This is a genomic window from Sphingomonas sp. GV3 (genome assembly GCF_031082075.1).
Classification (GTDB): Bacteria; Pseudomonadota; Alphaproteobacteria; order Sphingomonadales; family Sphingomonadaceae; genus Sphingomonas; species Sphingomonas beigongshangi.
Genome location: NZ_JARWLE010000002.1, coordinates 1 through 54,247, shown reverse-complemented (window position 1 = coordinate 54,247; position 54,247 = coordinate 1). Strand labels below are relative to the sequence as shown.

The following is a 54,247-nucleotide window of genomic DNA, read 5'->3' as shown; positions in this document are numbered from 1 at the left end:
GCGATCAATGTCGTGTCCGCCTTGGTGCTTGCGCGTTTCCGGGAAGGGGACGCCAATGTTCGCGCGATCTGGCTGTTCAGCCGCAACGACGCGCTCGCCAATGTCGCGGTGATCGCCGCGGCCGGTCTGGTGGCGTGGACAGGAAGCGCCTGGCCGGACCTCGCCGTCGCCGGCCTCATCGCCCTCCTGTTCCTCCACTCCGCTTATGAAATCGTCACTGGCGCTCGGCGCGAACTGGGAGAGCGGTAGTGCGTCTGCTCACCTTGATCCGGGCAATGCTCTCGCTGCGGCTGCTCGCCGCGCTCGCTGCGCTGCTGATCCCTGCTGCGGCATTCGCCGAACCCGGCGACGTGCAAACCGCATGGCGGCTGCTCGACTATATGGCCGTCGATTATGGAGGCGCGGTCGCGAACGGTCGGATCAAGAGCGCGTCGGAATACGCCGAAATGAATGAGTTTGCCGCGTCGGTCTCGACACGGCTTCAAGGCCTGCCGGCGAAGCCGGAGCGCCAAGCCCTCATTCAGCGGGCCGCCAACCTCCAAGCGGTAATCGCGGAAAAGGGATCGACTGAACAGGTGGCAACACTGGCGCACGGGCTCGCGGCCGATCTGCTGCGCGCCTACCCGGTGCCGCTCGCGCCCGATAAGGCTCCGAACCTCGTCTCCAGCGATGCACTGTTCCGACAATCCTGCGCGTCCTGCCACGGGATGACGGGCAACGGCCGTGGCCCTGACGCCGCCAAGCTCGCTACGCCCCCGATTGCTTTCACCGATGCCGAGCGCGCGCGCCAGCGCAGCGTGTTCGCGCTCTATCAGGTGGTGACGCAAGGCATCGACGGGACCGCGATGCAGAGCTTCGCCGATCTGCCCAACGATCAGCGCTGGGCGTTAGCATTCCGAGCCGGGAGCTTCGCCTTCACGGATGCGCAGGCGCGCGAAGGCGAGCGGCTTTGGAAATCCGACCCGACCCTTCGCCGGCGCATTCCGGACCTGAAAACCCTGGTCGCGCTCACCCCGGCCGCGCTCGGCGCGGCGATCGGCGACGCCAAGGCTGACGCCGTGCTCGCGTTCCTGCGTCGTCATCCCGAACAGGTGATACAACAGGCTCCCGGCTCGCTCGCGGTCGCCCGCGCCAAACTCGCCGAAAGCGTGGCGGCTGCGCGGCGCGGCGATGCGCGCATGGCGAAAGAGCTGGCGCTGTCGGCCTATCTCGATGGGTTCGAGCCGATCGAGCCAACACTCACCGCGCGCGACGCGACGCTGATGGGTCGAATCGAGGGCGCGATGGGGGAGTTCCGCGCCTCGATCGACCGGGGCGCGTCGCCCGATGATCTCGCGGAGAAGGTCGCAGTACTGGGCGGCCTTTTCGACGATGCGGAAGCGGCGCTCGCGCCTGATGCCGCCACCGAAGCGTCCACGTTCCTGGGCGCGTTCACGATCCTGCTGCGTGAAGGGCTCGAAGCCCTGCTCATCGTTGTCGCCATGATCGCGTTCCTGCGTAAAGCCGAGCGCGGCGAGGCGCTGCGGTACGTGCATGGCGGCTGGGTCAGCGCGATCATCGCGGGCGGGATCACCTGGGCGGTCGCCACCTATGCGATCGGGATCAGCGGTGCGAGCCGGGAGCTGACGGAAGGGTTTGGCTCGCTGTTCGCCGCGGTCGTGCTGCTCTCGGTCGGGATTTGGATGCACGGCAAGGCGCAGGCCGATCAGTGGCAGCGCTATATTCGCGAGAAGATGTCGCGGGCGCTCTCGGGCGGGTCGGGCTGGTTCCTGTTCGGGCTGGCGTTCGTCGTAGTTTATCGCGAGGTCTTCGAGACGATCCTGTTCTATGCCGCGCTTTCGGCGCAAGGTGACAACGGGATGCTTCTCGCGGGGGCCGGGTCGGCGATTGGACTGCTCAGCCTGATCGCTTGGGCCATGCTTCGCTACAGTCGCAAGCTGCCGATCGCGCAGTTCTTCCGCTATAGCTCCTGGCTCATGGCGGTCCTGACCGTCGTGCTGGCGGGTAAAGGCGTCGCCGCGCTCCAGGAAGCCGGCCTTATCAACATCGCACCGCTCGCGGACGTGCCACGGCTGTCGATGCTCGGCGTGTTTCCCACTTGGCAATCGGTGCTGGCGCAACTCCTGATGGCGGTCGCCATTGCGGTCGGGTTCGCCTGGAACGGGCGCGACCGATCCCGCTCGGGTTCCGGCTCAGTGACCCTTGGTTCGAATTAGTGCAATGACATGAAAACCCTTCCGTGATAGAGGCAAGCTAGTGCGAGCCTTTTTGCCTTTCCTGACATGCCTGATGCTGGTCCTGACCAGCTTCTCCGGCATGGCCCATGCCGCCGATCTGGCGGGGGGAAGCATCGCGGGCGTTGAGTTCACGGTCCATACCGCCGGTGACATCGATCAGGTGCCATCGGACTCGGACAAGAATGTCCCGCATCATCACAATTATTGTCACGGACACGACGTCGGCGCGCCTGCGCGCACGACGATGGAATATACCCCCGTCCTCACAGTGCCCAAGCCGACAATCTCCGCCTCTGCGTCGCTCGACGGCCGCACCGGCATGGTCCATTTGAGGCCCCCCCAAGCCTGACGTCCGATTTGGGCGTGCGTTGGCGCGCCCCTGTCGATCATCGTCAGGAGTCCTATTTTCATGAATCGTATCCTCGCGGCCATGCTGGCCGCAGCGTCTTGCGCCACGATGGCGCAGGCGCAGGTCGGACCGTCCGCGCCTGTTGCGCAGGATGCGCCGGTCTACACGCTTGACCAAGCGGTCAGTGCAGCGGGCGGTTCGGCCCCTGCTGCGGAAGCGGCGACAGCTGGAATCGACGCGGCCCGTGCAGGTCGCACAGTCGCCGGCTTGCGGCCCAATCCGGTGGTTCAAGGCCAAGTCGAGAATGTCATCGGCTCCGGGCCGTATCGGGGGGTCCGCAGCGCGGAAACCACGGTCGGCTTTGCGATCCCGATCGAGCTAGGCGGCAAGCGCGGCGCCCGCGTCGCGGTCGCCAATGCGCAATTGTCCCGGGCCGAGATCCAGGCCGCGATCATCGCGGCGGATGTCCGGCTTCAGGTAACGCAGCTCTATGTCGAAGCGGTCGCGGCCGATCGCCGGGTAATGACAGCCCGCGATCAGGCCCGGATCGCCAGCGATGCGCTGCGGGCCGCGAGCGTTCGCGTGCAGGCAGGGCGGGCATCGCCACTCGAGCAACAGCGCGCGGATGTCGCGCGTATCAATGCCGACGCCAATGTGGAGCGGCAGCTTCGCTTGGCCGAGGCGGCCCGCGCCAATCTGGCGCGTCGGATCGGACGGCCGATCGACGGCCTGCTCGATGACACGCTGCTCGATCGCCTTCCCGATGTGAACGTCTATGGGCCGTTGGCACCGGTCAACACGACCGGCACACTCGCGCTGGCGGCAGCCAACGCGGATTTCTCCATTGCCGAAGCCGGCGTGCGGCTCGCGCGCGCCAATCGCGTGCCTGACCTGAACGTCGGGCCGTCGATCCGCCGCCTGGAAGCGACCAACGACATGGCGGCGGTGTTCAGCGTGTCGATCCCGATCCCGGTGTTCAACAATGGTCGCGCCGCGATTGCGCAGGCGACCGCGCAGCGGACCCAGGCGGATGCGCAGCGCCGCGTGACCGCGCTCGACATCGAACAGGCGATCACGGACGCGCAGGCGCAGGCGGCCAATGCCGCAACGACGGCTCGTGCGGCGTCGGGGCCGGCGCTGGCGGCTGCACAGGAGGCCGCCCGCATCGCGCGGATCGGCTATCGCGAGGGCAAGTTCGGCCAGCTCGAATTGCTCGATGCTGAACGCACGCTCGCCGAAACGCGGGTCGCCGCGATCGACGCGCTTGCCAATTACCAGAATGCCCGCGCGCAAGTGGAGCGACTGACCGCTCGTGCGCCCAATGGGGGGAATCAGTGATGAAGAGCTTTTATCTCGCGGGCGCGGCGTCGCTCGCCCTGCTCTTGGCTGCCTGCGGCGGCAAGGATGGCGGAAACGAGGCAACTGCCGAAGGCGCAGCTGCCAATGAGACGGCAGCGGGCACGGAAAAGGGCGGTGCTGAAGGCGGTCATGCCGGTGAAGGCGTCGTCACATTGGGTGCCGACCAGATCGCCACAGCGGGCGTCCAGGTCGGACGGCCGATCATCGGCGGGGCCGGGACGATCGAGCTGCCCGCGATCATCGAGGGCGACCCACAGGGAACGCAGGTCGTCTCGGCCGCAATTGCGGGACGCGTGGTCGCGCTCACCCGTAACCTCGGCCAATCGGTCGGACGCGGCCAGACCATTGCGGTCATCGAAAGCCGCGAGGCGGCGCAGATCAAGGGCGAGGTCGAGGCGGCGCGGGCGCGGCTTCAGCTCGCTAATTCGAACCTCGCGCGCGAACAGCGGCTGTTCGCGCAGAGAGTCTCCCCTGAACAGGATCTGATCGCCGCCCGCACAGCGGCGACGGAGGCGCGGATCGCCCTGACGCAGGCGCAGAGCATGGTTTCGGCGGCGGGTGTCGGCGGCGGCGGGCTCAACCGGCTCGGCATTGCCGCGCCGATCTCGGGCCAGATCATTGCGCGCCCCGTGACGCTGGGACAAACGGTCGCGGCGGATGCCGAACTCTATCGCATCGCCAACCTGAGCCAGGTGTCGATCGCGCTTAATCTCAAGCCCGAGGATGCGGGCCGGGTGCGTCCCGGCAATACGGTGCTGGTGAAGGCGGCAGGCCGTCAGGCGACCGCCCGCGTGACCTTCGTGTCGCCGGCGCTTGATCCGCAGACGCGGCTCGTGCCTGCGCTCGCCACCCTCGACAATCGCGGTGGCGAATGGCGGGTCGGCGAGCCTGTGACGGCAGCCGTGCAGCTCACGGGCAGCGGCGGGAGCGGGGCGGTCCGCGTGCCGACGACGGCGGTCCAGAGTTTCGAGGGCAAGTCGGTCGTGTTCGTGCGCACGCCCACCGGCTTCAAGGCGACCCCGGTCCAGCTCGGCGATGCGTCGGGCGACACGGTGATCGTCCGGTCGGGCCTGACCGGCAACGAACAGATCGCCACCACCGGAAGTTTCACGCTCAAGGCCGAGATCGGCAAGGGCGAAGCGAGCCACGAGGATTAAGCCATGATCGCCCGTATCGTAACCTGGGCGGTCGAGAAGCGCTGGCTAGTCCTGCTCCTCACCGTCATCGTCGCCGCCATCGGCGCCTTTTCCCTCTACCGGCTACCGATCGACGCGGTGCCGGACATCACCAACAATCAGGTCCAGATCAACGTCCGCGCGCCTGCCCTCTCGCCCGAGCTGGTCGAGAAGCAGGTGTCGTTTCCAATCGAAACCGCGCTCGCCGGCACCCCCGGCCTGGAATATACGCGCTCGTTGAGCCGCAACGGCTTCGCGCAGATCACGGCGGTCTTTTCGGACGCGACGGACATCTATTTCGCCCGCCAGCAGGTGGGCGAGCGTCTGCGGGGCGTGCAAGAGAATCTGCCCGACGGCGTGAACCCTGAAATGGGTCCGATCGCGACAGGCCTGGGCGAGGTGTACATGTACACCGTTCGTCTCGATCATCGCGAGGACGACAAGCACAAGCCCGGTGAACCGGGCCAACAGCCCGATGGCAGCTACATCACGCCAGAGGGCGAGCGACTGACGACCGAAGAGGACAAGGCGACCTACCTGCGCACCGCGCAGGACTGGATCGTGACGCCGCTTCTGAAGACCACACCGGGCCTCGCCGGTGTCGACTCGATTGGCGGTTACGCCAAGCAGTTCCTCGTCGTGCCCGACGTGCAGAAGCTGGCCTCGCTCGGCATCACGCTGACGGACCTGGGAAATGCGCTGGAGCGCAATAACACCAGCGTCGGCGGTGGCTTCGTCAATCGCAATGGCGAAGGTCTGGCTGTTCGCTCGGATGCGCTCGTTCGCAATGCCAGCGAGTTGGCCAGGACCGTGATCGCGACACGTAACGGCGTGCCGATCACGGTAGAACAAGTTGCGACTGTGAAGACGGGTCAGGCGATCCGCATGGGTTCGGCATCGGAGAACGGTACCGAAGTCGTCGTCGGCACGGCGATCATGCGGATCGGCGAGAACAGCCGCATCGTGTCGACCGCGGTCGCTGAGAAACTGAAGACGATCAACGCTTCGCTGCCTCCTGACGTCGTAATTCAGCCGGTGCTGAACCGCACCGAGCTGGTCAATTCGACGATCAAGACGGTCGCGAAAAACCTGTCCGAAGGCGCGGTGCTGGTCATCGTCGTGCTCTTCCTGCTGCTCGGCAACTTCCGTGCGGCCCTGATCGCGGCGTTGGTCATCCCGATCACCATGATGCTGACAGGCTTTGGTATGCTGCGCGCTGGGGTCTCGGCCAATCTGATGAGCCTTGGGGCTTTGGACTTCGGTCTGATCGTCGACGGCGCCGTCATCATCGTTGAAAACGCGCTGCGAAGGCTTGCCGAGCAACAGCATCATGAAGGCCGATTGCTGAGCGTCAAGGAAAGGCTCGCGACCGTGGCAGCCGCCGCGCGCGAGATGATCCGGCCCTCGGTCTACGGACAGGCGATCATCATCCTCGTCTACGTGCCGCTACTCACGCTGACCGGCGTGGAGGGCAAGACGTTCGTGCCGATGGCGCTCACCGTCATCATCGCGCTCGGCTTCGCCTTCATCCTGTCGCTCACCTTCGTCCCCGCCATGATCGCGATCTGGCTGTCCAAAAAGGTGGAGGAGAAGGACGGCCGCATCATCACATGGCTGAAGAAGCGCTACGAACCCGGTCTCGACCGGGCGATGAAGCGCCCGACCCTGACGATCGGGGCGGGTGTCGGCAGCCTTGTGGTGGCGGCGCTTGCCTTCACCACGCTCGGCTCGGTGTTCCTGCCGCAGCTCGATGAAGGCGATCTGCTCATCCAGTCGCTCCGCATCCCGGCAACGTCGGTCCAGCAGAGTCAGGCGATGCAGGTGCCGATCGAGAGGATGATGTCGAAGCAACCGGAGGTGGCGTTCGTCTATTCAAAGACGGGCACCGCCGAGCTGGCGGCCGACCCGATGCCGCCGAACGCGACCGACATGTTCGTCATCCTGAAGCCGCGGAAGGACTGGCCGAACCCCGACCTTCCCAAGGAGGAGCTGGTAAGTCGGATCGAGGGTAATCTCGCGAAGTTCCCGGGCAATGCCTATGAGATCACCCAGCCCATCCAGATGCGCTTCAACGAGCTGATCGCCGGCGTTCGCGGCGATATCGCGGTGAAGGTATTCGGCGACGACTTCACACAAATGAACCGGACGGCCGAGCAGGTTGCTGCGGTGCTGCGCAAGACGCAGGGCGCAGCGGACGTGAAGGTCGAGCAAACGACGGGCCTGCCCATGCTCGACATTCGCGTCAATCGCGACGCAATGGCGCGTCTGGGCGTCACTGCCCAAGATGTGCAGGACATCGTCACCGCGACAATCGGCGGGCGCACCTCGGGCCAGATCTTCGAGGGCGATCGGCGCTTTCCGGTCGTGATACGGCTCTCTGAAGCGCAACGGGCGGACATCGGCCTTCTCGAACAGGTGCAGGTGCCGTTGGCGGGGGGTGGCTATGTGCCGCTTTCGAGCGTCGCCGACATCAAGGTGGTCGATGGTCCCAACCAGATCAGCCGCGAGAACGGGAAGCGTCGCGTGGTGGTGCAAGCCAATGTGCGCGGTCGCGACGTCGGCAGTGTCGTTGCGGACGCGCAGGCGGCGATCGGTAGCCAGGTTCGGCTGCCCGCTGGTGCCTATCTCGAATGGGGCGGCCAGTTCGAGAACCTGCAATCGGCAAGCGAACGTCTGAAGCTGGTCATTCCGGCCTGCTTCATCCTGATCCTGTTGCTCCTCTACGGGGCATTGGGATCGGTCCGCGATGCCGCGATCGTCTTCACCGGCGTGCCCTTCGCGCTGGTGGGCGGCGTTCTGCTGCTGTTCCTGCGGGGCATGGACTTCTCGATCTCGGCGGCGGTTGGCTTCATCGCCTTGTCGGGCATCGCGGTCCTCAACGGCCTCGTGATGGTCAGCTCGATCCAGGACCTGATCCGGTCGGGGCTATCGCGCGAAGAGGCGGCCCATGTCGGCGCAATGCAGCGTCTGCGGCCCGTCGTCATGACCGCGCTCGTCGCCAGCCTCGGCTTCGTGCCGATGGCGCTTGGCGAAGGCGCGGGCGCGGAGGTGCAGAAGCCATTGGCGACCGTCGTCATCGGCGGCCTGATCTCGGCAACGCTGCTGACGCTGTTCGTGCTGCCGACGCTCTACGCCCGGTTCGGGCAGAAAGTGATCGAGAAGCCCGAGCACTACAATGAGGAGCATGAAGGGGACGACCACGGTCAGACCTTCGTGAACGACTTGGCCTGAAGGGTGAGCGGGGCGATCCGCGATCGCCCCGCTCATCTCTGGGAGATGGGGATATGCCTCGCACCATAACCAGCTCAATGCTTCACGGCGGGCCACTGCGGATCTGGTCGGCGATCACCGATCCGGATCATCGTCGGGCTTGGAGTCCGCTCGTATTCCTCGACAACCCGTGCCAGCTTGGCGAGACGGAATGTACCTTCGCGATCCAGGGCATCACCCGACCAATTCGGACGCCAGCACGGATTGATCGATTCGATAAGCCGCACGCCTTCGCTTGGTCCTGCGGCATCCCTTATCTGTTCACGCTCGAAGAGCGGTACGAGCTGGCAGGGGACGACGGTGGCACCAGGCTAACACATAGCTGCACGCTGCGCGGGGCGCTGTCTTTGCCGTTCGCGGCGATGATGTTGCGTCGCCTGCGGTCCCTGATGATCGAGGCTGACGATCGCCTCGCAACCTATCTGCGCTGGCGGGTGGGTCAGCCTGCCCGTGGGATCAATCGTCAGCGCGTCCCCTCCCGGTACAGGAGGAAGGCGCGATGACGCCGTTGAAGCGGGTTCTGCCCGCCCTCATCCTCGTTATCGGGCTGGCGGCTTGCACGGAAAGCAAGCCGCCAGCCCCGCCAACGGAGCAGCAAATCCATTCGTCCGACAGCGCCGTGGCGACCGGGGAAATGGGGCGCCATCCCTATCGCTGTTCCGACGGGGAACCGCTGTTCGTCGACTACAAGGACAACGGCCTGCAGATCGATTTGCGGCGCTCCAGCAGCGCCGTGCCCATGACGCTGACCGCGCCAGCGCAGGGCCTCCAATATGTCGGCGAGACAGCCACCGCGACCTTCAAGGGGTCGCAGCTCACCATCGTGGAAGGCGAAGGCCGCACGCGGACCTGCGAACGGGAGGGCACCCGATGAACCGTCCTGTCTTCCGACACGTCGCACTGCAACGGGAGAGAAACGATGTCTGACACGTCGATCTCGAATGTGATGGCCATTCGCGCCGAAGTGATCGCGCGAAGCCGCGCCTTGCGCGAGGCGCAGCCGACGGCACCGCCCGGCGTGACGCCGACCGCTCCAGCCTCAACCTTTGCCGACACCCTCAATGCCGTGGTGGCGAAGGTCAACGAGACCCAGGAGCAGGAGGATGTCGTCACCGAAGCATATGAACGGGGCGAAACCACCGACATTGCGACCGTCGCGCTCATCCAGAGCCGTGCATCCATTACGTTCGAGGCGACGCTGCAAGTCCGGAACAAGCTGCTGTCTGCATATCGAGACATCATGAACATGCCGATCGGATGACGATCGCGGAGATAACTAAGGCGGTATTGGTATGATTGTCGGCACAAGGCCACGATTTACGCAGATTATTGTCGAGGTTTGGAAGCCCCTCACGATCCTGTTCGTGTGGGACGTGGCGGTGACGGCATTCCACATGATGACCCCGATCAAGGAACCGCCTTTGCCGACGGCGCTGTTCGGCACTGCCATCGCGCTCTTCATGGGGTTTCGGACCAACGCCGCTTATGCACGCTGGTGGGAAGCGCGAACTCTTTGGGGCGCGCTCATCAATTCCTCGCGCAGTCTGGCCCGGATCACGCGCAGCCTGACCAAGGGGGAACCCGAGGGCAGTGAGATACGGCACCACATCATCCTGAGGCAGATCGCCTTTGCGCACTCGATGCGCTGCCAGCTTCGCCGACAGTCGCCCTATGAAGAAATTGCCCGGGTCGCCGGAACGGAGGTCGCCGATATGGCGGTCACTCGCCTGAACCCTGCCAATGCGCTCTTGGAGGACATATCGGGCATTTACGCTGACGCGCTCGCGGAAGGTCGGATCACCGAGATCCAGCAGGCAACTGTGGAGCGCGTCCTGATCGACATCGCCAATGCGCAGGGCGGCATGGAGCGGATCAAGAACACGCCGCTGCCCAATGGCTTTCGGTTCTTCCCGAACCTCTTCACGCGTGTGTTCTGCGTGCTGCTCCCGATCGCGCTGGTCGAATCCCTGGGCCTTGCCACGCCGATCGGATCGACGCTGATCGGACTCGTCTTCCTCGCGGTGCTGAGCATCGGCGAGGATCTGACCGATCCGTTCGCCAATAGCGTCCACGATGTCCCGCTCACGGCCATGTGCCGCACGATCGAGATCGACCTTCTCCAAACCGCGGGACTTCCGGCCCCCGAGCCGCTGACACCTGATCACGGGGTGCTGTGGTGATGGGCATGCGCGCCTTGCTGCATCTGCCCGGGCTCACGATCGCGCGCGTTGGCGCCGTTCTCGTCACCGGCGTGATTGTAGGGGCGTGCAACCCGGCTCCGAGCGAACCTGTCGAACCGGCTCATGACAAGCGTGTGACGCCAAGGCTGATCGCGCAGCGCATCATGTATTGCGACGACGGCACCCGCGCCGATGTCGACTTCATCGACGACGGCCTGAAGATGGCCGTCACCTGGCTGCCGAAGGGCAGGACCGAGATCCTGCGCGCCCAGCGAACCGGTGATGAATTTCGCGGCAACCAGTCACGGGCGGTCGTGGCGGGCGGGGCGATCGCCTTCATGCGGCGCGGGAAAATCCACGTCTGTCACCGAACCCCGGAGGGATCATAGGATATGCAGGCACTGCTTTACACGCTTGCGCCTGTGCTGGCGGTCGTAATCGGCGCGATCATCGCGAGCCGCACAAAGTTAAATCCTGGCCTCGTGGCGGGGCTACAGCATCTTGCTGCCGGCGTCGTGTTCGCGGCGGCAGCGACTGAAATCCTGCCGCAGGTCAAGCATGAGGCTTCGCCCAGCGCGACGTTGATCGGCGGGGCGGCGGGCGTCGTAACGATGCTGGGTCTCAAGGCTTTCGAGGCCCGCTTCAAGGGGCCGATGGCGCTGCTCGCCGCGATCGGCATCGACATCCTGGTCGATGGCCTGGTGCTCGGCCTTGCGTTCGTCGCGGGCGAGAAGGCGGGATTTCTGCTGACGATCGCGCTGACACTCGAAGTGCTCTTCCTGGGTCTGACACTGACCAACGAGCTGGCGGAAACCTATCGCTCGCGCCTGCGCATCATCGTGATCGTCTCGGCCTTGGCGCTGCTGCTGCCGATCGGCGCGCTCGCTGCCGTTCCTGTCGCCACGCTCTCGCCGGTAATGGTCGCTGGCTTCCTGAGCTTTGGGCTGATGGCGCTGCTCTACCTCGTCACGGAAGAGCTGCTGGTTGAGGCGCACGAGAAGCCTGACACCCCGCTCATCAGCTCGATGTTCTTCGTAGGGTTCCTCGCCCTCCTGACGCTCGAGGAGATCATGGGATGAATGCGAGCAACGACAACGCGGGCACGCAGGAGCGTCGCACGCTCTGGATCGTGCTGCTGCTGAACGCAGCAATCGCAGCGGGCTTTTTCGTATCCGGCGCGTTCGCCGATTCAAGTGCGCTCATCGCCAACGGCGTCGACAATCTGTCCGACACCGCCGTTTACGCTCTCAGCCTCGTCGCGCTGACCCACGGTAAGACGTGGAAGACGCGCGCCGCGATCGCATCGGGGGTAATGCTGCTGATCTTTGCGGGCGGCATCCTGATCGATGTCGGGCGACGCTATGTGCAGGGGAGCGAGCCGATCGGACCGACCATGATGGTCATGTCGGCGATCGCCGGCGTCGTAAACTACCTCTGCCTGCGGCTGCTCCAGCGGCTCAAGGATCCGGACGTTAACCTACGGGCCGCCACCACCTTCAGCTTCAATGACTTCATTTCCAATGGCGGCATCCTGATCGCGGGCGTGCTGGTGCTGTGGCTGGGCACCAACTGGCCGGACCTTCTGGTCGGCTTCGCTACCGCCATCATCGCCATCAAGGGCGGTGTCGAAATCCTGCGCGACGCGCGCGCCGAAACCAAGAAAAGCGAAAGGAGGTCGTCATGAACGACAAGCTCGAACTCGATATTCCAGTATTGTTGCCGGACCTTCCTGACGCGGCCGACGCTTGCCTGGACCGTCTCGTATCAACCCTGTCAAAGCGCGAAGGCGTCGAGCGGGCGCATGTGATCTGCCTCGACGGCGACACGCCGGCGGCCCTGTGCATCCATTTCGACGCTGCCAAGCTGCCGCTGCCGCGCTTGCGCGAGATGGTGCGCGCCGCGGGCGCCGAAATCACCGAACGCTACGGCCATGCGATCTGGCAGGTGACGGGGATCAGCCACGAGCGTCGGGCGCGCACCGTCAGTGACGCGCTATGCGCGCTGCCGGGCGTGGTGCAGGCGAGTGCCAGTACCAGTGGGTCTGTCCGGGTTGAATATGACCGCCGCGAGACCACCGAAGAGGAGGTGCGTTCGGCGCTTCGCAAGTTGAAGGTCCGGGTGGGCAAGCGGGTCGCCGCCGACGACCATGCCGGCCATGACCATGGTCCCGGTGGGCACGGGGCGGGCGAGGAGAAACACGGTCCTGGCGACGGTCACGACCATAGCCATGCCGATTTTCTTGGTCCCAACACCGAGTTGATCTTTGCGCTCGCTTGCGGCGCGCTGCTGGGAATTGGCTACGCGATCGAGAAGCTGGCCACCGGTGCACCGGACTGGCTGCCGACCGCCTGCTACATCGCAGCCTATTTCTTCGGCGGGTTCTTCACGCTGCGCGAGGCAATCGACAATCTTCGGCTGAAGAAGTTCGAGATCGACACGCTGATGTTGGTTGCTGCCGCCGGCGCCGCTGCGCTGGGCGCATGGGCCGAAGGCGCGCTGCTGCTGTTCCTGTTCAGCCTTGGCCATGCGCTTGAGCATTACGCGATGGGACGCGCCAAGAAGGCGATCGAGGCGCTGGCGAAGCTCGCGCCCGAAACCGCGACCGTGCGACGTGACGGGCAGACCAGCGAAATCCCGGTCGAGGAGATGGTTGTCGGGGATATTGCTATCGTCCGACCAAACGAACGCCTTCCCGCCGATGGTTTCGTCATCACGGGCACGAGCGCGATCAACCAAGCCCCGGTGACCGGCGAGAGCATCCCGGTCGACAAGGTGCCGGTCGCGGACGCGGCAGCCGCCCGCGCCAAGCCCGATGCGGTCGAGGCGGAGAGCCGCGTCTTTGCCGGCACGATCAATGGCGGCGGCGCGATCGAGATCGAGGTGACGCGCCGATCCAACGAGTCCGCGCTCGCCAAGGTGGTGAAGATGGTGAGCGAGGCGGAGACGCAGAAGTCGCCGACGCAGCGCTTCACCGATCGGTTCGAGCGCATCTTCGTGCCCGCCGTCCTGATCCTGTCGGTGCTGCTGCTGTTCGCCTGGGTGGTCATCGACGAGCCGTTCCGCGACAGCTTCTATCGCGCGATGGCGGTACTGGTCGCAGCGAGCCCTTGCGCGCTCGCGATCGCGACGCCGAGCGCGGTCCTGTCCGGCGTCGCGCGCGCGGCACGTGGCGGTGTGCTGGTGAAGGGCGGTGCGCCGCTCGAAAACCTCGGCTCGTTGAAGGCGATCGCCTTCGACAAGACCGGCACGCTGACCGAAGGGCGCCCGCGCATCACCGATGTCGTGCCCGTCGACGGCACCGACGAAGGCGAGCTGCTGTCGCTGGCCGTCGCTGTCGAGGCGCTGAGCGATCACCCGCTGGCCCAAGCGATCGTCAACGACGGCCGCGAACGCCTGAATGGGCGCCCGTTGCCCACCGCTGGCGACCTCAAGAGCCTGACCGGTCGTGGCGTCACCGCGAGCGTGGATGGCGAGACGGTGTGGATCGGCAAGGCCGAGATGTTTGGGGGCGAGGGCATACCGGCGCTGGGGCAGGGGGCGCAGGACGCGATCGCGAAGCTGCGCGAGAACGGCCGCACGACGATGGTCGTCCGCAAGGGAGACCGCGACCTAGGCGCGATCGGCCTGATGGACACGCCCCGCGAAGCGGCCAAGACCGCGCTGCGCCGGCTGCACGAGATGGGTGTGTCGCGGATGATAATGATCTCCGGCGATCACCAGAAGGTCGCCGAAGCGATCGCCAACGATGTCGGAATCGATGAGGCGTGGGGCGACCTCATGCCCGAAGACAAGGTGGCCGCAATCAAGAAGCTTGCCGGCGAGGACAAGGTCGCGATGGTCGGCGACGGCGTGAACGACGCGCCCGCGATGGCGAGCGCCACGGTCGGCATCGCAATGGGCGCGGCGGGGTCGGACGTAGCGCTCGAGACGGCCGACGTAGCGCTGATGGCCGACGACCTGGCGCACTTGCCGTTCGCGGTCGGCCTGAGCCGTCATACGCGCGGCATCATCCGTCAGAACGTGTTCGTCAGCCTGGGCGTCGTCGCCTTCCTCGTGCCTGCCACCATCCTCGGCCTCGGCATCGGGCCAGCGGTGGCGGTCCATGAGGGATCGACACTGCTCGTCGTCATCAACGCGCTCCGGCTGCTCGCCTACCGCGACCCGGCGGGGAACGCGGCATGAAGTGGCTGGTCGCTTTCGACCTCGACGGCACGCTCGCGGAGAGCAAACGCCCGTTATCGGAGGATATGGCCGCGATCATCGCCCGGTTGCTCGCCGTTACCGATGTGGCGGTGATCTCGGGCGGGGACTGGCCACAATTCGAAAAGCAGGTCGCGTCGCGCTTGCCTGCGGACGCAGCGCTCGACCGCCTCTGGTTGATGCCGACCACCGGCACCAAGCTCTATCGCTTCATCGATGGGGCTTGGTGCGTGGTCTATGCCGAGCTGTTCGACGATGCGGAGAAGGCGAAGATCCGCGCGGCCTTCGACCGGGCGCTGGCCGATGCCGGCCTCGCCGATGAACGCATATGGGGCGAGCGGATCGAGGATCGCGGCAGCCAGATTACCTTTTCGGGGCTGGGGCAGGCGGCGCCGCTGAAGGAAAAGGAGGGATGGGACCGGGATCGGAAAAAACGCACTGCATTGCAGGCGACCTTGCGCGCAGTGCTGCCGGGCCTCTCGATCAATCTTGGCGGTACGACATCGATCGACGTGACGAGGGCAGGGGTCGACAAAGGCTACGGCCTGAAGCGCCTGAGCGCCGAAAGCGGCGTGCCGCTCGACGGCATGTTGTTCATCGGCGATGCGATCTTCCCCTGTGGAAATGACTATCCCGCCGTCGAGATCGGCCTCGACACGGTCAGGGTGCGCGACGTTGCGGAAACCGCCGCCGTCGTGGCCGCCATCATCGCATGTCTGCACCGGTAGGTTCGCAGATGTTCACGATCCTCGCCTTAATCACGAGCGCCTTCAAGGCGCTCGGCCCAACATTCGTTTTTAACCTCCGATTTGGAGCGATCGCGTAGAACAGGCAGGCCGGCATGTTTCAAAGCTCATGGTGGGAGATAACCACCCATATCATCAGTCTCGCCGTCGCCTACGCGCTTGCCCTTCCGGTTGGCTGGGATCGCGAGAAGGACGCCCGTAGCGCAGGCATCCGCACATTCCCGTTGGTTGCCATCGCCAGTTGCGGCTTCGTGCTGGTAGGCATCGCGATCCTCGGCCGCACGTCCCCGGCGCAGGCCAGGTTGCTCGAAGGTCTGATTTCAGGCGTCGGTTTCATTGGGGGCGGCGCGATCCTGAAGAAGGGTAGCAAAGCCTCGGGTACGGCAACAGCGGCCAGCCTGTGGGCGACTGGCGCGCTCGGGGCGGCCGTCGGCTACGGCCTATACGATATCGCCTTCATCCTGAGCTGCACCACCTTCCTGACCCTGCGCTGTTCTCGTCCGCTCAAGCGCGCTACCAATGGCGACGCCTGTACTCCGGCAAGTCCATGACGACCTCTCAGGCGAGCCGATGGACACATCCAGTGCAAGCCCTCACCCGACGTTGGGCGCCGGCGCGGACTATCCCGGCGCGGGACCGCCAACACCGCTTGCTGCGCTGGGCGACGCTGTTGGAGCGCAATCCTCACCAGATCATCGGCCTGCTGCCTCCCTCTTGGGCAGGCGGTGACGCGCGCGGCCCGATGATCGATCGGCCGAGCGCGATCGATGTCGCATGGGACGATGTGGTGCTGCGTGTGATGGGGCTGGCGGGTCGATCGCGCCGTGAAGCCAAAGCATTCTTCGGGCTGTCGGACGCGGAATTGGATCGAATTGTCGCTGGGTCGTGGCGGTGTCCGATCCGCCCCGCTTGGCAGGTCGCCGCGCGGATCAGGAACGTCGAGTGCCCGCGACTGGAAAACGCGATCGTAGGATCGGTCCTCGCCCTCATCCTCGTGTTCTGCGCCATCTTCTATTGGATCATCTGACGAGGCTGTCTTGTGTTCGACATCATAACATCGATCCTATCGGCACTCGGCGGCTTTGGCGTCTTCCTGCTGATGCTGGCCGAGAACGTCTTTCCGCCGATTCCATCGGAAGTGATCCTGCCCCTTGCGGGCTACACGGCCGCGCAGGGGCGCGGCTCGCTGTGGGTGGTCGTTATCGCTGGCACCCTCGGATCGGCCGCAGGAGCGATCCTATGGTACTATGTCGGGCGCTGGATCGGCATCGATCGGTTGAAGCGCTTTGCTTCTCGCCACGGTCGATGGCTGACGTTGACGGCGGACGAGATCGATCATGTCGATCGCTGGTTCGACCGCTATGGCCGTTGGGCGGTTCTGTTCGGACGAATGGTCCCGGGAGTCCGGACGTTGATTTCGGTGCCAGCAGGGGTCAGCGGAATGCCCCTCGGTCCGTTCCTGCTTTCCACGCTTGCCGGCTCGGCAATATGGACCGTGATCCTCGTGCTAGCCGGCTACGAGCTGGGCGAACGCTATAATCAGGTGGCGAGCGTCATCGAACCGGTCAGCAACGCCGTGCTCTTGCTGGCCGTCATTTGGTATCTCTGGCGGGTCGCGACCTTCGGGCGATCCGGGGATCGCCATTGATGAATGTCAATGGCTCGTCTCCCGTTTTTCCCGCCGGACTTTGGCTTACGGCAGCTTCGATGCTGGTCTTCGTCACGCGCTACGCCAGTGCCCTTGGCCTGGTCCCGCGAGGAACCACGTTCATTCTCATCAAGTGGATCGGGAGGCTTTACCGCATCGGGTTTCGCGCATGGCGTCGCAACGGGGGGAAGTGGCGCTGGGCCGCATCATCAAGATCCACCGCCACAAGGTAAGCGAAGCATCCTATGTACTATCTTGCAGTCAAGGCCATCGTCTCGGGCATACTAATCGCGGCAGCGTCGGAAGTGGCGAAGCGCTATCCCGGGTTCGGAGCGCTGATTGCGTCGCTACCGGTCGTCTCGGTCCTTGGCATGATATGGCTGTGGCACGACCGGCCTGATGCGATGAACATGGCGGCCCATGCGCAGGCGACCTTCTGGTTCGTACTCCCCTCGCTGCCGCTATTCCTACTGATACCAGTCCTTTTGCGTCACGGAATTGGCTTTTGGCCAGCCTTGGCCGCCGGATGCTGCCTGACCGTCCTGCTCTATATCGCGATGGTTCTCGCACTCCGGCGCTTTGGCATCGCTTTGTGATTTCCATGAACAACGAGCGGGTGAACAGAATGACAAACCTCAAGGAACGCGCGCTCATTGCCGCTGTCGCGACCATCGCTCTGACTGGATGCGGACTGATTAAACCACGGGATGCTGGCTATTTCCGTTTCCACGCGGAAGAGGCGAGGCTGGTTGTCACCCGCTGCGAGCGGGGCCAGGAAACCGGCAGCGACTGCGAGGCCGCGGCCCAGGCCGTGGCCGAGCTCGATGCGGCTGCGCGCCGGCAACCTCCGGCCAGAGCCGGACGCCAGCGCGGACATGATGCTACACTGGAGAAGGAACGTGATGATCGGAATTAACGGCACGCTCGCGCTGATGGTCGCAACGGCCGCTGGACTGACGCCACCTGCTGCGAGCGCACAGCACGCTCAACACGGTACGAGCGTGACCCGGGGAGCTGATGCGGGAAAGCGGGCCGACACGCCCGCAACCAGAGCCTACCGGGCCGCGAACGCCAAGATGCATGGCGCTATGGACGTGGCCTTCACTGGTGATGCCGACGCCGACTTCATGCGCGCGATGATCCCCCATCATGAAGGCGCGATCGCGATGGCCGAGATAGAATTGAGGTACGGGCGCGATCCCGCTGTTCGCCGGCTTGCAGCCGAAGTAGTGGCGACGCAGCGGCGCGAGATCGCCGAGATGCGGGCGTGGCTTGCCCGGCGCGAAACCCGCAAGTAGCGGCCCGAAGCCTTACCGCCGTCAATGATGGCGGCGGTAATGCCTCGGACGGGAATGACGATCATAGTGCCGATCGCGCACGTAGTGGCGAGACTGGTATCGCGGAGAGTCGGCATAATAGCCGCCACCATAATAGGGCTGCGCATAGCCATAGCCGTGATTTGACACGACCACACGTCCATGTCCGCCGTAGCTACCATGACCTGTGGAATGACGGCCACCATGGTGCTGCGCCATCGCAGTACCAGGGACCAACGAAGCCAGCAGCCCCGCTGCAATCCAAAATGTCTTACGCATGTCTACTCTCCTACCATCGGACGATAGGATCGAACGACGGCGTATTTGATATTAGGGCTTCTACTTGAACCGACACTGAACTTGATGCCGGTCAACGATACCAGAACGTGCGCATGTAGACTCAAATCTGGGCCTTTGTGGTGCCGACAGTCGAACCTTGTGCCTTTGAGCCTCTCAATCGCATGGACAACGCTGTGATGGCTGGCAGGACAAGAAGGGTCAGGATTGTCGATGTTATAAGCCCCCCGATGACGACCGTTGCGAGTGGGCGTTGCACTTCTGCTCCTGTGCCGGTCGCAAGCGCCATCGGCACGAAGCCAAGAGACGCGACCAGCGCGGTCATCAGCACCGGACGGACGCGCTCCATTGCGCCGCCCACGATCGCATCGTCGTCGGCCGCACCGTCTTCGCGATACTTTCCGATCGCACTCATCATCACGAGGCCGTTGAGGACGGCAACGCCCGATAGGGCTATGAACCCGACCGCTGCGGTGATCGAGAAGGGGATACCGCGCAGCAGCAGCGCAAACACGCCCCCTGCGAGCGCCATCGGCACCGCCGAGAACACGATCGCCGCCGACACGAAGCTGCCGAGCGCCATGTAGAGCAGGGCATAGATCGCGATAAAGCAGATCGGCACGACGATCAGCAGGCGCAACCGAGCCGATTGCAGGCTCTCGAAGGTGCCGCCCCACTCAGTATACATGCCGGCGGGAAGCTGCATCTGGCCGATCCTCGCCTGTGCTTCGTCGACGAACCCGCCAAGATCGCGCCCGCGGACGTTGATCTGCACGACCACCATCCGCTTGCCATTCTCGCGACTAACCTGGTTCAACCCCTGCGTGTAGTTGAACCGGGCGACCTGGCTGAGCGGGATCGAGCGCGCCACCTGACCCTCGGCAGTGGGCAGCATCACCGGGATCGACCCCAGTGTCTCAAGGTCATCCCGTTGCGCATCGGGGAGGCGGACCACGACGTCGAACCGCCGGTCTCCCTCGAACAACAACCCGGCCTCGCGCCCGCCAAGCGCAGCCGAGACCGTGTTCGCCACCTCCTCAACCGACAGGCCATAACGGCCCGCCGCTTGCCGATCGATCTGCACGTCGAAGGTCGGCGCGCCGGACGTCTGTTCGGCACTCACGTCACCAGCGCCCGGGATGGTGCGCATGACGGAAGCGATGCGCCGCGCCTGTTCGCTCATCGCGTCGAGGTCATCGCCGTAGAGTTTGATCGCGACGTCGGCGCGAACGCCGGCGATCAGCTCGTTGAAGCGCATCTGGATCGGTTGCTGAATCTCTGTTCGGTTGCCGATCAGCGGTTTCATCCGCTCCTCGATGCGGCGAAGGATGTCCTCCTTGCTCTTAACCTCCGCCGGCCACTCGTCCTCTGGCTTTGGAATCACATAGGTATCCGACGCATTGGGCGGCATCGGATCGGTGCCGAGATCGGCGTTGCCGTTCTTAGAGAAGACCAGCGCCACCTCCGGCAGCGTCTTCAATGCATTCTCGATCTGAAGCTGCATCTGTGTCGACTGATCGATCGACGCCGATGGCACGCGGAAGTTGGTGACGGTTATGTCCTTCTCGTCGAGCTGCGGCATGAACTCCTCGCCGAGCAAGCCAAAGCTCAGCACTGCCGCGACGAACACGCCGACACCGCCCAGAATGAAGGGCATCGGCCGAGCTACGCCCCTGCCCAGCACGGGGGCGTAGCGTTCCTTGAACCAGCGGATCGGCTTCACTTCCGTCTCGCTGACCCGGCCCTTGACGACGATCGCGATCATCGCGGGAACGAAGGTCAGCGACAGGACGAAAGCGGAGGCGAGCGCCACCATCAACGTGATCGCCATCGGCGCGAACGTCTTGCCCTCAACGCCCTGGAAGGTGAGCAGCGGCACGAAGACGAGGAAGATGATGAGCTGACCATAAACGGTCGGCCGCACCATCTCCTTGGCCGCGAGTGTCGTTTCCTCCATCCGCTCGTCGCGGGTGAGAAGCCGGCCTTCATGCTCCTGGCGCTCGGCGAGGCGGCGAAGCGCATTCTCGACGATGATGACGGCGCCGTCGACGATCAGCCCGAAGTCGAGCGCTCCAAGGCTCATCAGGTTGCCCGATACGCCCAGCCCGTTCATGCCGGCGGCCGTCATCAGCATAGTGATCGGGATGACCGCAGCGGTGATGAGCGCGGCGCGGATGTTGCCGAGCAGCAGGAACAGCACGACGATGACGAGCAGCGCGCCTTCTGTGAGGTTCTTTTCGACCGTCGCGATCGTCGCGTTGACCAGCTTGGACCGGTTGTAGACCGGCTCGGCGAACACGTCGGGCGGCAGCGCCTTGTTGATCTGCGTCAGCTTCTCGGCGGCATCGGTCGCGACGATGCGGCTGTTGTCGCCCACCAGCATCAGCACGGTCGAGATGACCGCTTCCGATCCCATGCGACTGCCGGATCCGGTGCGGACCGCACCGCCGATCACGACCTGGCCCACGTCCTTGACGCGGATGGGAACGCCGTTCCGGGTTGCCACGACGGCTTCCTGAATGTCATCGATCGATTTGAGGCGAGCATCGGCGCGGACAAGGAAGCTCTCGCCGGCACGGCGGACGTAATTGGAGCCGGCAGAGAGATTGGCCCGCTCCATCGCGTCCGCCAACTCCGTCACCGACAGCCCATAGCTAACGAGCGCGTTCAGGTTTGGCTCGATCAGATATTGCTTCACATAGCCGCCGTTGGAATCAACCCCGGCGACGCCGCGCACGGCGCGCATCTGTGGGCGGATGATCCAATCCTGCACCGTGCGGAGATATGCCGCCTTCGCCAGCTCGGTGGTCAGGCGTTCGCCCTCGGGCGTGAGATAGCTGCCGTCCGACTGCCAGCCCGGCTTCCCATCGACCGTCTTCAAGCCCTTGCCGTCGGGGTGACGGAAGGCGACCGAATAGAAGAAAATCTCGCCGAGCCCGGTGCTGAGCGGTGCTAGGATCGGCTGCGCGTTGGAAGGCAGGCTGTCGCGCGATTGTGCGAGCCGTTCCGTCACCTGCTGGCGCGCGAAGTAAATGTCGGTGCGGTCGGTGAAGACCGCCGTTACCTGGCTGAAGCCGTTGCGCGAGATGGAGCGGGTCATCTCAAGCCCTGGGATTCCGGCCAGCGCCGTTTCCACCGGGAACGTCACCTGCTTTTCGATGTCGACCGGCCCAAGCGTCGGGGCGAATGTGCTGATCTGGACCTGTCGGTTGGTGACGTCGGGCACAGCGTCAATCGGCAGCTTGGTGATCTGCCATAAACCAAAGCCAATGACGACGAGGGTCAGGACGGCGACAAGCCATCGCATCCGGACCGAAAGGGAGAGGATGCGGCCGATCATTCCGCCGACTCCTTCTCGATCTCCGCTTTGAGGAGAAAAGCGTTGGTGGTGGCGATCTGCGTGCCGGCGGCGAGGCCGCCGGTGATCGCCACCATCCCGCCTGATCGGCTGCCGACCTGAACCGGCTGTGCGCGGAAGCCTTGGCCGGTGCGGACGAACACTACGGTATCGCTGCCAAGCGTCTGCACCGCGTCTTGCGGCACCATCACGCCACTCTTGGCGGCCCCGCCGCTGGCGAGGATACGAGCCTGCACAAGCTGGCCCGGGGCGAGTGTGCTGCCGCCAGAGGTCGGCGTGATGACGACGGTCGCGGTCCGCGATTGCGGATCGACGACGCCGGTCGACGAACGTACGCGGCCCTCGATCTTGCGGCCATCGGTGGTGGTCAACTCCACCCTGTCACCTTCTCGGACCCGGCCTGCATCGGCGGGGGGAACGCTAGCCGTGATCTGAAGCCGGCGCGGGTCGGCGACGCGGAACAGCTCGGTTTCAGCCGCGACGAACTGGCCGAGATTGGCACCAGCATTGGTGACGCGCCCCGAGACGGGGCTGACGACCGCAACCGATCGGCCGTCACCTGATACGCGGGCAGCGCCTGCGGCGGCGCTAGCGCGCCGGGCATCGGCCTGGGCGACCGCCAGATTGGCTTGTGCGGCTTCATAGTCAGCGCGGGGGGTGACGCCCTGGGCAAGCAAACCGCGTTCGCGTTCGAGCTGGCGAGCGGCGAGAGTGACGCGCGCGGACGCGGCCGAGCGATCGGCTGCGATCTGCGAAGCATCGCGGCTCTCGACCAGAGCGAGCGTCTGGCCGGCTCGCACAAGATCGCCGATGCGGACCATGATACGGCTGACCGTGCCCGGTGCGCGCGCGGTCAGCACCGCCTCGGCGTCGGGCGTCGCCTCGACCGTAGCGGAGGCAAGGATCGCGGCGTCCAGCTCGCCGGAGGCCGCCGGGGCTACAGTGATCTGCGATGCCGAAAGTGCCTGCTGCGTCATCGCGACCGTGTTCGACGGCTTGGCTGGCGCTGCGGCCTCCGTAGGAGCAGGGGCAGGGGCGGGCGATTGGGTGAGGCGCGCAGCGCCGAATCCAAGCGCGGCGGCAGCGACCAGGCCAATGGCGGCGCCGGTGTAGAGGCGAGTTTTATCGGTCATTGCACCGCTTCTCCGGTGATGGTGAGGCCCTGCAGACGGGCGAGATTGGCGCGGGCGTCGAGGCGCGCTGCGGCGGCATCGAGGATGAGGCCGCGGGCGACTCCGAGATTTTGACGTGCGGCGAGCAGTTCGATCAGCGGGCTTTTACCTGCCTCGTAAGCGATGCGGGCGAGGCGGTAGCCTTCTTCGGCGGTTGTCAAAGTCCGCTGCGCGGCAGCGGCACGAGCGTCGGCTGCCTCGACCAGCGCTAGACCGGCGCGTGTCCCGGCCTCGGCTTCGAGCCGGGCCGCGGCGGCGCGCGCTTCTGCTCCTTGCAGCTCAGCGCGTGCCGCCGCGATGTTGCCCTGGTTGCGATCGAAGAAGGGGAGCGGGACCGATATGCCGGCGACTAGGGCAGGGCCGCTCGCGACGCGGAGTTGACGCACTCCAAGCTGCGCAGTGACGTTCGGAATGGCGAGGCGCTGTTGCACCGTCACCGCCCGCGCAGCGGCGTCTTGTTCGGCTTCCGCGACCCGCACCGTCGTCGCCTGCATCGCGTCAATGGGACCGAAAGCCGGCTTGGCATCGAGCCGATCGAGGAGTGACTCCGAAAGACCGGTGAAGGGGGTGGTCATACCGGCGAGCGCCGAAAGACGTGCCAGCGCGACCGTCTTGAAAGCGCGCGCGTTTTCGAGGTCGGCCTGAAGCGTGTTCAGTTCGGTTTCGGCCTGCACTTGCCGGAGACGGGCTTCCTTGCCGGCGCCGACCAAAGCGCGGGCAACCCTCAAGACATCGGTCGCCTGTTTAACCTCTTCTTCGGCGATGGTGATGCGACGATCGGCGATTTCGGCACCAGCATAAGCGCGCGCCAGCTCAGTCGCAAAGACGAGACGGCCGTCACGATCGCGCGCCTTTGCCGCAACGATCCCGGCTTCACCGGCGGCGATCCGAGCGGATCGCTTGCCGCCCAGTTCGACAGGCTGATCGACCTGGAAAGTCGTCTGTTGTTGATTGCGCGCATTGCGATCGTGGTCGCCCACGAAATTCTCTGCATAGACATTGATCGAGGGGTTCGGTCGGGCGCGCGCTTGTAATGCCAAGCCGCGTGCTCGGGCGACGTCTGCTTCTAGCGCCAGGACGCGCGGCACATCACGCGTCTGATTTAGAAGCTGTGCAAAGGGGGGTGCGGTCTGCGACCACGCCGCACCTACGGGCGATAGCGCCGCAAAGGCGCCGGTCAGCGCAACGGTGCGCGACCGGCGAAAACTGCCGTTCATAGTGCATGATCCTCTAGGGTAGTCAGTCGACGCGCGCGGCGTCGGCGAGACTCAACCGCGAGGCGGACGCAGAAGCTTAGATGGGTCGATCCCGCTGGGGAGCGATGGAGTTAATATCGACCACACGCGAGCGGCGACGATGGCCGCAACCGGCGCAGCCCTCGCGCCATCGAAAGCAACCCAGTGGCCTGCGGCGTGGGCAAGAAGGTGAGCTGGCCCGTCGCCGTCGGCCTGCTTTGCCGGAGCCTGATCGTCATGATCGATCATAACCGCATGGTCGTGATCGTCATCAGAATGGGTATCGACCATGGCGACTTGAACCGGGCCGTGATCGTGAACCATGGCGCTATGCCATCCCGATACTGCGACAAGCCCGAGGACAGCGGCCAGCGCCAACACGACTCCTAGGATCGCAACAGAGGAACGCTGCACCGCCATCATTTGCAGCGTAAGCCGACGCAAAAAACGGGGCAAGGAAATCACTTGCCGGTCAATTCGAGCGTTCACGCTATTTCAGCCTGCTCGACATTATACCAGCGCCTTGGCGGCGAGACACGACATCAGGACGTGCCCCCCTTTGCGGAACGGTCGGTCAGCTTTGCCAAGCGGTGTGGCAGGTCGCTCATGACGCGGCGTGCATCACCAGGTCGCAGGTTACGCCAACGCCGGACCTCGTCGCGCGTGCGGCCACACCCCCGGCACCATCCGGTGCGGGCATCGAAACCACATAGATCGACGCAAGGCGATCGCATCAGATCGCGCCGATCCGACTGAGGCCTTGCAAGCCGGAATAGGCCATGTAGCCCGCGATCACGAGCATCAGGCCCGCCGACGCATAAGGCGCCTTGCGCGCGAAGTCGCCGAACCCTGACCAGCGCTTGCGGATGTGCGTGACGCTGAGCGATGCGATGACGCCGGCGCTGACCATCGTCACGGCAAGGCCGACGCTGAACGCGCTCACCAGCACGACACCGAGCGCGAGACGCTTGAGCTGGAGGCAGAGCAGGAGGACGGTGACGGCTGCGGGGCAGGGGATCAGCCCGCCCGTCAGGCCGAACAGCGCGATCTGGCCGGTCGTTACCTGACGATCGGCGAACCGGCGGCTGATATCGGCGGCGTGGGCGCGCTCATGCGCGTTCATGTAGGCATCGTCGCCCGTGACCTTCAGTCCATCATGCCCGTGGCCGTGATCGTGCCCGTGTTCGGCGAATGTGAGGTCGTAGTCATGGCTGTGGCCGCCGTGGCCCAGCGAGACGCGCGCGTTGAAGGCGTGCGGTTCCGGGATCTCCTCGACGCTTTCGATGTAATCGCCCCGATCGACGAAGCGGAATGTCTGCGAACGGCCTTCGCCGCGATCCGTTGTGAGGATAACATCCGCCGCTTTCCAGCCACCCTTGGCAAAGCTCGCCCGCCAGCGCGGCGGCACGCCATCCTCGAAAATCTCCAGACGCATCATGCCGTGGCCGGTGTCGATCGTGCGGATCTCGTCCTCGCCGTGATGGTGGTGGTGATCGTGCGCGGCTTCGGCCTTCTGATCGGCACGCGTGCGCCAAATCATCCATAGACCGATGCCAAGAACGATGACGGCCGAGCCGAGCAGGAGGTAAGGCTCGGTCGTTTCGGTGTTGATGCCGCGCCCGAGATATTGCCCGCCAAGCGCGATGCCCCACACGATCGCGGTGTGCGAAAGCGCCGCGCACAGGCCGAGCAGGACGGCTTGGCCAACAGTGCCACGCACTGCGATAATAAACGCAGCCATCATGGTCTTGGAATGGCCGGGCTCCAGCCCGTGCAGCGCACCGAGCAGCAGCGCGGTCGGGATGAACAGCCAGAGATTGGAGCTGCCCTGTTGAACGAGTTCGGCGAAAGAGGTCATGGTGCGTCCCGGCAAGCCCGGCGGTCGCGACCGATCGGACGTGAAGTTCGGGCAGGTCCATATCCCCCCATGGGGATAGAGTCTATCCCCCCGGGGGGTTGCTCGACAAAGTTCGTCCGTTTGTCTTATAGGGTGACATGGCCCATTACGATCATTCCAATCATCCCGCGATCATCAAGCGGCTCAACCGTGCGACCGGGCACCTGAAAAGCATCGTCGGGATGATCGAAGAGCAACGGCCGTGCGTCGATATCGCGCAGCAGCTTCAGGCGGTGGAGAACGCGATCGCCAGCGCCAAGCGCGCGCTCATCAACGATCATATCGATCACTGCTTGGTTCACGCCGAAGAGGGCGAGGGGACAAAGGTGGCGGTGGAGCAGTTCCGGGCGATATCCAAATACTGGTGATCGCCTAATCGGACAGGGTTGATCGGATTCGGCTTGTACATATGCCCCCCAGGGGATACGGGCGTCTCACTCTTGGGGAGTAGCTACCCGCTGTTGCGGGGCCATCGTCAACATCCTTGAACCTTCCGGTTCGTGGCGATGGCAGCAGATTTTGATCTGCCCGGCGAGACCAACGATGCGCTACCTCTCTCGTGGCCGGAGGTGGATTGCGTCGTTCGGTTGACGGCCCTTGGACGTATATCAATGACGGGTTTGCTAACGCTCGGCGCTCTTGGCGCCAGCTTGTCGGTCGACGCCTTCGCTGCGGCGGTGGGGAAGGGTGCGACCAATCAGCGCAATCGTTGGCGCGATGCCTTACGTGTCGGCGCCGTGTTCGGCTTCTTCGAGGCGATCACGCCGGCGATTGGCTGGGCGATCGGCCTGGCGCTGAGCACTTGGATCGCGGCAGTCGATCATTGGATAGCCTTCTTCCTGCTTTTCGGCGTCGGCGGGCATATGATCCATGCAGCGACGAAAAGCGACGTGGACGCGGGTCAGCGCGCTCAGACCGGCGTGTGGCGACTGGTCGTTACCGCGCTCGCCACCAGCATCGATGCAACGGCGGTGGGTGTCAGTCTCGCGGTCATGCAGGTCAATATCCTGACCGCGTGCCTCATCATTGGCGGGATCACCACGGTCGTCGCCACGATCGGCGTCATGCTCGGCAAGCACGCGGGACGGTATATCGGCCGCTATGCAGAGATGCTGGGCGGGCTGACGCTCATCCTCATCGGCGGCACGATCCTCTACCAGCACCTCACCGCCTGACCTCAAACCAGCGCGCCGCTTGCTCGCTTGGCGGGGAAGCGGCGCGCGATTTCGCAGCTAGTCCGCGATAAAGCTGCCGCGTCCTCCCCGGAACGCGCCGACGACATTGCCACGATCCCAATGGCCGGACAGGATGCCGCGCCGGGGGATGCTTCCGACCGGCTTGCGGCGCGCGGCGAGTAGCCGCGCGCGGCGTGTATCGCGATCGATGGGCAAGCCCGTCATGATGTCGATGGCGGTGCGCAGCGGGGTCATGCGGGCCGCCACTGCTCGACCAGCGCCGCCATCGCGTCGCGGTAGCCCCAAGCATCGGGATAGACGGACGGCTCGGCCGCCAGATGCGCCATGACGATGAGCATGTCTTCCGAGATGCCGGGATCGCAATTGCAGAGGTGAAGGACCGGAAAATGGCCCCATGCACTGCCGTCCCACCATGCCAACAGGAAGTCGGCCGCACGCGAGGCTTGGCCGGTATCGGACCCGGCGACGACGATCAGGCGGGCAATGGCCTCGCCAACGTCCTCGAAGCTGACAGCCCGGATTGCGGGGCGGCGTTGGGGTGGGCTCATGACTATTCGCTTCTGCTCCTTCAAGCGTGGAAGGGGACGGGGACCAACAGCGCATCATCGATCGGCTCGACGTCGCGCAGCTCCACCATCACGATCTTCTCTACCCGCTCGGCGCCGGTCGGATCGAGATAAACATAGGTGTGGCCTGCAAACACCGGGCTGCACAAGCGCCAGATCACGCCTTTCCGACCGATGCGGCGTTCCGCGCGCCCGTCATAGGATGCGAAAGCGCCCGCAATCCGGACCCGCTGCGCGATCCGCAGCCAATTGGCTGCGCCGTCGATGACGACGGCCAGTTCCTCCGGCGAAAGAGCCGGTCGGCCGATGCCGAACGTCGCTTGGGGATCGCGCGCGATCCGGGACAGCTTCTCCTCGACCGGTTCCGGTTTCCAGTCGCTGACTGGCCCGGGGGCGGCCTTGTACATATGCGTTACCGGCTTCCCGCCGAACAGGTCGGGTTGTACGCCGACAAGGCGGCGGTGGAACATCGCCTTGTGATAGTCGCGCCGCCATTGCGCTTCGGGGGTCAGCGGCTTCGCATTTGGGCCATCGCGCATGATCGCGACCAGCTCGTTAAACTCCTCCTCGCTCACCGTGGCGACGCTCGGGTCAAAGACAATGCGCGCCGCCACGCCCCGGCCCCCGTCGGGGCCGGGATCGTCGGCGGCGGTCACGCCGCCGCCTCCAGTTCGGGCGCTGTCTCGACCGCCATGCGGCTCAACAGCCAGTCGGACGCGTCCTGCGCGAGCCGTGCGGCGGTGAAGATGCACTTCTTGTCGTTGCGGAGCGCTTGAAGCCAGTTCGCCAGATAGGCGGCGTGGTCCTCGCGATCGTGGAGCTTGATGCCGATGGTGGCGCTGACGAACGCGGCCCCAAGCTCGGCGACCAGTTCCTCGCGAGCATAGTCCTCGCGCTTCGTGGAAATGAGGGAGGGGCGGGCAAGGCGGTCAACGTGCCCCGTCGCATGGCAAAGCTCGTGCGCTAGGGTCGAATAATAGTCGTCGCTGGTGTGGAAGTCGGCAAACTGCGGCATGACGACATGATCGCCGCTCGGCTGATAATAGGGCTGGGAACCGAAGTGCTTGAGGGTGACGGGCACGCGGGCAAAGAGCGTGTCCAGTTCGGCGTCGCGCTGGTCGGGATTGGTCGCGGTGATGACGGGCAAGGGGGCAGGATATTTCGCCTCGATGCCGTCGATCTGCTCGGCATTGAAGACGGTGTAGCGCTTGAGGAACGCCACCTGACGCTTGCCATCCTCGCCTCGCTCTGCGCCCTCCTGTGCCTTGCTGTCGGCGTTCACCTCGATCTTGTTGGCATAGACGACGGTTGAGCCCTTCTCGCCCTTGCGGACGCAGCCGCCGAGCGCGAGCGCCTGCTTGAAGGTCAGCCAATGCGGGGAAGCATAGCCCTTCGTCATGGCGGCAACCCAAAGGGTCAGGACGTTGATGCCGCGATAGGGAACCCCCGTCGAGCGCAGCGGGATGGTGGGTGCGGTGCTGCCGTTCCACGATTTCGACCAAGGCCGGGTGCCCGCCTCGATCATGGCGATCATCTGATCGGTGATTTCCTGATAGATGTCGGCCCGGTTGTCGGTGATCCGTCCCATGATTGTCTTCCTTTCCTCTGAGGCTGAAAGCCGGTCGCAACAGCAACCGGCTCTGCCTTTCCGGCGAGGAACGGGATGGGGAGGGAGGGCGAGAATCTACCGCTGGCGCGGGCGAGCCGCCCTAGCGTGGCCGACGCCCTGCAGGGCGTCGAGTGCCACGCTTGGCGGATTACACGGGCGGTCGATTGTCGTTCGGGAACGAAAGGGCAGCCGCCCTTGGTGTTCCCCGGCGCTGGATGGCCTCCGGGGGAGGGCAGCGGCGCGAACGGGCTTACGCCGCGCCCTAGGCGCTTCGATCAGGTGTGCCACGTGGCACACCTTTCACGCGAGGATCGTCACCCAATAGGGCCGAGACGGCGGTACGGCGGCTTGGTCGGCGCAGAGAGCGAAAGGAGCGGTGCTTGCAGGGTCGCACCCGGCTTCACGCTGATCCTAGACGTTAGCGTTCTGTAGCAACCCTGTTGAATAGAGCGCCATCTATAAGCTGGATCTCTGCCGTTTTGAGGGGCCGCACACCCTCTTTGGTGAGAACCCATGTCATGTCGTTGGATTGCCCCAGCGTGATACCTGACACCTGCTTTCCTTCGAGATGGTAAATCCACACCTCCCCTCGGGTGATGTTACCTATGCGGTCTTTCGCTCGGATCGTACCTGCAACATGGCCAGCGGCGACCACAATGAGGATGACAATGGTCCCGCACCCCACCCGAGCCATAAACAATGTCAGAGGATCAAAAAACGGCGGCCTATGCGATGCAGCCCTGGCGCGGTCGAAGAGCTTGCCGGCAATCAAAGTAAGCGCCGTCACGATCAGCAGCGGCAGGATCGCTGTAAGCCACGCGCCGGTTGTGGTGATAATGGCACCGAGGCCCTCCACCGCAACTGCAATGTTCGAACCGCCAAGATTGGTCGGATCGATGGCAAAACGGCCGAAATAGGCCTGTCTGTAGGTCCACCCGGCAAAATAGATGGCCGCTAATATGGTGGCGATCACGAAGGCGGAGTCAAACGCCTTGGTGACGAGTTCACGCGGTGAGGAAGATGTTCCAGGGCCTGCGGGCATTTGTCCTCCTTACGGGAATGGCTTTGCGAAGCGGCGTATAGATCCCACGTACACGGGTGGCTGGATCGTCGAGCTGACGAACGCGGCCCCAGCTCGGGAACCAGTTCCTTGCTGGCGTAGCTGTGCCACGTGGCACACCCCTCTTCATCGCTGGAACGATGCGTCCGACCCGGCCGAGTGATATGCCGGCGGATTGACCCGCCGGAGTCAGGCCGGCGTGTCGTCGTTGCCCGGTGCAGGCTGTGCGAGACCTGTATCGACGACGGCGGGTAGGGCTTCCACCGTTTCGACCTCGGTAGCGGCCGTTTGCAGGCGGATCGAGCTTCGCACCGATGCCGCGTCGAGCCGGTCCTGAAAGTAGGTCTGCGACCAAGCCATGTCAGCCCATTCGTCGGGGCGCGCCTGATAGGCGCCGACGCGGCCGACCAGACCACATAGCCAGTCGGCGCACTGGCATGTCTGGTAGCGTTCGCTCTCGACTTGGAAGGGCGGCTCGATGATGCGACGCCGGGGGGAGGGGCCACCATACATGGCTTGGCTCGCGCGAGTCAGGATGGCGTCGCGATCCTGATGCTCGTCCATGACGATGACCATATCGGCGTCGTTCTGATCGGCATATTGGTTGAGGCGCTTCATCGCCTCGCCCAGGACCGTGAGGTAAAGCGCCTGCGCCTTAAACTCCGCGACGGGGCGGTTCTTCTCGAGGCCAACGTAGAAGACATGCCCGCCGCTTGCGCGGATCTTGTTGAGGATGCGATTGGCCGCCGTGCGAACCTGCCGGTATTTCTCGACGTTCATGCTGGTGAAGAGGGCCGAGCCCTTCTTCTCCCATGTCGCGGGATGCTGGCCGCTTTGCCCGATCTCCCAAGCCAGCATGTTGCATTTGAGCTGGTAGAACCAGGTCGAGAATTGCCGCACGGATGAGTAGGGGAGGATCATGCCCCCGAGCCCGAAAACGGGACTGTCATTGTAGGCGGGATCGTCGCGCGCGACATACGGGCCGATGTGGCCAAACTCGTCGAGATAAGCGAAATACAGCATGCAGGTCCCCAGAATCGCGAAAGCCCACGCTAAGCGTGGGCCTCGGAATTGGGGCAGCCCGTGAGCCGCGTCCGTCAACAGATATGAGCGATGAGCCTGGTGTTGTCAAGAACGGACGCTGATTACTCCCCTGAGCGAAAGGCGTCCTCAATGATGGGCAGGTATCGCTCCACCTGCTCCTTGTCGCTCTCCTGCTCATCGGCGGGAAGATCGGCATAGTCGGTCGCAATCTGCTTTTCCCAGCGTTCGACAAGATCGGCGGGGATCAGCAACGAGCCGTCCTCCTGTTTGGTCGCCTTGCCGTGCATGTAGCGCTGCCAATGCGACCAGCGCTCATGTTCGATCGCGGCGAGGCGTTCGACCAAGGTCTTACGGGCGTCAGCGGCGAGAGGCTTTGCCATGTTAGATCAGCCCGCTTTCCACCAGACTTCGATAATGCTCGCCCAATACAGTCAGCTCGCAGGCTTTGCTGCCCATCGCTGCGTGCCACATATGCGGTGCATCGACGGGGCGCACGAGGTTGACCCTCACATACCGTTGGAGCACCGCGAATATCGCGGTTTTCTCCGGGTCCGGCGGTGGAATGGAGGGGTCGTTCTTCTGCTCCTCCGACCGCTCGGGCTCAAATGCCGGATCGAGAGGGAATTGGTAAGTGGCGGTCGGAAAATGCTTCGCCAGCGCCTGAAGATCGGTCAGCGCGATCGGGGGTGCCGCCTTGCGCAGCGACACGAAGGTTTTGACATTCGTCTTGAACACCGGGCGCTGCTTCCACGGCCCAAGCGACTGGTCGATATGAGCATAGACGCTGCCCGGCGTGACGTCGCCCAGCAGGTTGGCGGCGGCGCCGCCGAGCGCGTCGACGAACAGGCTGGTGAACACGCCGGCACCGCCCCCTTCGACCTCCATCGCATATTGCTCGGCGGTGGACGCTGTGAGGATGGTCATGCCGTCGCGGATTTCCGCAGCGGGATGGGTGGGACGTTCCCCGGCAGCGCCACTATGGCAGCTATCGAGGATGATGATCTTGTTCTTCGCCCCGGAATTGGCAGCGAGCGTCATGATGTCTGAAAGCGGCAGGCCATCGTCGCCGCTGCGGCTGTCGCTGGTGCAGAGGTAGCCGCCGGTGTCCTCGATGAAGCCATGCCCGGCGAAGTAGAACAGGGCGATGTCCGCGTCGTCGGCATAGAGTTCGCGGACAGCCGCCTTCAGCTCCTCGCGATCGACCAGATCGCCGGGACCGGTGCCGGTCAGGAGCTTAGGTGTAGCGAAGTTGACGGTGCCGTCGGCGTGGCGCTCGAGCATGGCCTTCACCGAGTGCGCGTCGTTCACGCACCCGCTGAGGTTCCCGATTTTCTCGTAATGGTCGATACCGACGATCAGGGCCTTGCGCACCGTCGCCTCCGGCTCAGAGTGAATCGATGAAGTTGGTGATGTTGGCGTCGCTCCAGGCAACGGTGCTGACGCCCGCGATCGAGGCGCGATCATCCTTATAGGCGTAGATGCCTTGGATCGGCTTGCCCTCTTCCTGGGCGCACTGGATTTCCCACTTCTGGCCCGTCGAGGCTGCCGAGTTCTTGCTGACCAGAACGATCACACCATGCGAGCGCTTGATCCGCGTGCGGACACGATCCTTCCAGTCTTTGTCGTATGGCTCCTTCACCGACATATCGATAAACTCGAATGGCTGCCGCGGATGGAGCGACTGCCCTTTGAGGAAGTCACGCTGCCGTTCATCCTCGATGGCGAACGCGATGAAGAGCACTTTCTTATCAGCCATTTCCAACATCCTCCATTATGGTTCTATTTCGATAATGAATCAGCGAACGCCCGACGACTTTAAGCATGAGCTGCAAGCTCTGGATACCGCCCATGCTCAAAACGAAGCTGCACGCGACAGCTTTGTTGCACTTGCACACACGGCGCTATTTGCCGCTTCTGTGTCATTTGTAGGAAGCGCGGTTCCGCTTGCCAAGGCGGTGTGGCCGTATGCCTTGGTTGCCGGATGGGCGATCGATGTTTTGGGGCTTCTTGCCCTGACGGTGAGCTTCGCGACGGCGCGTAAGGCGGTCGATGCGCGGCGAGCTGCCCTCTACGACGATATCCCGCCGGTAGCGGCTTGGTCCGAACGTCTCAACGGGTTCGCGCTATGGTCATTTCCCGCCGCTCTTCTATGTTTGTTCTCTTTTGTCACAGCGAACGTGGTCAGTATCAATGAGCGAGAAGCCAGCCCCTCCGCCAGCACCGCCGCCATCCCGATCGGGCGGATCGAGGGGGATAGCGCCGCCGCCACGCGCGCCGTTGCCGCCGGGGGGCGTGTCGCAGCCTCAAACGGGCGTTGTTCCGGCGCCACGGGCTCCGGTCGCCCCACCACCGCCGCCGCCGCCTCCGGCGCCTGCCAAGAAGTAGGTTGCGGCGCACCGCGCAGATAGGTGTGCCACGTGGCACACCTCATCGTCGTGTAAGGCGATCCAGTTCGGCGTGGGTTCGGGCGGTGCGCGCTGCGCCACGATTGGCCGATAGGGCGCATAGCGCGGCAAAGGCGACGAGGCCGCATCCGATCAGCGTGAAGGTGCGCGCGTCCCCGTCATCGCCCGACAGGAAGACCGCTCCCAAGCCGATGACGAGCAGGATCAGGCTGAAGCAGATCTCCGTCGCGACGCTGGCGAGCGGGGTGGGAAGGTCGCGCAAGCGGATGCCCCGCGTCTGATTATGCCAGTCGCGGACCAGCATGGGGCAGTCCGGAATGGGCTCGCATACGGCACGAACGCGGTCGCCGACGGCCAAGGCGATATAGTCGCTCGCGCACAGCTTGAGCGTGTGGCCGTTGACCTCGAACAGCATCGCGAACTCGCGGGAGGTATTCACGAAGGTATGCGTCTCCGCGCGGGTCAGGCCGGTCCGGTGGATCGTATCACCGGGATGCGAAATGGGCACGGCGGGGTCTGCGCGGTGGGTCGTGTGTTGGGTCACGCTTACGTCGGTCGTGTCGTGAAAACCGATGATATACGAGACCGGCCCTTCGATGGCGACGAACCGTTGCTGCTTCCTCATAGCCAACGTCCTTGCAAGGCTGCGTCAAACTCGACGGCCAGCGTGACGGCGCCGGCGACCAGCGCGGCGAGCGCGAACAGCGCGAGCCGCGCCCGGATGCCGGGGCGCAAGTCGTGCGTGATGGCGATGGCGGCCCCGATCGCCACCCCGAGGATCAGCGCTGGCCCCAGCTCGTAGAGGACCAGGCCGGGAAGGCGGTTGGGGAGCAGGTAGGGGAAAGCACGGATGAGGCGACCGGCCAGGACGGCGCCGACGACAAGGGACAGCGCCATGCCCCAACGGCCGATCAGGACGGCGGCGGGAGAACCGCGCTCAAGCATTGGAGCGGTTCCCCGCATGAGCAACGCCTGCCCGCGAGGGCGGCCCTTTGTGGCCTAGTCTGATCGTCACCCGCACGGGCGGAAACCCGGCGACGGGGTTCCGCGGAGCGGCGTGGCACACGCCAGCGCAGTAGAGCACGGGCCGGCGGCAGGCCTCGCTTACTGCTTGATCGTCCCTAGGGTCAGGACCCATTGATGTGGGAGGCGCGATCTGATTCAGGCTCCGTGAGGAGAGAGTGGATGAGCGACCTGTACTGGCTGACGGATGAGCAGATGGCGCGTCTGCAACCGTTCTTTCCCAAGAGCCATGGCAAGCCTCGGGTCGATGATCGGCGGGTGCTCAGCGGCATCATTTTCGTCAATCGCAACGGGCTACGCTGGTGTGATGCACCGAAGGACTATGGGCCGCACAAGACGCTCTACAATCGCTGGAAGCGGTGGAGCGAGAGGGGTATTTTCCTGCGAATGATGGAAGGTCTCGCGGCAGCGGAGGCCGTGCCGAAGACCGTCATGATCGACGCGACCTACCTGAAGGCACACCGCACGGCATCGAGTCTGCGGGTAAAAAAGGGGATCTCGGCCGTCTGATCGGCCGCACGAAAGGCGGCATGAACACCAAACTGCACGCCGTCAGCGATGCGGACGGGCGGCCCTTGAGCTTCTTCATGACCGCCGGGCAGGTCAGCGACTACACCGGCGCGGCAGCCTTGCTCGACGATCTGCCGAAAGCACAGTGGCTGCTTGGCGACCGTGGTTATGATGCCGATTGGTTCAGAGACGCCCTGGAAGCCAAAGGCATCCAGCCCTGCATCCCGGGCCGCAGATCGCGCAACGAGCCGGTCAGATACGACAAGCGCCGCTACCGGCGCCGCAGCCGCATCGAGATCATGTTCGGCCGTCTGAAGGATTGGCGCCGCGTCGCAACTCGCTACGACCGCTGCCCAACCGTCTTCTTCTCTGCCGTCGCCCTCGCGGCCACCGTCATCTTCTGGCTATGACCAATGAGTCCTGACCCTAAGACGGGTCAGGCGATCCGCATGGGATCGGCGTCGGAGAACGGCACGGAGGTCGTCGTCGGCACCGCGGTGATGCGGATCGGACAGAACAGCCGCAACGTCGCGACCGCGGTCGCCGATCGGTTGAAGTCGATCAACGCCTCGCTGCCACCCGACGTAGTGGTGCAGCCGGTCCTCGATCGCACAGCCCTGGTCAATTCCACCATCAAGACGGTGGCGAAGAATCTCGGCGAAGGCGCACTGCTCGTCATCGTCGTGCTGTTCCTGTTGCTCGGCAACTTCCGCGCCGCGCTGATCGCCGCGGCGGTCATCCCGGTCACGATGATGCTGACCGGGTTCGGAATGTTACGGCTGGGGGTTTCGGCGAACCTCATGTCGCTCGGCGCGCTGGACTTCGGGCTGATCGTCGATGGTGCCGTCATCATCGTCGAGAATGCGTTGCGGCGTCTCGCCGAGCAACAGCATCACGAAGGTCGCCTGCTGAGCGTCAAGGAGCGGTTGGAGGCGGTCGCGACCGCGGCGCGCGAGATGATCCGTCCGTCCGTGTACGGGCAGGCAATCATCATCCTCGTCTATGTGCCCTTGCTGACGCTGACCGGCGTCGAGGGCAAGACGTTCGTGCCGATGGCGCTCACCGTCATCATCGCGCTGCTGTTCGCGTTCGTCCTGTCGCTGACCTTCGTGCCTGCGGCGATCGCCATCTGGCTGTCGCGGAGGGTGAACGAGGAGGACGGGCGGATCATCTCGTGGCTGAAGCAGCGCTACGAACCGGGCCTTGAGAAGGCGATGAAGCGACCGTCGATCACCATCGGCGCCGGCGTCGTCAGCCTCGTCGCCGCGGCGCTTGCCTTCACGACGCTGGGACAGGTGTTCCTCCCCCAGCTCGACGAGGGCGACCTGCTCATCCAGGCGCTGCGCATTCCGGCGACATCGGTGCAGCAGAGCCAGGCGATGCAGGTGCCGATCGAGCGCATGGTCTCGAAGCAACCCGAGGTGCGGTTCGTCTTCTCCAAGACGGGCACGGCCGAGCTGGCTTCGGACCCGATGCCGCCCAACGCGACCGACATGTTCGTCATCCTGAAGCCGCATGCGGAATGGCCCGACCCCAAACTGGAGAAGGCCGCGCTGGTCGAGCGGCTGGAGACGAAGCTCGCGCAGTTCCCGGGCAACGCCTATGAGATCACGCAGCCAATCCAGATGCGGTTCAACGAGCTGATCGCCGGCGTGCGCGGCGACATCGCGGTGAAGGTGTTCGGCGACGACTTCGCCTCCATGAACCGCACCGCCGAACAGATCGCCGGCATCCTTCGCCGGACGCAAGGAGCGGCTGACGTGAAGGTCGAACAGACGACGGGACTTCCCATGCTCGACATTCGCGTCAACCGCGACGCGATGGCACGGGTCGGCGTCACCGCGCAGGATGTGCAGGACACCATCACCGCCACGCTCGGCGGTCGCGAGTCCGGCATGATCTTCGAGGGAGACCGGCGCTTTCCGGTGGTCATCCGCCTGTCGGACGCCGAGCGCGCCGACCTGGGGCTGCTCGAACAGGTGCAGGTGCCGGTCGCCGGCGGTGGCTATGTGCCGCTGTCCAGCGTCGCCGATATCGGCGTCGTCGACGGGCCGAACCAGATCAGCCGCGAGAACGGCAAGCGCCGCGTCGTCGTCCAGGCGAACGTCCGCGGACGCGACGTCGGCAGCGTGGTCGCGGATGCGCAGGCGGCGGTCGCCGGCGTGCGCCTGCCGGCGGGCAGCTATCTCGAATGGGGCGGCCAGTTCGAGAATCTCGAATCCGCCAGCCAGCGGCTCAAACTCGTGGTGCCGGCGTGCTTCGTGCTGATCCTGCTGCTCCTCTACGGGGCCTTGGGATCGGTACGCGATGCGGCGATCGTCTTCACCGGCGTGCCCTTCGCGCTGGTGGGAGGCGTGCTGCTGCTGTTCGTTCGCGGCATGGACTTCTCGATCTCGGCCGCGGTGGGATTCATCGCATTGTCGGGTATCGCGGTCCTCAACGGCCTCGTCATGGTTAGTTCGGTGCAGGAGCTGATCCGGTCGGGCATGGACCGGGCCGAAGCGGCGCGGACGGGCGCGCTCCAGCGATTGCGCCCGGTCGTCATGACCGCGCTGGTCGCCAGTCTCGGCTTCGTACCGATGGCATTCGCCAGCGGAGCCGGCGCGGAAGTGCAGAAGCCGCTCGCGACCGTCGTCATCGGCGGCCTGATCTCGGCGACGCTGCTGACGCTGTTCGTGCTGCCGACGCTTTACGCCCGGTTCGGGCAGCAAGCGGTCAAGGTCGACGACGCGGATAGGGCGGACGACGGCGCGCCGCTGCCGCAACCCGCATGATCGCGTCTGGCAGGGGGGACTGACGATGGCGGCGCTCAAGTTCGCACTGATCCCCATGATCGCGATCATGATCGGCGCGCTTCTCGCCGGGTGGCGCACACCCGGCGAGAGGCTGGTCGCCGCCATGCAGCACCTTGCAGCCGGCGTCGTATTTGCCGCGGCGGCGACCGAAATCCTGCCGCTGGTGATGCACGGGGGATCGCCGGCTGCGACGCTGATCGGCGGTGCGATCGGCGTCGCGGTAATGCTGGGCCTCAAGGCGGCGGAAGGCCGGTTTGACGGCCCCGTGGCGCTGCTCGCCGCGATCGGGCTCGATCTTGCTATTGACGGCCTGGTTCTGGGTCTGGCCTTCATCGCCGGCGAGAAGGCGGGCACGTTGCTGGCGGTCGCGCTGACGCTCGAAGTGCTGTTCCTGGCCCTGACGCTCACCAATGATCTGACGAGCCGGTATCGCAAGATGAAGGCGATCGGCCTAACCTGCGCGCTTGCGCTGCTGGTGCCGATCGGCGCACTCGTCGTGCAGCCCGTGGCGCTGCTGTCGCCGGTGTGGATCACGGGATTCCTGAGTTTCGGCCTGATGGCGCTGCTCTACCTCGTCACCGAGGAGCTGCTGGTCGAGGCGCACGAGAAACCGGACTCTCCGCTCATCAGCGCGATGTTCTTCGTCGGCTTTCTCGCACTGCTGCTCATCGAGGAGATCGCGATGTGACCGGCCTGACCTTGAGCGGTGTCGATGTGCGCCGCGATCCATCCCGTAAGGAGAAGAAAATGTCGATCACCACGGCGCGATGGTCCTTTCTGGCCGCTGCGATTGCCCTGTCTGCGTGTTCCGGCGGCAAGCCGGCGGGCCAGTTCGGATCGAACGAGTCCGGTGCGACCGATGCCATCCACGGATCGAGCGCACGGCACGGCCGGCATGGCGATGCCGTCGACCGGCGATCCTGATACCGACTTCCTTCGGGGCATGATCCCGCACCATGAAGGTGCGGTCGATATGGCTCGCGCCGAGCTTGCCAACGGCACCGATCCGAAGGTGCGCGCGATGGCGGAGGAGGTGATCCGGACCCAACAGGCCGAAATCGTGAAGATGCAGGCCTGGCTCGCCGAACGGCAAGCCACAAAGAAGGGGACGCGATAATGGCACACGATCACGGCGAAGCCGGGCACAGCCACGACCATACGGCCGGCGCCAACGCCAAGATGCTCAGATGGGCGCTTGCCCTGACGGCGACCTATCTCGTGGCAGAGGTGGTCGGCGCCTTCGTGTTCAACAGCCTCGCGCTGCTGTCCGACGCAGCCCATATGATGACCGACGTCGCCGGTCTGGTCATCGCGTTGATGGCGATCCATCTCGGCAAGAAGGCTGCCGACGACAAGCGGACGTTCGGCTACAAACGACTGGAAATCCTCGCCGCGACCTTCAATGCGATCCTGCTGTTCGTCGTCGCCATGTATATCCTTTACGAGGCGATCCAGCGCTTCCGCGAGCCGCAGTCGATTCAGTCGACCGGCATGTTGATCGTCGCGGTCATTGGCCTCGTCGTGAACTTCGTATCGATGCGTCTGCTGACCGCCGGCAAGGACGAAAGCTTCAACGTCAAAGGCGCCTACCTGGAAGTATGGGCCGACATGATCGGCTCGGTCGGCGTCATCCTTGGTGCCCTCGCGATACGGTTCACGGGCTGGACGTGGGTCGATCCAGTCATCGCCATCGGCATCGGCCTGTGGGTGCTGCCGCGCACCTGGGTTCTGCTCAAGGGAACGATCAACGTGCTGCTGGAAGGTGTCCCCGGCGGGTTGAAGCTGCCGGAGATCCGTTCAACGATCGCCGCCATTCCGGGTGTCGCCGGCGTTCATGACCTGCACGTCTGGTCGATGGCTTCGGACGAGATCAATTGCACCGCCCATGTGACGCTCGGCGAGGGCGTCGATCCCGATAGCGTCAGGGTTGCAGTGACCAGAACACTCGACGAGAGGTTCGGGATCGAACATTCGACGATCCAGACCGAAGCGCCATCGCAAGCCTGTGAGGATGACCAGCACCTTCATCGCTAGCCATCTCGGCGATCGAAAGTCACAACCGGTATGCTCTATGTCGTCATCAAGGCAATGATCTCCGGTGCGATTATCGCGGCGGTTTCGGAGATCGCCAAGCGCAGTCCCGGCGTCGGCGCACTTGTCGCATCGTTGCCGTTAGTCTCTGTGCTGGGAATGATCTGGCTGTGGCGCGACACCCAAGATCGGGTGCTGATGGCGTCTCACGCCGGGGCGACTTTCTGGTTCGTGCTGCCATCGTTACCGATGTTCCTGCTGATCCCCGCGTTGCTCGGGCGCAACGTACCATTCTGGCTAGCGCTGGGCGCGGGGTGCCTCCTTACCATCCTGCTCTATCTCGGCCTGGTATGCCTTGGTCCACGCCTCGGCCTGCGGTTATAGGCCATCAGCGCAGGTCTCCCGCAATGTTGAGAGGCAACGCACACTAGACCAACGCCATATATCCGCTATGCTGGATATATGGAAAACGACTCGGCTATCACTGCGCTGGGCGCACTCGCACAGGGCACCCGCCTCGACGTGTTCCGCCTGCTGGTGCGGCACGAACCGGACGGCATGGCCGCAGGCGATATCGCCCGCCAGCTCGACGTGCCGCAGAACACCATGTCGGCGCATCTCGGAATCCTCGCCCGTGCGGGTCTGGTCCGCTCCGAACGGCATAGCCGCTCGATCATCTACCGTGCCGATCTGGACGGCCTGCGCGCGCTGACGCTGTTCCTCGTCAAGGATTGCTGCGCCGGCAATGCGGAGCTGTGCGCGCCGCTCGTCGCCGAACTCGCCCCCTGCTGCTGAAAGGACATCCCGTGGCCGTCGATATCGTCATCTATCACAACCCCGAGTGCGGCACGTCGCGCAACACGCTGGCGATGATCCGCAATGCCGGCATCGAGCCGCATGTGGTCGAATATCTGAAAACCCCACCCGCACGCGCGCTGCTAGTCGAGTTGATCGACCGCGCCGGCATGAGGCCGCGTGAGCTGCTGCGCGAGAAGGGGACGCCCTATGCCGATTTGGGCCTGGGCGACACGTCGCTGTCCGACGACGCGCTGGTGGATGCGATGATGGCGCATCCGATCCTCATCAACCGGCCGCTGGTTGTCTCGCCGCTCGGCGTGAAGCTCTGTCGGCCGTCCGATGCCGTGCTTGATCTGCTGCCAAGCGATCAGCTCGGCGCGTTCGCGAAGGAAGACGGGGAGAAGGTGGTCGATGCTTCGGGCCAGCGCGTCGCCTGATGCTCCTTGCCGTCCTGATCTTCGTCGCGACGATCGCGCTCGTCATCTGGCAACCCAAGGGACTCGGCATCGGGTGGAGCGCGATGGGCGGGGCCGTCGTGGCGCTGCTCGCGGGGGTGGTCACGCTGTCCGACGTGCCGGTGGTGTGGGGCATCGTCTGGAATGCGACCGCTGCGTTCGTCGCGATCATCGTCATCAGCCTGCTGCTCGATGAAGCCGGGTTCTTCGAATGGGCCGCGCTCCACGTCGCCCGCTGGGGCCGGGGGCATGGTCGTCGGCTGTTCGTCCTGATCGTGCTGCTCGGCGCGGCGGTATCCGCGCTGTTCGCCAACGACGGCGCGGCGCTGATCCTGACGCCGATCGTCATCGCCATGCTGCGGGCGCTCGGCTTCAAGGACAAGGCGACGCTGGCGTTCGTCATGGCCGCCGGGTTCATCGCCGACACCGCCAGCCTGCCGCTGGTCGTGTCGAACCTCGTCAACATCGTGTCGGCCGATTTCTTCAAGATCGGGTTCGGCGAATACGCGGCCGTGATGGTACCGGTCGACCTCGTGTCGATCGCCGCGACGCTGGGCGCGCTGCTGCTGTTCTTCCGGCGCGACATACCGACCGACTATGACGTGGGAGCGCTGCGCGCGCCGCGCGACGCGATCCGCGATGCCGCGACCTTCCGCGCCGGATGGATCGTTCTCGCGCTGCTGCTCGCCGGCTTCTTCCTGCTCGAACCGCTCGGCGTGCCGGTCAGCGCCGTGGCCGCTGCCGGCGCGATCCTGCTGCTGGTGATCGCGGGGCGGGGCCAGGTGATCTCAACGGCCAAGGTGCTGCGCGGCGCACCCTGGCAGGTCGTGATCTTCTCGCTCGGCATGTATCTCGTCGTCTACGGCCTGCGGAACGCCGGCCTGACCGATCATCTGGCGGCGCTGCTCGATCGCACGGCGCAAGGGGGCGTGTGGGGCGCGGCGCTGGGTACGGGCGTGATCGCGGCCGTCCTGTCGTCGGTGATGAACAACATGCCGACCGTGCTGGTAGGCGCGCTCTCGATCGACGCCACCCACGCCACGGGCGCGATCAGGGAAGCGATGATCTACGCCAACGTGATCGGCTGCGATCTCGGCCCCAAGCTGACGCCGATCGGTTCGCTCGCGACGCTGCTGTGGCTCCACGTCCTTGGACAGAAGGGCGTGCGGATCGGATGGGGCTATTACTTCCGTGTTGGCGTCACGCTCACCGTGCCGGTGTTGCTCATCACGCTCGCGGCGCTCGCGATCCGGATCAGCCTCGCGTGATGGGACTGACCATCACGACACTCGAACCCGCCGAGCTGGCCGGGTTGGCATGGTTCCTCAACGCTGCGAGCCTACCGAGCGCCGACCTCGCCGACCCTGGCCGCCTGTTCTTCCGGTTCGAGGCCGATAGCCTCGTCGGCTATGGCGGCCTGGAGGGGGAAGGGGCTGACCGCCTGCTCCGCTCGATCGTCATCCTTGCCGATCGCCGCGGGCATGGCCTGGGGCGGGCGTTGGTCGCCACCCTCGAACGACAGGCGCGCGACTTCGGGGTGCGTCGCCTCCATCTGCTGACGACGACGGCCGCGCCATTCTTCCGGGCGCTTGGCTATGCCGACGCAGATCGCGGCGCTGCTCCCCCGGCCGTCGCCGCATCGCGCGAGTTTACCGCGCTATGCCCGGCGTCGGCCGCCTATCTCGTGAAAGCTCTCTGATGCCGCTCCGCACGCTTGCCGATCCCGATACCCTGCCGGCACTCGATCCCGCCTATGCCATCCAGCGGCCGGCGCTGGGGCTTGGCCCGCTCGATTCCGCGCCGCGTATCCTTCTGCTCTATGGTTCGCTGCGCGAACGGTCCTTCTCCCGGCTGTGTGTCGAGGAAGCGGCGCGCCTGCTCCGGTTCTTCGGCTGCGAGACGCGCATCTTCGATCCATCGGCCCTGCCGCTGCCCGACCAACATGCCGGCGACGACCATCCGGCCGTCCATGAGCTGCGCGAGCTGTCTCTATGGTCGGAGGGTCAGGTGTGGTGCAGCCCGGAACGTCACGGGCAGATCACCGGCATCATGAAATTGCAGATCGACCATCTGCCGCTGTCGATGGGCGGGATGCGCCCGACGCAGGGGCGGACGCTCGCGGTCATGCAGGTGTCGGCCGGATCGCAGTCGTTCAACAGCGTCAACACGCTGCGCGTGCTGGGTCGCTGGATGCGGATGGTGACGATCCCGAACCAGTCGAGCGTCGCCAAGGCGTTCAATGAGTTCGATGACGACGGACGGATGAAGCCATCGAGCTACTATGACCGGATCGTCGATGTGATGGAGGAGCTGGTGCGGTTCACGGTGCTGCTGCGCGCGCATACTGTGCAACTGGTCGATCGCTATTCAGAGCGAAAGGAAGCCGGGGTGCCGATCAATACTGCGATGGACCTGTCCAGCATCGCGATTGCGCCGTAGGTCTCACAACTGAACTGCCTAAAAGAATTGACTATTTCCGATGCTTGCGAAGTGATGAAGCTCTCGCCGCGCTGGCTCACTCGACCCAGCTCGAAGCCAAGCGAGGCCAATTAACAGCGTAAACCACGACCAGATTTTACATAATCAATGTTATCGAACTTCGTTGCCGCCGTAGCTTTTGCGTTAATTGCCCTCTCAACTCGGAGCAGCTCGCCTCTACGGGTCCCACGAGCGCTGATCTCTCGGCAGCATAGCGTCAGGGTCGTGCACCGCAAGCCGATCAGCAGCGGTCAGGTTGGCGCTGAAGATCACGAGGCTTGTGCCACCGGGCTGATGGGTTGACGGAAACAGCAGACCCGCAGTACCCGACCGGATCGCCTCATCGCCAAGTTTCCACGACGGTGGCACCTTGTGCTCAACCCTCGCGATCCAGCGCCAATCGCAGTCCCAATCTGCCCAATGAGGCGTCCAATAATCCGAATCGTAGCCGGCCGACAGGTCGACGACGTCGTGTAGATCTAGCTCATAGGCGGCAAGGGTTGCCGGGCGTGGCAGGCTGGAGCCTTGCTTGTACTCGGCTAGCGCGGTCTCCGGCTCGGCCGAAAGGTACAGGGCTTCGACCCCAGGGCGATTGAACCTGCCGCCTGCGCCTGCGGCTCCAGCGCCACTGAGCGGCAGATAGGCCCATTTCGGCGTAAGACAGCGATAGAAATGCCTGGAGCCGGTCGCGATGTGGAGCACGACTACCCGTTCGCGCCGTCAACCAGTTCGGACAAATGAGTCATGACCGCGTCGCTGTGCCCTGCGGCAACAAGCTCGGCAGCCGTTTGGCGCTTGAGCGTTACAATCGGTTCGTTCCTGAACCAGTAGACCGCCTGCTCGATGTCACCTGTCAGCTCGCTTGCAGCCACGATCACGCGCACCATGTCCCGTAACCGATCCTGAAGCCGCTCCGACGCGGGATTGGAGAGCGTGTTGCGGTGGACGCCGGCGATCTCCGCTAGCCGGGACAGTTGGACGCCCAACACATGCGCGACGCGCTTGGGTGAGATATAAGGGGTCTTCGGCTCCTGCAGGCTTGCAACGAAGCCGGAAGCAAGCCGCGTCGCGCGTTGCTCGTCAACTAGGAAGGCGGTAGCCATAACGCGTCTCCGCTGGATTAATGCACAATATATGCACATGCCCTCGTATGTCAACGATCGACGGCTGCGTGTGCTCGCGGAGACTGCCCGGTCTTAGATGATAAGCAGGAGCCGCCGAGCGCGTACGCTCAAGCGGCTCCTGGCCTGGCAAGCAATCCCTGCCAGCGGGTCCCGCACTGGTACTGCTAGCCACGGGCAAACTCAAGTGCGTCACCTCGCCATACGACCGTGATTCAGGATAAGTTAATTGGAAGACTGCGGTTTGTCATTGCCAGCACGGATACAGCTCTACGCCTTGCCTAATGCACGCATCGTATCAGGCAACAGCGTGTACACCGCCTCACGCCGGGCGCCCCGATTGTGGTGATCCACGCGCCAGCCCTCATAGTGGCGCCGGACCAGCCCTGCCCGGACCAGCTCCGACACTGCCCGGCTGACATTACACCGGCCGGAGCGGCGCACCCGCTCCAGCACTATCTGGTCCACTAATCGTGACGCTGCGTCAGGGTCTCCGGGCAGTTGCCCCTGCTCTGCTAGTTCCACCCTCACCTGCTCGGCCAGCGCCACCCGCTTCGGATCGCGGGCTGCCATCGGAGCGAGCGCGTCGCACAACCAGTCGCGCAGCCGAACGGCCCGCCCCTGCTGGACGACGTAGGGTCCTGCCTTGCCCCCCTGCCCTGCCGCACGCGCGATCAGATTCAGGACCATGAAGGCGTAGCGCGGCCGGGTCGACACCTGCGCAATGACATCGATGATCGACGGCAGACCCTCAGCCAGGGGTAGCTGGGAGGGAAGCTGCAGCGGGATTGCCGGGGATGCGGAGAACAAGTCACCCTGGATCATGGGAACAGGAGAAGCACGAAACGCGAATCGTGTGAATCCCATCCGGGCCGGCCGGCGACGTTTCTGTCAGCTGCGACACTTTGCCGCTGGGCAGAGTGTCACCATGGGCACTTCGTAGCTAGCTGTTTCGAGGCGCTCACACCCCCAATCGGCGTTCTCGCAATCAGGTCCCGGCTGCCGTCGCTCCGACCAGCTACGCTTCTATGGGAAGCCGCACCCGCTGCACCTGGTGCTCGATTTTGAAAACGTCGACCGGAACAATGGCTGCATCCGCGTGGCAAGCCAAGATCAGGTAGCCACTGCCCTCACCTTCGCGTGAACACGAGGCCGGCTCCCCGGTCATCCACTGCTATCGCGGTGTCGGTCGCTCTGCCGGACTGGCACTAGCAGTCGTCGCGGACCGGATCGGGCCGGGCAGCGAAGACGAAGCGATGAACCGGCTGCTAACGATCCGTCCAGAGGCGACGCCCAATATCGTAATCGTCAACCATGCGGACGCGGTGCTCGGCCGCGACGATGATCTGCTGCATGCCGTGGCTGCCTGGGAAGCGAGAACACCGGAAGCCGTTCGGCTGCGTGAGGTCCGCCGTTCGTTCGTCGAGCAGCATCCCGAACTCTATGGCAGGCGCTGACTGTCGTCGGGCACCTCACGGGTGTCTGCGGCGTCCGGCTCCAAGCGCCTCCACGACCATCCAGCTCCCGCGAGCACCTCCTCAATCCACTGCGCGACCTGCCCCGGCTCGCCGCTGCAATACCAGGTGAGGTCGTCCCCCTCCTCGCGCACCCAAGCCACGGCATGACCGGCCCGCCGAAAGCCGTAGGAGACCTCCACTCCATCCGGCCCGAACCAACGAGTGTTGGTGAGCGCGCACCAGAGGTCGACGCCGCACGCGCCGTCCGCTCTCACCTGCTCGCCGAGAAGACGGTCGAGAACGGCCTCGAACGCCTTGTAGGGCCGGTAGGCGCGGCTGCTGGGCTGACCTTGAAAGTCGGTGCGGCTAAAGAACGGAAAGGCTGCCTCCATACGTTGGTCCGCACTGGCGCGGTCCCAGGACCATATCACCTTACGCCTTGCGCCACACCGCCGATCGCTCGGGCGGCTAACGCCGGCTTCCCGCGTCCGGAAACAACCCCGGCATCCAGTTCCCCGCCAGCTTGGCTGGAAAGGCGATCTGGAGAGGTGCCCGGGAGCTGTCGGCCGTCAGCACGCCGAGGCTCGTCAGCGCCGAGGTGACCCGGCGCGCCTGGCGTTCGCCGGTGCCGACGATGCTCTCCACCTCGCCACGCGGGAGCTCGCCTCGGTACAACGCTGCGTCGATCACCTGGATGGCCTTGGCCGGCAGCCTTCCCCGATCCGTCTCTTCGGCCGCCCAGCGCCGGATGCGACTGCGCAGCTGCTCGGGCTCGACCAAGCCGGCCATGAAGTCGACCTGGTCGATACAGGTTTTGAGGAAGAAGGTTGTGAAGCTCGCCAGCTCCTCCTCGCTCAGCGTGCCCCTGCCATCGAGGTCGTTGCGGCGGGCCAGGTCGCAGGCGGCAAGGTGTCGCTTGTAGGCCTGCACGTTGCGGCCGAGGCCGCGCGCGATCGACCACACGCCGCCCGTGTCGAACGCATCGAGCAGCATGGCATGCGACATGAGGCGGGCGACCCGACCGTTGCCGTCGAGAAACGGATGGATCCAAGCGAACCGGTGGTGCGCGGCCGCCAGCAATACGATGGCGCCGGTTGCGCCGCGCTTCTGATACGCCCAGGCGAAGTGCTCGAGGAAGCGCGGCACGGCCCCGGGACTAATCGCAATGTGCTGCCCGACCCGGACATCGCGGGTCCGCAAGGCACCGGGCTCGACCGGAACGCGCTCGCCGCCGTCGACCGGTTCGATCCAGAGCATCGACTCGGGCAGATGCTCGCAGAAGCGCCGATGGACCTCACGCAGGCCCTCCACGCTCGTCGCGCGGCCCTCCAGCCCTCCCCCATCAATCCAGCCCTGGACTGCGATGTGCGCGGTCGCTTCCAACTGGAGGTCACGCTTGGCCGGGTCGGCGCTGAAATCGTTCTTCAGCGCCCGTTCGATGTCGACGGGATGAGTGTCATGCCCCTCGATCAGGTTGCTGTAGTAGCAGTTCATCGCCCGGACGAGGTCGGCGAGCCCCATCCGCATGGCGGGTGGCAGGCTGCTGCGGAACGCGGCAGATTTGGCGGTCAGTTCGAGCGCGAGATCGACGGCTTCACGGTATCGTGAACCGCCCTCCCCTATCTTCATGGGCTGCATGGCCCCGATGCCCTCGCCCCGGTCGGCGACCGCCTGGATGTCCGGTTCTTTGGCCATGTCCCGCAGCCTCTAGATCACTCTCTTGCCTCGCTAACGTTGTCCTATGCACGTGATACCGGGCCGCTACAATGTCCGGTTTGGAGGCCGGCAAATCAGTGAACATTGAAAAGAACAAAGCTGGTCCGCCCGCCCATATCGCCTTGCGATCCCTCACATGTCGAAGTCGTAATCGTGGTCGATTTCGATCTCGGGCTCCTTTATCAGCTCTTTCACGGGAACCGGCGCTTGCCGGATAGCCTCCGGGGCTGGTTTGGTAGGCTCGCTGCCAATGGATCGGAGGGCGGCGCTCATTGCGTCCAGCTGGCGACGATCGCTTGCGCCTGGATCGTCCAGTCGGGGCAGCTCGCCCGTGGCTGGATCGAACCGCTCCCTGCCGGAAAGTGAGAGCTCGGGTGCCACGTCGCTTGCGTGCGGAACGTCACCACGATGCGCCTCGATCGCGCTAGCGAGTGCTTTCTTGTCGTCGGTGTGCAGCGACACGTCCTCGCGCGCGCGGGTCTGGAGCACGTAGTAGAGGCTCTCGCTGTTGAGCAGCCTGTCGCGGCTGTCCATCACCGTGATCGCGCGATCGACCGTCATCCCTTGCGCACGGTGCATGTTGATCACGGCGCCATGGCCAAGCCGCTCGCGCATCGGGTCGTCGGGCCCGATCACATGATTCCGGTCACGGCCGGACAGGTGGAGCGTGTCGCCATCGATCGCAGTAAGGGTCACTGCGGCACCGTTCGACATCCCACGCTTCAGGTCGCTGGCCGTAAAGACCAGGCGATCACCCTCGCGCACCTCGATCTCGCCGGGAACGGAGAGCGCGGCCCCCTCCCCTCCCGATCGGAGGCTCTTGGGATCGAAGAGCCCGGTGTGACCGTCACGGGCGAGCTCGAGCATACCGCTCGCCCGATCGATCAAGCCAACCTCGTAGGATCCCGGCACAAGCCCTGACTGGTGGCGGTAGATGTCGAGCCGCATACCCTCAGCCCAGTGCCGGATCTGGCGCAGCTCCTCACGGGTAAGGTTCAGCGTATCCCAGCTCCGCAGGCTCACGGCATCCTCGCCAAGCTTGCCCTGAGCAAGCAGCTCGGCCCTGACCGTTTCCAGCACGGCTTCGCGCAGGACGTGGCCTGAGGTGAGCAAGGCGGTGCGGTCGCGCTCCTCGGGCAAAAGCTTCAGATACTCGACGACGGCCGCTCCCGCCGGATGAGCGCTCTCCTGCACCTTGTCCGCGAGCCGTTCGAAGGCGGCAACGACCCTGCCCTCGCGCGCAAGGGAAGCGGCATCACGGAGCACATCGGTCTTTTGGCGCCGGTTCTCGGTGAGCCGCACCGTCGGAGCTCCCGCCTCCTGCAGCAGCGCGAAGGGTCGCCCCGCCTCAACCGCCGGGATTTGCTTCACATCGCCTACCAAGACCAACTTGGCGACGTCGCCGTTCCGGGCGACCTCGAACAGCCCGGCAAGCTGACGCGAGGACACCATGGAGGCCTCCTCCAGCACCACAACCTTGCCCTTCATCAGCGCCGAAAGTTGCTCGTTCGGCTTGGCCGGGCCGGCGCGGCTACCATGCTCCTTCAGCACGGATGCGAGCGAGCGCACCTCCAGCCCCCGTCCGGTCAGGTCATCCAACAACTTGTTCTGCGGGACCAGTACCAGCATCCGCGCCCCTACTTCCGCGCCAATCTCCCGTACGAGTTCGAAGAGGAACGACTTGCCGGTGCCGGCATCGCCTTGGACGACCTGGATGCGGTTGGTGCCGGACAGCATGGCGTGCGCCGCAACGCGCTGTTCAGCGGAAAGTGTGACCTCGCGCCGATCGGCCGCGCGGTCGAGTGCGGTGTCGACCGAGGCCGCATCGAGGATGGGTGTCCCCTGCCCCACCCCGCCATGCGCGGCCGCAACCAGCGCCTTTTCCGTCACCAGCATGTCGCGGGTCGTGAGCCGGTCTGCGTGCAGGCTGCCACGCGGCCCCGAGATGAGGACACCCGCCTCGCGCAGCCGCTCGATGCGCGCCTCGATACCGCGCACCGTCGCGCCCTTCTCGGCCAGATCGAGGCTGCTCTTCAGCAGGTCCGCGTAGGTGAAGCTCGCTTCTCGCTCGCCGAGGTGCCGAACGCCGGCCGCGACCGCGTAGCCGCTCGCCAGTTCGCCGCTCCGGCGCACCGCATCCGTGCCGTGGAGCAGCGGCTCGGGTCGTGGTCCGAAGGCATGGGTGATGCGCTCGAGCAAAGCGGCACCCCAGGCACGCACAGTGCTCAATACCGACCGCGGCCGCTCGACTCCTCGCGCGGCGTCCACGACGGCGGAGATGGCGGCACCATGTACCTCGGCCTTCTCGGCCCACATGGCGCGGGCAACCGTGGCATCGCCCGCCTGTTTGGCATCGCGGGTACTGACCGCGATCGTCTCCATCGCCTTGGGGCCGGAGGCGCCGAGCTCAGCCGCCCGGCTGAGGATCTGTTCGCGCCGGGCGCTAAACGCATCGATTGCGGCACGCGGTATACCGCTGATCTCGAATTGGCCGTGCTTGCCGGTGATCTCGGTCCGGTAGCCGAGCTGCTCCAACCGGGCACGGAAGTCGGCGTGGAAGACGGCACCGATGGTGCTAGAGTGCTTCCACAGGGCCGGATTGTGCAGGGCGACCCAGCGGCCGTCGCCGCGTTGCGCGGCGTTCGCCACGACGACATGGGCATGTGCCTGCGGATCGAGCTTTCGGCTCAGGTCATGGTGAAAGATCGCGTACACCAGGCGACCGGGCTCGATCACCGCGCCGGCCTTGCCTGACCGCACCTCCCCGAACCGCTCCTCGGCCCACGCCATGGTGCTCCGAATAGCTTCGGCAAATGCCGGCATGACCCGCTCATCGCGTCCGATCAAGGCGACCAGCGACACTGACTTCGGCGCGCTGAACGTCAGCTCGAAACCCGGCGCTCGCTCGCCGTTGCCGCCTCTTGCAATGACGGCCCCGTTGGGCAGTTTGCCGTCCAGCACCTCGGAGAATGTTCCGGCATCCACGGTGCCGGACAGACCGAGTTCCTCGGCCCCTCCCCCGCCCCATTCTGACGGTCCCGCCTGCTCGCCGGTGTAGTAGTTGTCGGCCGCGTAATAGCTCGCCGCATCCCCGCCGCCGGCGATCGAGTTTGGGCGAACGGTCACGGCGTCTTGCTTTCCAGAGGCGGAAAGGTGAGCCGGCAGGGAAACGGCTTCTTCATGCGCTTAGCATGGGCCGCGCACTCGGCGTACCGGACCCGAAATGTGTCACTGGCGAGAAGGCCTTTTGTCTCCGCCATGAGCTCGCCAGTCGTGCGCCCATCGCCTGCCAAGCTCCATGCCGCAGGTACCGCGTCACTTTCACCCAGGAGACGAATTGAGAGCCAGCGGGTAGGTGCGGTATTGGCGAACAGCAGACAGATCAGAACAAGTCCAGCGATGCCAAGGGCGGCACCTACGCCAAGCTTTGTACGCGTATCCGACTGACGCTTCTCAATCCGGTCGAGCTGCTTTCCGAAGCCCTTTGCCTGCTCCTCGACGGCTTTAGTGACATTGCCAACGGAGACGGCGAGAGCACCCTGCGCTTCCTTGAACAGGACCGTGAAGTCGGTCTGGAACTTCGCGATCAAATCGCGGAGATGTCCGGTCCCGCCGGTCTCCTTGATGGTGGTCTTGATCGCGTCGAAACCTGCGTTCAAGGCGCCGGGTAGGTCCTTCGATTGTTGGGCGATCAGGGCCGAGACGCGACGGGTAACCTCGCCGATTTGAGCGGTCTGTTCCTCCATCCGATCGGCATGGCGGCGCTCGCGCTGTTGACGCACGGACAAGGCCGCTTGGGCCTCCCTGTCGAACATGGTGGTGACCGCCTGTTCCACGAGATCACGGATGGGGATGTTGCGCCGCTTGGACTCGGCGTCCAGCCGGCTGTGGACGTCACTCGAGACGTCGATGCGCCTGCGACCAGCGTCGGTCATCGCCGCAGTCTCGAACGCGCTTCGGCCAGCATGCGGGTCGCCAGCTCGGCCCGTCGTTGCCGCAACTCGGCAAGACCCTTCTTGCTGTCGGGGCCACGCCCGACCTGCGCTTCCGCGACGACCTCCAGGCCGGCACGGACCTTGGTCAGCTGGTCGAGAAGGATCTCGTCCAGCGGCAGCAGCTCGTCTTCGAGTGAGCGCACCAGCGTGTCCGCTACCCAGGCGCTGCGCGTCTTGCCGACCTGGCCCGCGCGGCGCTCAATGCCGGCGAGCTGGTCGGGTTGCAGGTACACCGTGATCGGTACGCGCGCCATGCGGACACCCCTTCTGCCCGGTAGCGAGTGTGCATTGCGCCTACGGAGCGCGCAAGGAGGAAGTGCAGAGCAGCGCAAGCAAAAACTGCGGGTTTCCTTGCCCTATCCGCTCTGTGGACCAGGACGGACCAGATGGTCCGGGCGCAGTATCCGCATAGGACCATGCGGCCGGAACGACGCAAATCTGCCCTTTTCTGCACCCCTTCGGGGTGCATCGGGTGTGCCCCCTAACCCCTACTTCTCAGGTCGCTGGATGTTGCTGCTGTTCGGCTGTTCGGGGCTGATCCGGCGTCCGGCGGGGCAACCAGGCCGGCGTACAAGCCGGCCAGTCGGATCAGTACCGGCTCACCTTGTCGAGACTGCCCGTAAGGCCGCGAGGGTCTCCCCGTCCATCGCTTCAACCCTTTGCACCAATCGATCCCGCATGGCGCGGCGCGCTAACCGGATGAGCAAGGCCAACTCCGGCGCTTCGAACGGGTCGTTGATCGCCAGCTCGCGCGACCGCTCGCCGGCGGTGATGGTGAGGTGGAAGATGCGGGCGTCGGCTGCCGGCAACGCCGGGTCGGGCCGCGTAAAGAAGTCGATCGCATCGGCATGAGCGACGAGATTGAACCAGTCCTCCGGCGTGATTTCGTCGAGCCTGCGACCCTCCTCATGGTAGAGGGTTCCGTGCGCAGTGAACCAGCCCGAGATACCAAGGGTGACGGCGTTCGTCATGAGCTTGTACCCTCCCCTATTCCAGCACCACGCTGATGGTCATGATGGTCGGATTCAGCACCCGGCGACTCAGTTGAATGAAGCGGCATCGCCGCGTTCCCCGGGACGGCTTCGACCGTGTCGATCGCGTGCTGAAGCCGGGCGGCGGCAAGGGTGCATCCTGCCCGATCGAGCAGCGCCATGGCCATGCGCATCAGGGCCAAAGCCGTCCTGGTATACCGGTGCTCGACTTCGCTCATCGGGTCGCGTGATCCAGTCTGTCGGGAGGTCACGGACGCCAGTCAGCGGTCCTGCTCGGCGACGGGTCTCAACGTCAGATGCGGCATCAGGTTGCGCCGGATCTCGTCGTCACTGCCTAGGCCGTACCAGGTCGCGCAATGCTCTTCTTCGGAAAACCGATGCCAGGCTTTGAGCGCCACTTCCTCGCTGATCGCGATGCCGTCGGAGGCCATCGCAGTCACGATCCGGCGCAGGTCGTGCCGACCGTCGACAAGCATCCGCTGCTCCCACTCGAGAGGCTTCAGAACCGCTTCATAGCGCAGCCGTTCGTGTCCGGACTGATGGGTCATCCGGCGTCT

64 protein-coding genes, 1 pseudogene and 1 riboswitch (1 of these 66 cut by a window edge) are annotated in these 54,247 nt (G+C 64.8%); of the genes and pseudogenes, 39 read left to right on the top strand and 26 right to left on the bottom strand.

Annotated features, from left to right (window positions below; all coding sequences use genetic code 11):
* The 21 genes from RF701_RS16640 to RF701_RS16540 all read left to right on the top strand — a co-directional run.
* Positions 1 to 249: the final stretch of a cation transporter gene (locus RF701_RS16640; RefSeq protein ID WP_004212870.1), read on the top strand. 378 nt of this gene lie to the left of the window's left edge; 249 of the gene's 627 nt are visible here — the last part of the coding sequence; its start codon lies off the left edge, out of view; its stop codon occupies positions 247 to 249.
* Positions 249 to 2,216 (top strand): cytochrome c/FTR1 family iron permease, encoded by a 1,968-nt coding sequence (locus RF701_RS16635; RefSeq protein ID WP_018251218.1) that lies wholly within the window; start codon positions 249 to 251, stop codon positions 2,214 to 2,216. The genes RF701_RS16640 and RF701_RS16635 overlap by 1 nt, the downstream gene beginning before the upstream one ends.
* Before the next feature lie 73 nt (positions 2,217 to 2,289).
* The gene (locus RF701_RS16630) at positions 2,290 to 2,586 is read left to right on the top strand and encodes a hypothetical protein (protein WP_007406840.1); all 297 of its coding nucleotides are present in this window, start codon (positions 2,290 to 2,292) and stop codon (positions 2,584 to 2,586) included.
* A 60-nt stretch (positions 2,587 to 2,646) separates the two neighbouring features.
* Positions 2,647 to 3,924: a TolC family protein gene (locus RF701_RS16625; RefSeq protein WP_013039111.1), complete on the top strand. Its 1,278-nt coding sequence runs from the start codon at positions 2,647 to 2,649 to the stop codon at positions 3,922 to 3,924.
* A complete protein-coding gene (locus tag RF701_RS16620; RefSeq protein ID WP_004212877.1) occupies positions 3,924 to 5,102 on the top strand; it encodes an efflux RND transporter periplasmic adaptor subunit in 1,179 nt (392 codons plus the stop codon). Before RF701_RS16625 ends, RF701_RS16620 begins: the two co-directional genes overlap by 1 nt.
* Before the next feature lie 3 nt (positions 5,103 to 5,105).
* The gene (locus RF701_RS16615) at positions 5,106 to 8,351 is read left to right on the top strand and encodes an efflux RND transporter permease subunit (RefSeq protein ID WP_007406862.1); all 3,246 of its coding nucleotides are present in this window, start codon (positions 5,106 to 5,108) and stop codon (positions 8,349 to 8,351) included.
* A 53-nt stretch (positions 8,352 to 8,404) separates the two neighbouring features.
* Entirely contained in the window at positions 8,405 to 8,893 is a 489-nt protein-coding gene (locus RF701_RS16610) for an SRPBCC family protein (RefSeq protein WP_043060768.1), read from the top strand.
* A complete protein-coding gene (locus tag RF701_RS16605; protein ID WP_007406844.1) occupies positions 8,890 to 9,264 on the top strand; it encodes a hypothetical protein in 375 nt (124 codons plus the stop codon). Before RF701_RS16610 ends, RF701_RS16605 begins: the two co-directional genes overlap by 4 nt.
* Positions 9,265 to 9,309: 45 nt before the next feature.
* Positions 9,310 to 9,651, top strand: a complete 342-nt coding sequence (gene fliE / locus RF701_RS16600) for a flagellar hook-basal body complex protein FliE (RefSeq protein WP_007406845.1) — start codon at positions 9,310 to 9,312, stop codon at positions 9,649 to 9,651.
* A gap of 31 nt (positions 9,652 to 9,682) precedes the next feature.
* Complete coding sequence (locus tag RF701_RS16595) at positions 9,683 to 10,570, top strand: bestrophin family protein (protein WP_007406841.1); 888 nt, start codon at positions 9,683 to 9,685, stop codon at positions 10,568 to 10,570.
* 5 nt (positions 10,571 to 10,575) lie between these two features.
* Positions 10,576 to 10,959, top strand: coding sequence for a hypothetical protein (locus tag RF701_RS16590; protein WP_007406861.1), 384 nt, complete (start codon positions 10,576 to 10,578; stop codon positions 10,957 to 10,959).
* Between the two features lie 3 nt (positions 10,960 to 10,962).
* Entirely contained in the window at positions 10,963 to 11,649 is a 687-nt protein-coding gene (locus RF701_RS16585; RefSeq protein ID WP_007406853.1) for a ZIP family metal transporter, read from the top strand.
* Entirely contained in the window at positions 11,646 to 12,254 is a 609-nt protein-coding gene (locus RF701_RS16580; RefSeq protein WP_007406859.1) for a cation transporter, read from the top strand. The genes RF701_RS16585 and RF701_RS16580 overlap by 4 nt, the downstream gene beginning before the upstream one ends.
* Complete coding sequence (locus tag RF701_RS16575; RefSeq protein WP_007406838.1) at positions 12,251 to 14,752, top strand: heavy metal translocating P-type ATPase; 2,502 nt, start codon at positions 12,251 to 12,253, stop codon at positions 14,750 to 14,752. Before RF701_RS16580 ends, RF701_RS16575 begins: the two co-directional genes overlap by 4 nt.
* Positions 14,749 to 15,498: an HAD-IIB family hydrolase gene (locus RF701_RS16570; RefSeq protein ID WP_308815706.1), complete on the top strand. Its 750-nt coding sequence runs from the start codon at positions 14,749 to 14,751 to the stop codon at positions 15,496 to 15,498. Before RF701_RS16575 ends, RF701_RS16570 begins: the two co-directional genes overlap by 4 nt.
* A 113-nt stretch (positions 15,499 to 15,611) precedes the next feature.
* Positions 15,612 to 16,067, top strand: coding sequence for an MgtC/SapB family protein (locus tag RF701_RS16565; RefSeq protein ID WP_170172186.1), 456 nt, complete (start codon positions 15,612 to 15,614; stop codon positions 16,065 to 16,067).
* The gene (locus RF701_RS16560; RefSeq protein WP_236696946.1) at positions 16,064 to 16,543 is read left to right on the top strand and encodes a hypothetical protein; all 480 of its coding nucleotides are present in this window, start codon (positions 16,064 to 16,066) and stop codon (positions 16,541 to 16,543) included. Before RF701_RS16565 ends, RF701_RS16560 begins: the two co-directional genes overlap by 4 nt.
* A 12-nt stretch (positions 16,544 to 16,555) precedes the next feature.
* A complete protein-coding gene (locus tag RF701_RS16555) occupies positions 16,556 to 17,164 on the top strand; it encodes a DedA family protein (protein WP_007406854.1) in 609 nt (202 codons plus the stop codon).
* Between the two features lie 245 nt (positions 17,165 to 17,409).
* Positions 17,410 to 17,760, top strand: coding sequence for a DUF3147 family protein (locus RF701_RS16550; protein ID WP_018251229.1), 351 nt, complete (start codon positions 17,410 to 17,412; stop codon positions 17,758 to 17,760).
* A 5-nt stretch (positions 17,761 to 17,765) separates the two neighbouring features.
* Positions 17,766 to 18,080, top strand: a complete 315-nt coding sequence (locus tag RF701_RS16545; protein WP_206379108.1) for a hypothetical protein — start codon at positions 17,766 to 17,768, stop codon at positions 18,078 to 18,080.
* Positions 18,067 to 18,462, top strand: coding sequence for a DUF305 domain-containing protein (locus RF701_RS16540; RefSeq protein WP_050794225.1), 396 nt, complete (start codon positions 18,067 to 18,069; stop codon positions 18,460 to 18,462). Before RF701_RS16545 ends, RF701_RS16540 begins: the two co-directional genes overlap by 14 nt.
* Positions 18,463 to 18,880: 418 nt before the next feature.
* Here the strand turns inward: RF701_RS16540 and RF701_RS16535 are convergent, their stop codons facing one another.
* Genes RF701_RS16535 through RF701_RS16525 form a run of 3 tightly spaced genes read right to left on the bottom strand, consistent with a single transcriptional unit; the run spans position 18,881 to position 24,524 of the window.
* Positions 18,881 to 22,117, bottom strand: coding sequence for an efflux RND transporter permease subunit (locus RF701_RS16535; protein ID WP_018251231.1), 3,237 nt, complete (start codon positions 22,115 to 22,117; stop codon positions 18,881 to 18,883).
* The gene (locus RF701_RS16530) at positions 22,114 to 23,268 is read right to left on the bottom strand and encodes an efflux RND transporter periplasmic adaptor subunit (protein WP_007406857.1); all 1,155 of its coding nucleotides are present in this window, start codon (positions 23,266 to 23,268) and stop codon (positions 22,114 to 22,116) included. The genes RF701_RS16535 and RF701_RS16530 overlap by 4 nt, the downstream gene beginning before the upstream one ends.
* Positions 23,265 to 24,524, bottom strand: coding sequence for a TolC family protein (locus RF701_RS16525; protein ID WP_007406848.1), 1,260 nt, complete (start codon positions 24,522 to 24,524; stop codon positions 23,265 to 23,267). The genes RF701_RS16530 and RF701_RS16525 overlap by 4 nt, the downstream gene beginning before the upstream one ends.
* Before the next feature lie 195 nt (positions 24,525 to 24,719).
* Between RF701_RS16525 and RF701_RS16520 the strand changes: the two genes are divergently transcribed.
* Entirely contained in the window at positions 24,720 to 24,932 is a 213-nt protein-coding gene (locus RF701_RS16520) for a hypothetical protein (RefSeq protein WP_043058994.1), read from the top strand.
* Positions 24,933 to 25,084: 152 nt separating this feature from the next.
* On the opposite strand, the gene RF701_RS16515 is transcribed toward RF701_RS16520, so the two are convergent.
* Both RF701_RS16515 and RF701_RS16510 read right to left on the bottom strand, forming a co-directional pair.
* The gene (locus tag RF701_RS16515; protein ID WP_037569978.1) at positions 25,085 to 25,276 is read right to left on the bottom strand and encodes a DUF1289 domain-containing protein; all 192 of its coding nucleotides are present in this window, start codon (positions 25,274 to 25,276) and stop codon (positions 25,085 to 25,087) included.
* Positions 25,276 to 26,415, bottom strand: coding sequence for a nickel/cobalt efflux transporter (locus RF701_RS16510; protein ID WP_277813609.1), 1,140 nt, complete (start codon positions 26,413 to 26,415; stop codon positions 25,276 to 25,278). Before RF701_RS16510 ends, RF701_RS16515 begins: the two co-directional genes overlap by 1 nt.
* A gap of 122 nt (positions 26,416 to 26,537) precedes the next feature.
* Between RF701_RS16510 and RF701_RS16505 the strand changes: the two genes are divergently transcribed.
* On the top strand, positions 26,538 to 26,807 hold the full coding sequence (locus RF701_RS16505) for a metal-sensing transcriptional repressor (RefSeq protein ID WP_007406864.1): 270 nt from the start codon (positions 26,538 to 26,540) through the stop codon (positions 26,805 to 26,807).
* A 68-nt stretch (positions 26,808 to 26,875) separates the two neighbouring features.
* Positions 26,876 to 27,039: riboswitch (yybP-ykoY riboswitch) on the top strand.
* Positions 27,040 to 27,050: 11 nt separating this feature from the next.
* A complete protein-coding gene (locus RF701_RS16500; protein WP_018251237.1) occupies positions 27,051 to 27,614 on the top strand; it encodes a manganese efflux pump MntP family protein in 564 nt (187 codons plus the stop codon).
* A 57-nt stretch (positions 27,615 to 27,671) separates the two neighbouring features.
* Here RF701_RS16500 and RF701_RS16495 read toward each other — a convergent pair whose 3' ends face one another.
* From RF701_RS16495 to RF701_RS16455, 9 genes are all read right to left on the bottom strand, one after another.
* Positions 27,672 to 27,869, bottom strand: a complete 198-nt coding sequence (locus RF701_RS16495; RefSeq protein WP_018251238.1) for a hypothetical protein — start codon at positions 27,867 to 27,869, stop codon at positions 27,672 to 27,674.
* Positions 27,866 to 28,183 carry a hypothetical protein gene (locus tag RF701_RS16490; protein ID WP_018251239.1) on the bottom strand — a complete coding sequence of 106 codons (318 nt, stop codon included), beginning with the start codon at positions 28,181 to 28,183 and terminating at the stop codon, positions 27,866 to 27,868. Before RF701_RS16490 ends, RF701_RS16495 begins: the two co-directional genes overlap by 4 nt.
* Positions 28,184 to 28,203: 20 nt before the next feature.
* The gene (locus RF701_RS16485) at positions 28,204 to 28,857 is read right to left on the bottom strand and encodes a hypothetical protein (RefSeq protein ID WP_018251240.1); all 654 of its coding nucleotides are present in this window, start codon (positions 28,855 to 28,857) and stop codon (positions 28,204 to 28,206) included.
* Complete coding sequence (locus RF701_RS16480) at positions 28,854 to 29,789, bottom strand: ArdC family protein (RefSeq protein WP_042469543.1); 936 nt, start codon at positions 29,787 to 29,789, stop codon at positions 28,854 to 28,856. Before RF701_RS16480 ends, RF701_RS16485 begins: the two co-directional genes overlap by 4 nt.
* Before the next feature lie 439 nt (positions 29,790 to 30,228).
* Entirely contained in the window at positions 30,229 to 30,852 is a 624-nt protein-coding gene (locus RF701_RS16475) for a hypothetical protein (protein ID WP_056432825.1), read from the bottom strand.
* A 207-nt stretch (positions 30,853 to 31,059) separates the two neighbouring features.
* Complete coding sequence (locus RF701_RS16470) at positions 31,060 to 31,971, bottom strand: DUF3800 domain-containing protein (protein WP_206379129.1); 912 nt, start codon at positions 31,969 to 31,971, stop codon at positions 31,060 to 31,062.
* 44 nt (positions 31,972 to 32,015) lie between these two features.
* Positions 32,016 to 32,294 (bottom strand): hypothetical protein, encoded by a 279-nt coding sequence (locus RF701_RS16465; RefSeq protein WP_018251244.1) that lies wholly within the window; start codon positions 32,292 to 32,294, stop codon positions 32,016 to 32,018.
* Between the two features lies 1 nt (position 32,295).
* Positions 32,296 to 33,285, bottom strand: coding sequence for a caspase family protein (locus RF701_RS16460; RefSeq protein ID WP_018251245.1), 990 nt, complete (start codon positions 33,283 to 33,285; stop codon positions 32,296 to 32,298).
* 13 nt (positions 33,286 to 33,298) lie between these two features.
* Entirely contained in the window at positions 33,299 to 33,670 is a 372-nt protein-coding gene (locus RF701_RS16455; protein WP_018251246.1) for a TIR domain-containing protein, read from the bottom strand.
* Here RF701_RS16455 and RF701_RS16450 point away from each other — a divergent pair.
* Positions 33,645 to 34,322 (top strand): hypothetical protein, encoded by a 678-nt coding sequence (locus tag RF701_RS16450; RefSeq protein ID WP_125972932.1) that lies wholly within the window; start codon positions 33,645 to 33,647, stop codon positions 34,320 to 34,322. The two genes, RF701_RS16455 and RF701_RS16450, sit on opposite strands and share 26 nt — an antisense overlap.
* Before the next feature lie 19 nt (positions 34,323 to 34,341).
* Here RF701_RS16450 and RF701_RS16445 read toward each other — a convergent pair whose 3' ends face one another.
* Together RF701_RS16445 and RF701_RS16440 are read right to left on the bottom strand one after the other, a co-directional pair.
* Positions 34,342 to 34,944, bottom strand: coding sequence for a hypothetical protein (locus RF701_RS16445; protein ID WP_018251247.1), 603 nt, complete (start codon positions 34,942 to 34,944; stop codon positions 34,342 to 34,344).
* Positions 34,941 to 35,264, bottom strand: coding sequence for a hypothetical protein (locus RF701_RS16440; RefSeq protein ID WP_170172305.1), 324 nt, complete (start codon positions 35,262 to 35,264; stop codon positions 34,941 to 34,943). The genes RF701_RS16445 and RF701_RS16440 overlap by 4 nt, the downstream gene beginning before the upstream one ends.
* 240 nt (positions 35,265 to 35,504) lie before the next feature.
* Between RF701_RS16440 and RF701_RS16435 the strand changes: the two genes are divergently transcribed.
* The 12 genes and pseudogenes from RF701_RS16435 to arsH all read left to right on the top strand — a co-directional run bounded on the left by RF701_RS16435 (position 35,505) and on the right by arsH (position 44,370).
* Positions 35,505 to 36,262 (top strand): IS5 family transposase gene (locus tag RF701_RS16435; RefSeq protein WP_096614366.1). Its coding sequence is split into 2 segments (ribosomal slippage): positions 35,505 to 35,826 and positions 35,826 to 36,262, totalling 759 coding nucleotides; the frame shifts between segments, so codons are not numbered across the junction.
* A gap of 18 nt (positions 36,263 to 36,280) precedes the next feature.
* Positions 36,281 to 38,626, top strand: a pseudogene (locus RF701_RS16430) (efflux RND transporter permease subunit); the annotation flags it as partial.
* A 25-nt stretch (positions 38,627 to 38,651) separates the two neighbouring features.
* Positions 38,652 to 39,335 (top strand): ZIP family metal transporter, encoded by a 684-nt coding sequence (locus RF701_RS16425; protein ID WP_018251250.1) that lies wholly within the window; start codon positions 38,652 to 38,654, stop codon positions 39,333 to 39,335.
* On the top strand, positions 39,332 to 39,571 hold the full coding sequence (locus RF701_RS16420; protein ID WP_018251251.1) for a hypothetical protein: 240 nt from the start codon (positions 39,332 to 39,334) through the stop codon (positions 39,569 to 39,571). The genes RF701_RS16425 and RF701_RS16420 overlap by 4 nt, the downstream gene beginning before the upstream one ends.
* Positions 39,507 to 39,764, top strand: coding sequence for a DUF305 domain-containing protein (locus tag RF701_RS16415; protein ID WP_231376782.1), 258 nt, complete (start codon positions 39,507 to 39,509; stop codon positions 39,762 to 39,764). The genes RF701_RS16420 and RF701_RS16415 overlap by 65 nt, the downstream gene beginning before the upstream one ends.
* Complete coding sequence (locus RF701_RS16410) at positions 39,764 to 40,681, top strand: cation diffusion facilitator family transporter (RefSeq protein WP_018251253.1); 918 nt, start codon at positions 39,764 to 39,766, stop codon at positions 40,679 to 40,681. The genes RF701_RS16415 and RF701_RS16410 overlap by 1 nt, the downstream gene beginning before the upstream one ends.
* Before the next feature lie 30 nt (positions 40,682 to 40,711).
* Positions 40,712 to 41,062, top strand: a complete 351-nt coding sequence (locus RF701_RS16405) for a DUF3147 family protein (RefSeq protein WP_018251254.1) — start codon at positions 40,712 to 40,714, stop codon at positions 41,060 to 41,062.
* Between the two features lie 78 nt (positions 41,063 to 41,140).
* Positions 41,141 to 41,473, top strand: a complete 333-nt coding sequence (locus tag RF701_RS16400) for a helix-turn-helix transcriptional regulator (RefSeq protein ID WP_018251255.1) — start codon at positions 41,141 to 41,143, stop codon at positions 41,471 to 41,473.
* Positions 41,474 to 41,484: 11 nt separating this feature from the next.
* Positions 41,485 to 41,913 carry an arsenate reductase (glutaredoxin) gene (gene arsC / locus RF701_RS16395; RefSeq protein ID WP_018251256.1) on the top strand — a complete coding sequence of 143 codons (429 nt, stop codon included), beginning with the start codon at positions 41,485 to 41,487 and terminating at the stop codon, positions 41,911 to 41,913.
* A complete protein-coding gene (locus tag RF701_RS16390; protein ID WP_043061442.1) occupies positions 41,913 to 43,199 on the top strand; it encodes an arsenic transporter in 1,287 nt (428 codons plus the stop codon). Before arsC ends, RF701_RS16390 begins: the two co-directional genes overlap by 1 nt.
* A complete protein-coding gene (gene arsN2 / locus RF701_RS16385; RefSeq protein ID WP_018251258.1) occupies positions 43,199 to 43,630 on the top strand; it encodes an arsenic resistance N-acetyltransferase ArsN2 in 432 nt (143 codons plus the stop codon). The genes RF701_RS16390 and arsN2 overlap by 1 nt, the downstream gene beginning before the upstream one ends.
* Positions 43,630 to 44,370, top strand: a complete 741-nt coding sequence (gene arsH, locus RF701_RS16380; RefSeq protein ID WP_018251259.1) for an arsenical resistance protein ArsH — start codon at positions 43,630 to 43,632, stop codon at positions 44,368 to 44,370. Before arsN2 ends, arsH begins: the two co-directional genes overlap by 1 nt.
* A gap of 216 nt (positions 44,371 to 44,586) precedes the next feature.
* On the opposite strand, the gene RF701_RS16375 is transcribed toward arsH, so the two are convergent.
* From RF701_RS16375 to RF701_RS16365, 3 genes are all read right to left on the bottom strand, one after another.
* A complete protein-coding gene (locus tag RF701_RS16375; protein WP_116463046.1) occupies positions 44,587 to 45,111 on the bottom strand; it encodes an RES family NAD+ phosphorylase in 525 nt (174 codons plus the stop codon).
* Positions 45,112 to 45,113: 2 nt separating this feature from the next.
* The gene (locus RF701_RS16370; RefSeq protein ID WP_116463045.1) at positions 45,114 to 45,512 is read right to left on the bottom strand and encodes a hypothetical protein; all 399 of its coding nucleotides are present in this window, start codon (positions 45,510 to 45,512) and stop codon (positions 45,114 to 45,116) included.
* A 288-nt stretch (positions 45,513 to 45,800) separates the two neighbouring features.
* Positions 45,801 to 46,355 carry a hypothetical protein gene (locus tag RF701_RS16365; RefSeq protein WP_116463044.1) on the bottom strand — a complete coding sequence of 185 codons (555 nt, stop codon included), beginning with the start codon at positions 46,353 to 46,355 and terminating at the stop codon, positions 45,801 to 45,803.
* 431 nt (positions 46,356 to 46,786) lie between these two features.
* Between RF701_RS16365 and RF701_RS16360 the strand changes: the two genes are divergently transcribed.
* Complete coding sequence (locus RF701_RS16360) at positions 46,787 to 46,987, top strand: hypothetical protein (RefSeq protein WP_115381507.1); 201 nt, start codon at positions 46,787 to 46,789, stop codon at positions 46,985 to 46,987.
* Here RF701_RS16360 and RF701_RS16355 read toward each other — a convergent pair.
* The 6 genes from RF701_RS16355 to RF701_RS16330 form a co-directional block, all read right to left on the bottom strand.
* The gene (locus tag RF701_RS16355; RefSeq protein ID WP_115381509.1) at positions 46,972 to 47,379 is read right to left on the bottom strand and encodes a hypothetical protein; all 408 of its coding nucleotides are present in this window, start codon (positions 47,377 to 47,379) and stop codon (positions 46,972 to 46,974) included. The two genes, RF701_RS16360 and RF701_RS16355, sit on opposite strands and share 16 nt — an antisense overlap.
* Positions 47,380 to 47,455: 76 nt before the next feature.
* Entirely contained in the window at positions 47,456 to 48,682 is a 1,227-nt protein-coding gene (locus RF701_RS16350; RefSeq protein ID WP_308815698.1) for a Fic family protein, read from the bottom strand.
* Positions 48,683 to 48,835: 153 nt separating this feature from the next.
* On the bottom strand, positions 48,836 to 51,829 hold the full coding sequence (gene mobF / locus RF701_RS16345) for a MobF family relaxase (RefSeq protein WP_116463042.1): 2,994 nt from the start codon (positions 51,827 to 51,829) through the stop codon (positions 48,836 to 48,838).
* Entirely contained in the window at positions 51,826 to 52,638 is an 813-nt protein-coding gene (locus tag RF701_RS16340) for a hypothetical protein (protein WP_115381515.1), read from the bottom strand. Before RF701_RS16340 ends, mobF begins: the two co-directional genes overlap by 4 nt.
* Positions 52,635 to 52,952, bottom strand: a complete 318-nt coding sequence (locus RF701_RS16335; protein ID WP_116463041.1) for a hypothetical protein — start codon at positions 52,950 to 52,952, stop codon at positions 52,635 to 52,637. Before RF701_RS16335 ends, RF701_RS16340 begins: the two co-directional genes overlap by 4 nt.
* A 345-nt stretch (positions 52,953 to 53,297) precedes the next feature.
* Entirely contained in the window at positions 53,298 to 53,669 is a 372-nt protein-coding gene (locus RF701_RS16330; protein ID WP_116463040.1) for a hypothetical protein, read from the bottom strand.
* Positions 53,670 to 53,746: 77 nt separating this feature from the next.
* Between RF701_RS16330 and RF701_RS16325 the strand changes: the two genes are divergently transcribed.
* Positions 53,747 to 53,920, top strand: coding sequence for a hypothetical protein (locus RF701_RS16325; protein WP_162527087.1), 174 nt, complete (start codon positions 53,747 to 53,749; stop codon positions 53,918 to 53,920).
* Between the two features lie 30 nt (positions 53,921 to 53,950).
* Here RF701_RS16325 and RF701_RS16320 read toward each other — a convergent pair.
* On the bottom strand, positions 53,951 to 54,247 hold a 297-nt coding region (locus tag RF701_RS16320), incomplete at its 5' end, for a hypothetical protein (protein WP_308815697.1).

Excerpts from the sequence above, each read along its gene's own strand:
- RF701_RS16415 (WP_231376782.1), top strand. The coding sequence starts at position 39,507 with ATGCCATCCACGGATCGAGCGCACGGCACGGCCGGCATGGCGATGCCG.
- RF701_RS16440 (WP_170172305.1), bottom strand. The coding sequence starts at position 35,264 with ATGCTTGAGCGCGGTTCTCCCGCCGCCGTCCTGATCGGCCGTTGGGGC.
- RF701_RS16525 (WP_007406848.1), bottom strand. The coding sequence starts at position 24,524 with ATGAACGGCAGTTTTCGCCGGTCGCGCACCGTTGCGCTGACCGGCGCC.
- RF701_RS16615 (WP_007406862.1), top strand. The coding sequence starts at position 5,106 with ATGATCGCCCGTATCGTAACCTGGGCGGTCGAGAAGCGCTGGCTAGTC.
- RF701_RS16340 (WP_115381515.1), bottom strand. The coding sequence starts at position 52,638 with ATGACCGACGCTGGTCGCAGGCGCATCGACGTCTCGAGTGACGTCCAC.
- RF701_RS16410 (WP_018251253.1), top strand. The coding sequence starts at position 39,764 with ATGGCACACGATCACGGCGAAGCCGGGCACAGCCACGACCATACGGCC.
- RF701_RS16630 (WP_007406840.1), top strand. The coding sequence starts at position 2,290 with ATGCTGGTCCTGACCAGCTTCTCCGGCATGGCCCATGCCGCCGATCTG.
- RF701_RS16545 (WP_206379108.1), top strand. The coding sequence starts at position 17,766 with ATGAACAACGAGCGGGTGAACAGAATGACAAACCTCAAGGAACGCGCG.
- RF701_RS16355 (WP_115381509.1), bottom strand. The coding sequence starts at position 47,379 with ATGGAGGCAGCCTTTCCGTTCTTTAGCCGCACCGACTTTCAAGGTCAG.
- RF701_RS16585 (WP_007406853.1), top strand. The coding sequence starts at position 10,963 with ATGCAGGCACTGCTTTACACGCTTGCGCCTGTGCTGGCGGTCGTAATC.
- RF701_RS16365 (WP_116463044.1), bottom strand. The coding sequence starts at position 46,355 with ATGATCCAGGGTGACTTGTTCTCCGCATCCCCGGCAATCCCGCTGCAG.
- RF701_RS16465 (WP_018251244.1), bottom strand. The coding sequence starts at position 32,294 with ATGGCAAAGCCTCTCGCCGCTGACGCCCGTAAGACCTTGGTCGAACGC.
- fliE (WP_007406845.1), top strand. The coding sequence starts at position 9,310 with ATGTCTGACACGTCGATCTCGAATGTGATGGCCATTCGCGCCGAAGTG.
- RF701_RS16500 (WP_018251237.1), top strand. The coding sequence starts at position 27,051 with ATGACGGGTTTGCTAACGCTCGGCGCTCTTGGCGCCAGCTTGTCGGTC.
- RF701_RS16590 (WP_007406861.1), top strand. The coding sequence starts at position 10,576 with ATGCGCGCCTTGCTGCATCTGCCCGGGCTCACGATCGCGCGCGTTGGC.
- RF701_RS16515 (WP_037569978.1), bottom strand. The coding sequence starts at position 25,276 with ATGCGATCGCCTTGCGTCGATCTATGTGGTTTCGATGCCCGCACCGGA.
- RF701_RS16390 (WP_043061442.1), top strand. The coding sequence starts at position 41,913 with ATGCTCCTTGCCGTCCTGATCTTCGTCGCGACGATCGCGCTCGTCATC.
- RF701_RS16620 (WP_004212877.1), top strand. The coding sequence starts at position 3,924 with ATGAAGAGCTTTTATCTCGCGGGCGCGGCGTCGCTCGCCCTGCTCTTG.
- RF701_RS16570 (WP_308815706.1), top strand. The coding sequence starts at position 14,749 with ATGAAGTGGCTGGTCGCTTTCGACCTCGACGGCACGCTCGCGGAGAGC.
- RF701_RS16330 (WP_116463040.1), bottom strand. The coding sequence starts at position 53,669 with ATGACGAACGCCGTCACCCTTGGTATCTCGGGCTGGTTCACTGCGCAC.
- RF701_RS16575 (WP_007406838.1), top strand. The coding sequence starts at position 12,251 with ATGAACGACAAGCTCGAACTCGATATTCCAGTATTGTTGCCGGACCTT.
- RF701_RS16350 (WP_308815698.1), bottom strand. The coding sequence starts at position 48,682 with ATGGCCAAAGAACCGGACATCCAGGCGGTCGCCGACCGGGGCGAGGGC.
- RF701_RS16605 (WP_007406844.1), top strand. The coding sequence starts at position 8,890 with ATGACGCCGTTGAAGCGGGTTCTGCCCGCCCTCATCCTCGTTATCGGG.
- RF701_RS16335 (WP_116463041.1), bottom strand. The coding sequence starts at position 52,952 with ATGGCGCGCGTACCGATCACGGTGTACCTGCAACCCGACCAGCTCGCC.
- RF701_RS16535 (WP_018251231.1), bottom strand. The coding sequence starts at position 22,117 with ATGATCGGCCGCATCCTCTCCCTTTCGGTCCGGATGCGATGGCTTGTC.
- RF701_RS16445 (WP_018251247.1), bottom strand. The coding sequence starts at position 34,944 with ATGAGGAAGCAGCAACGGTTCGTCGCCATCGAAGGGCCGGTCTCGTAT.
- RF701_RS16625 (WP_013039111.1), top strand. The coding sequence starts at position 2,647 with ATGAATCGTATCCTCGCGGCCATGCTGGCCGCAGCGTCTTGCGCCACG.
- RF701_RS16610 (WP_043060768.1), top strand. The coding sequence starts at position 8,405 with ATGCCTCGCACCATAACCAGCTCAATGCTTCACGGCGGGCCACTGCGG.
- RF701_RS16550 (WP_018251229.1), top strand. The coding sequence starts at position 17,410 with ATGTACTATCTTGCAGTCAAGGCCATCGTCTCGGGCATACTAATCGCG.
- RF701_RS16360 (WP_115381507.1), top strand. The coding sequence starts at position 46,787 with ATGAACCGGCTGCTAACGATCCGTCCAGAGGCGACGCCCAATATCGTA.
- RF701_RS16455 (WP_018251246.1), bottom strand. The coding sequence starts at position 33,670 with ATGGCTGATAAGAAAGTGCTCTTCATCGCGTTCGCCATCGAGGATGAA.
- RF701_RS16560 (WP_236696946.1), top strand. The coding sequence starts at position 16,064 with ATGACGACCTCTCAGGCGAGCCGATGGACACATCCAGTGCAAGCCCTC.
- RF701_RS16530 (WP_007406857.1), bottom strand. The coding sequence starts at position 23,268 with ATGACCGATAAAACTCGCCTCTACACCGGCGCCGCCATTGGCCTGGTC.
- RF701_RS16595 (WP_007406841.1), top strand. The coding sequence starts at position 9,683 with ATGATTGTCGGCACAAGGCCACGATTTACGCAGATTATTGTCGAGGTT.
- RF701_RS16475 (WP_056432825.1), bottom strand. The coding sequence starts at position 30,852 with ATGCCCGCAGGCCCTGGAACATCTTCCTCACCGCGTGAACTCGTCACC.
- RF701_RS16495 (WP_018251238.1), bottom strand. The coding sequence starts at position 27,869 with ATGACCCCGCTGCGCACCGCCATCGACATCATGACGGGCTTGCCCATC.
- RF701_RS16505 (WP_007406864.1), top strand. The coding sequence starts at position 26,538 with ATGGCCCATTACGATCATTCCAATCATCCCGCGATCATCAAGCGGCTC.
- RF701_RS16400 (WP_018251255.1), top strand. The coding sequence starts at position 41,141 with ATGGAAAACGACTCGGCTATCACTGCGCTGGGCGCACTCGCACAGGGC.
- RF701_RS16565 (WP_170172186.1), top strand. The coding sequence starts at position 15,612 with ATGTTTCAAAGCTCATGGTGGGAGATAACCACCCATATCATCAGTCTC.
- RF701_RS16370 (WP_116463045.1), bottom strand. The coding sequence starts at position 45,512 with ATGGCTACCGCCTTCCTAGTTGACGAGCAACGCGCGACGCGGCTTGCT.
- RF701_RS16480 (WP_042469543.1), bottom strand. The coding sequence starts at position 29,789 with ATGGGACGGATCACCGACAACCGGGCCGACATCTATCAGGAAATCACC.
- RF701_RS16580 (WP_007406859.1), top strand. The coding sequence starts at position 11,646 with ATGAATGCGAGCAACGACAACGCGGGCACGCAGGAGCGTCGCACGCTC.
- RF701_RS16425 (WP_018251250.1), top strand. The coding sequence starts at position 38,652 with ATGGCGGCGCTCAAGTTCGCACTGATCCCCATGATCGCGATCATGATC.
- RF701_RS16490 (WP_018251239.1), bottom strand. The coding sequence starts at position 28,183 with ATGAGCCCACCCCAACGCCGCCCCGCAATCCGGGCTGTCAGCTTCGAG.
- arsH (WP_018251259.1), top strand. The coding sequence starts at position 43,630 with ATGCCGCTCCGCACGCTTGCCGATCCCGATACCCTGCCGGCACTCGAT.
- arsN2 (WP_018251258.1), top strand. The coding sequence starts at position 43,199 with ATGGGACTGACCATCACGACACTCGAACCCGCCGAGCTGGCCGGGTTG.
- RF701_RS16540 (WP_050794225.1), top strand. The coding sequence starts at position 18,067 with ATGATCGGAATTAACGGCACGCTCGCGCTGATGGTCGCAACGGCCGCT.
- RF701_RS16405 (WP_018251254.1), top strand. The coding sequence starts at position 40,712 with ATGCTCTATGTCGTCATCAAGGCAATGATCTCCGGTGCGATTATCGCG.
- RF701_RS16325 (WP_162527087.1), top strand. The coding sequence starts at position 53,747 with ATGAAGCGGCATCGCCGCGTTCCCCGGGACGGCTTCGACCGTGTCGAT.
- RF701_RS16450 (WP_125972932.1), top strand. The coding sequence starts at position 33,645 with ATGAAGAGCACTTTCTTATCAGCCATTTCCAACATCCTCCATTATGGT.